This window comes from Irregularibacter muris (assembly GCF_024622505.1).
Taxonomy (GTDB): domain Bacteria; phylum Bacillota; class Clostridia; order Eubacteriales; family Garciellaceae; genus Irregularibacter; species Irregularibacter muris.
Genome location: NZ_JANKAS010000001.1, coordinates 346030 through 403700, shown reverse-complemented (window position 1 = coordinate 403700; position 57671 = coordinate 346030). Strand labels below are relative to the sequence as shown.

Here is a 57671-nt window from a genome sequence, read left to right as displayed (position 1 = left end):
TTTAAGGCATAAGATGAAGTTAAAATTTCTTCTTCCTCATATCCTACAGGCTGAGTGGAATATTGAAGAAATCCACATTAAAGATTTTATAAAAAAATTTGGATATTGGGCTTGGGAACAATCTATTCCTGCACTAAAAATAGATATCAATAGCAGCTCTAATATTATGGGAGAGGAGGAATCCTTTATCTTGCCCTTAGAAGAAGGAGATGAACAATGCATATTCTTTACCTCCTATAATAGGAAAGTTTTTTGGGTAGAGTATGGACGGAAAATGGACAATGAAATCTTTATCCCCTTTATAAGCTCTGACAGGATTAAGGATTGCCACTTCAAAGAGTGTCCTATTATGCCATTACCTAAAAACCTAGTGCATTCCAAAGCGCTAATGCAAATAAACCAATATGTTTTATAATAATAAATATACATAAAATAAAGAGAGGATCAATTCAATTGATCCTCTCTTTATTTTATAGTGGAAACCATCCCATAATCCTTCTATCTTCAGGTATCCCATATTTTTGTTTTTCCTTATTCAGCTCTCTTATATCTAAATGCCAATACCCTCTTATTCCCTGGTTATGCATCATTTTCTCTATGTATAACATCATAATCCCGCAATCCAATTCATGGTTGTTGTTTATAGATTCTTTTTCAATATAGGCGTCTTCTTTTAACATTGTAAGAATCAACCTATCATCTTCTAAAATAAACTTCCATGGTTGTCTATTTCCCCAAGAAGGTGCGTGTCTCACATAAAAAAACACTTCTTCTAACCCTCTTTGCTGCAATTCTTCAACACTCATAGGTTGATCCCATTGTTTAAAATACACAAGCTTTTCTATGGAACCACGATCAGAAACCGATGTATCTGTTCCAAATATATTGCTCTTAGGATACCCCAGTGCGGCCAGTGCAAGGATTTCTCCTTTTTCCTCTATCCCTATATTTTTCTTTAGATTTTCATTGGTATGAATAATATCCACCCAGCAGCTCCCAATTCCCTTGCGGGATGCCTCTAAAAGCATTTGTTCCATCATATAACCTGCATTTTTAAGATCATTTTCTCCCTCTTGAGATATTAGTACAATATAGTTTGGTGCTTTTATGGCCATACCATGGTAGCCTGCATTTCCCAATAGGTGTTGATAAACCCTTTCCCCATCCTCTACAAAGTGGAAAGATGCCATCACATCCTTGCACAGCCTATCTATGGTTTTTCCATACTCTAAGAGTTGTGAAATCATAGTAGTTTCCAACCCTTTTTCTTTAAATTCTCTTATGGATTTTCTTTCCTCTACTAACTTATGAAACGCCATAATCTTATCCCCTCCTCTATATTATTTTTACACTTTCTTAGTAATTTTAAACAATAATGCTTTAGCCTAGCAAGCTTCATGGTCTTTCCCCAAAGCAAGATCCACATTTCATTAACATTCCCTGTTAAATCATATTGCTTTGCATATATTCTTCTACTTTGCTGGCCAATATTTCTGCATCTCTTCCAGTAAAATATACTCCATCAAAAGTTAGATATCCTCTCTTTTTTCTACCACGCTATCAAATATTAATGATATTTATCTTGAAATTTGCTCTCTCTGGCCACTTTATAAAGTGGTTTTATAATAGTCCTCCATGACCCAAGGCGGCTATGTCTCCAGCTGTTAATTTCTCCCCCACTAATATTCTTGGGAAAGTATGATCTAAAGCAGTTCTATCATGGAATATTGCAGCTGCTGGAATGCCTAAAATAGCAATGTCTCCCAAATATGCCAGCATAAACATAGCTCCCGGAAATACTGGCGAACCATAACTAATTAAGTTGGCTCCTGCTCGTTGTACTCCCTCAGGGGTAACATCATCGGGATCTACTGACATTCCTCCACTAGTAAAAATCAGGTCTACACCAGAGGCTTTCAATTGTAGCACTGCCTCACAAATCTTATTAGAATCATCGGGTACAAAAACAACATCAATAATTTCCCCTGCATATTCCCTTACCTTTCTTCTGAATACTTCTTCAAATTTATCTTCTATTGTACCATGATAAACTTCATTGCCTGTAATAATACATCCTATTTTCAAATTTTGAAAAGGCCATATATTTAAAATATTTCCTTTGCTGGCTACAATATTTTCTACTTGATTAAGTTTTTTCTTATCAATAGTTAGGGGTGTTATTTTAGCTCCCGCTACAAGTGTATTTATATCTACCGCACTATTATTTATTTTGGTGGCCACAGTGATCTGGTCAATAGAATTAATATCCATTAAAGCATCTACATTGATCTTTAAAATACCTTTACTATCTGAGCGTATATTTACCTTTCCTTCCCTTGGGTCATCCAAGATAAGATGCTCTCCTATTATGGTCTCTGCTAACCTCTGGGCTCCTTCCATTTCATGAAGATGGCCTTCTGGAATCTCCAATGTATAAATATGTTCCTTGCCCATGCTTTTTAATAAAGGAATATCTTCTTCCCTTATGACATGCCCCTTTTTAAAAGCTGCTCCCTTAAATTCACCAGGTACAATACGGGTCATATCGTGAGGAATAATCATCCCTATTGCCTCTTCTACCCTTACTTTTTTCAAAATTATCACCTCTAATATTTATTCTTTATACAGCAATTTATAAAAAATTTTTTTCTTGTAAGATTACTTTAGTTTTTTGTATATCCCTCTTCATTTCCTCATTATAAGCTTTAATAAGGGTTTTCATCTGTTGATTTTCCATAGTAGATAATTGTATATCATCAATTGATCCAACAGGCAAAACATCAACAGTGGTTCCCGTAATAAAAGCTCCCAATAAATGTTCCAATTCAGATTTATTGATTAATTCTTCTTTGACCATAATTCCCAATTGTTCACAAAGTCTCATAACATGGGTTCTAGTTACACCTAACAGCACATTTTTACCAGGGGGAGTATATAGTCCATCTTCTTTAATAAAAAACACATTTGATCTACTTCCCTCAGCAATATTGCCCTCTTTATCTGTCAATAATGCCTCGTATGCCCCTTCTCTTTCTCGGGCTTTTTGTACCTGTTCTTTAAAAGATCCACCTAGGGTTTTAATATTGGGGGTTTCCCTTTCCCCATGAAAAAGTATGGTATGAACCCCCTCATTGTAGGCAGACTCTTGTGGGAATTCCCCTTTAATAAAATATGTTAAGAAATGGGGTTTTCCACTTTTACCTTTATCATAAACCAGTTTTACATTAATAGAGCGACAATTGTTCTTTTCTACTAATCTTGTAATTTCATATAATATTTCATCCTTGGATTTACTTAATTTTATTCCCAAGGCCTTTAGAGATTTATGCATCCTATCCATATGTTCTCCAAAAAATAAAGGTATACCTTCAACCACCTTCATCACTTCATAAACAGACTGAGGGCTTATTTCATCAAATATACTCATTTTTTCGGTAGAAACCAGTTCAGAATTCCAAATAAAATAATCCAAAACAGCTTCTTTTTTCACCTGCTTTGCCTCCTTTAATCGCCATATACTCTATTTAAATAACCCTTTACTAAAAATATTATATCTCTTTTTAGCCCATACTACCAATAAAAAACAATATTTATGATGAGACGGGTAACCTAAATGCACTTCGCCTAATGGACGAGTAAATGTAGATTCTATATAATAAACATTTTATTTTTCAAAAAAACCTTGACATTTGTTAATAACCCATATATTATATAAATAAGTAAACGATAATTATTATCAATTGATTACATTTTTCATTGTTTTGTATTGTGCTTATAGAATAAGTATTTTCTTCTTTATTCCTATCACCGAAAATATTAAGCAATAAGCACAACTACTCTCCTCCCGTAATCATTTGATAGTAGAGATGAAAGCATTCATTCATTTCACACAAAACCCCATAAATAAAAAAGAATGCCGGGATACTCTCCTCCCCCGGCATTTTTTTATTTGCCTATAGCTCTAATAAACATGCGAATAACATCCGCTCCACCAATCCAAGTACCAATTACACTCCCTAGATTGGCCAGCATAACTACGAGTAGTATTCTGGTCACTCTATTTTTCCAAAATCCTTTAAAGGAGAATATATCTTGTGCCAGGTTTTCAAAATCTTCTACATTAGGTCTTCTTAAATAGGCCTCGGTCAGCCCAGCAAACCATCCCGCTGCCAATAAAGGATTTAAAGAAGTTATTGGTGCCGCAATAAAGGCTGTTAGAATAGAAAAAACATGGCCAAAAGCTAAAGCAGCCCCAAGAGAAGACAATATTCCATTCCATAATATCCAGCTCACCAACTGATCCTTTCCTGTGGGTGCATCCATTGTGAAAGTAGAAATAATTAATGTAATAATCATTACAGGGATTATCCAGCCTACAATCTGTGTTGCCTTTGACTTTGGTGGTTTTGCGGATAAAACTTCTAAATCATGATGATTATTTATCTCTTTTTTAATTCCGGGGATATGAGCAGCACCTAAAACGGCAACAATTTTTTCTCCGGGTGCATCTTTGATTTTTTGCGCCAGGTATTGATCCCTTTCATCTACCAAATACTTTTTTAATCTAGGGAAACTGCTGGAAAGTTCATTTAACGCTGAATTCAACATATCCTCGGTTTTCATTTTTTCCAAATCTTCTTCACTAATTTCCTCATCACTAAAGATACTAAAGACAATGGAAAATAATAATTTAATCTTTCCCCATAGACCTACACCATTCCAAATACGGGAAAAAGTAATTTGAATATTTCTATCAGCTAACACTAGCTGGGCATCAATTTCTCGGGCAGACTCTATACCTTGTATCATTTCTTGACCGGGTTCAATCCCAAATTGATTCGCCATTTTCTTCTGATAAGTAGACATAATTAAATTCATTAATAATAAAGTCGCTCTTTTTTCTTTTATTATCTTAATGATATCCATGTTCTTCCACTTATTGCCCTCTGAAATAGATTTGTATCTCGCTTCATCTAATTCTATACAAACCGAATCAGGTTGTTCCTCTTGTATGATTTTCTTTACCTCTTCTGCGCTTTGTTTAGATACATGGGCTGTTCCTATTAGCATAATTTCTTTTCCATTTATATTCATGCGGTGAAGATTTTCTCCTGCCACACAATCACCTTACCTTTCCGGCTGTCATACTTTCTAAAGTACGGTCCATTTTTTAATCATAAACTTATTCTATATGACTTTTGAACAAAAATAAAGAAAAAGGCATAGCCATAATAATAATTTTATCCGTTGTGCTAGTTAAATTTCGATTTTCTCATGTTCCAAGGTCAAGAGTTTGTAAATTTGCCTTCAGCAGTATCAAAAACTCGCTACGCTCAAACACTTGATTTAAAACGCTTTCGGCTGCATTAACAAACTCTAAACCTCTGCACAAAGCAAACTCTCCATTTAACGAGCACAACGAGTTAATTTTTGTAAAAAATATAAAGTTAACCTACTGTTTTATTCTTCTTCTATAATATTTCCAATAATGAAAGACCATTGTAAATGGTCTTTCATTATTGGAAATATTATATTCTTATGCCTTTTCTCTCATAAAATTGTTGGTGGTATTCTTCAGCCCTATAAAAAGTTTCAGCGGGTATAATTTGGGTGACTATAGGATTTTTATATCTTCCACTTTCTTCAAGTTTTTTCTTAGAATCTAAGGCTTCTTTTTTTTGTTCTTCGTTGTGATAAAATATCACAGACCTATATTGCGTTCCCCTATCTGCTCCTTGGCTGTTTAGAGTAGTGGGATTATGATTATCCCAAAAAATATCCAACAATTTACCATAAGAGACTTCTTGTGGATTGTACTCTATCTGCACTACTTCAGCATGTCCAGTTTTATTACTGCAAACATCTTCATAGGTAGGATCTTCCAAACTTCCTCCTTCATACCCAACTTGGGTCCCTACTACTCCTGGCACTTTTCTAAAAAGTGCCTCACTTCCCCAGAATCATCCTGCCCCAAAGGTTGCCAATCGCACGAATATCCCTCCTTATTTACTTTATTTCTGTTATTTTATACCCTACTATTGGATTATTCCCATTTATGGCTTATCCTACACGAATATCTTCGATTACCATCTGAGGAGTAATCTTGCCATTGTATTCATTAATTTCTACACAAAAAGCTGCATCTAAAATATTGGGCATACCCAAATGTTGATATCTTGAGGCTAAAGAAAATCCTATCCCGCTCAAAAAAATTTCGTCTTTTTTCCCACTAAATTTTAAATGGGTTTTGTCACTACCACAAGCTTTCGTCCAACTACTATTTACTTGAATATCTCTAAGAATAAAAAGGGGTTTTGGATTGCCCATTCCATAGGGTTCCAGTTTTGAGATTTCTTTTACCAATTCTACATTTAACTCCTGGGCCTGCATCTCGGTAATAATATCCACCTTAGGGACAAAGACGTCAGGGGCTTTCTCTTTAATAGCCCTAGCACGATCATTTAATCTCTTTCTTAATTCCTCTAATTTATCCTCTTCTATAGAAAAACCGCAGGCCATTTCATGCCCACCAAATCCAATAAATAAATCCGACACCTTTTTCATTTCCTCATATATATTTATCCCTCTTATACTTCTTCCACTACCTTTTAAATAACCCTCTTCTCCTTTTGTAACCACCAAGGTAGGTTTGTAGAACAACTCCTTTATTTTCCCTGCAATAATACCAATGACTCCTTCAGAAACCTTGTCCACCCTCAATACCAGAAAATCAGAATCTAGATATTTTTGCTCTACCATTTCCTTACAAATCTTCTCTCCCTCATTTTGTATTCTTTGTCTCTCGCTATTTAATCCATGGAGCTTAATGGCTATTTCTTGAGCCTTCACCTTGTTTTTTTCTAAAAGCAGTTGGACACCTAATTTAGCATCCTCTAGGCGTCCAGCTGCATTAAAACATGGTCCTATGGTAAAGCCAATCCTGCCTGCATTAATTTCCTTATTTTTAAGGCCTGCTATCTCTCTTAATACAGATAACCCTAATCTTTTATTTGAATTGATTATCTTTAAACCATACTTTACCATGGTTCTATTTTCATCTATTAAAGGAACTAGATCAGATATGGTAGCAAGGGTAACTAAATCTAAGGCATGGGACAGTACATTTTTAGGTAAACTTAATGCCCGTTGGAGGGCCTGTGCTAACTTGAAGGCAACTCCACAGCCACATAACTCTTTAAAGGGATAGCTATCCCCCTCCTGTTTTACGTTTACTAAAATGCAGGAGGGCAATTTCTCCGGCGGATTATGGTGATCCGTCACAATAATATCCAACCCTATTTCTTGGGCATATTTTATCTCCTCATAGCAACTTACACCATTATCTACTGTAATAACAAGTTCTCCTTGCATTTCTTCTTTTATATACAAAAGAGCCTCTTTATTTAACCCATAGCCTTCAGAAAATCTATTGGGTATATAATAGTCTATCTTGTCTGTAAAAGTATTAAAAAATTCAACCAAAAGTGCTGTGGAGGTTACTCCATCTACATCATAATCCCCAAATATAATTACTTTGCTTTTCTTATCTAAGTGTTCTATAATTTTTTCTACTGCTTTATCCATGTTTTTTATGGATAAGGGATTATAAGTTTTTTGAGGCTTGTCACTTAAAAATTCTTTTCTTTCCTCGGGGTCGCTAATCCCCTTTGCAACCAAAATATTCTCCACTAGTGATTGACCTTTTTCCCTACTCCCAATAATATTCCATATTTTATCCATTGTCTTCCCCCGCTTTTTACAACCTATTTATAACTGATATGATCACATAAGAGGACAAATAAAGTCACAAGTCCTCTTCTTACTTTAGTCTACCAACCTCCACTGGCACCTCCGCCACCAGAGGAACCACCTCCGCCACGATTTCCGCCTTGGCCTCTACCTCCTCCAAATCCACCTCTTGATGCACCACGAAAAAGAGAGAAAGTGATCATGCCACCGAAAAAAGTAAAATCTATAAAGATAAAGACCAAAATGACTATAGCAATAATTATTTTTTGAATTATCCCTAGTCCCTGTCTTGCCTCTTGGGGTTCCTGCTGTTCTTCAATATAGGGAGATTCCTGAGGGGTAATATCTACTTGATACTCTTCTTGCACTAAATTTATAATCCCTTGAAAACCCTGGAGAATTCCTTGACTATATTGTTGTTGTTGAAAGTTTGGAAGGATATATCTATCCCTGATTTCTCCCGCTCTTCCATCAGGAATAGCCCCCTCCAAACCATAGCCTACCTCAATCCTAACCATTCTTTCCTCTAAGGCCACTAATAACAATACTCCATTATTTTTTTGGGCATCACCAATACCCCAATGGCGATATAATTGATTACTATATTCATCTAAATTCTCTCCTTCAAGAGAATTTATTACAGCCACCACAACCTGTGCCCCTGTCTGTCTAAAAAGTTCTTCATTTGTTTGAACAATATACTGGGCCACCTGGCCATCAATAATATTGGCCTCATCATATACATAAAATTCTTGGGTAGGTGATGGGAGATTTGCTAATGCCTGGGTTTGACTAAAGGGAATGAAGACAAATACCAATAATAAACTAAAGAGAATAGGTAAGAGTATCCTTTTTACTCTTTGTGTTTTCATCCTTTCCCTCCTATTGGAAATTTACTTCTGGAACTTCTTTGTCTTGCTCTGCTATCTCAAAATATTCTCTTCTTTCAAAGCCTAGCATACCCGCAAAAATATTTGTTGGGAATCTCCTTATCTTACTATTAAATACCCTTGCAGACTCATTATAATCCCTTCTAGCCACAGTAATTCTATTTTCTGTACCTGCCAATTCATCCTGTAGACGAATAAAGTTTTCATTGGATTTTAATTCTGGATATCGCTCTACCACTACATTTAATCTGCTTAAAGCTCCAGTTAGTTCTGCATTGGCTTGGGCCGCTTGCTCTGGTGTTGCAGCTGTTTCTAAACGACTTCTAGCTTCTGTTACTCCTATTAAAACATCCTGTTCTTGGGCAGCAAATCCTTTTACAGTATTGACTAAGTTGGGAATTAAATCTGCCCGTCTTTTTAATTGGTTTTCGACTTGAGCCCACTGGGAAGTCACTGTTTCATCTAATTGTGCTAATGAATTATAACTCCCCACTGCCATCATAACTGGTATTAGCACAATGACCAGAATTATTAGTACTACGATTAAAGATTTTTTCATTTTTGACCTCTCCTTTTTATCATAAATCATCATTATTTACTCTTTTATTACTTTTCCCCATTTCTTTAAAATAAACTTTGGTAAAGGATAAGTAATTAAAGTCATTATATTATAAAATACGCAAAAACAAAATTTTTATTTCCTGATCTTTCTATTTTCTATTTAAATATGATGTTAACAAATAGGATATCATAACAATAAGTTTTTGAAAAATTTTTTAAAGTACCCAAAAGAGTACTGGAAATTTCTATAGATAAAAACTTGTTATAGAAAAATATTATGATATAATTACCATGTTAGTTGTATCCTCCCTTATTATGTATAAATAAAAAGGGTAAATTCATACTATAGATAAATATGGAGGTGGAATATATGCAAATTACTAAAGATATGAACATTGTAGAAGTTGTAAATAGCTATCCACGAACTGCAGAAGTATTTCAAGAATTTGGCATGCATTGTTTTGGTTGAATGGCGGCTCGTTTCGAGAATATAGAGCAGGGTGCTCTAGCTCATGGAATAAATGTAGATGAATTAATAGAAGAATTAAATAAAGTAGTAGAATAAGATTAGCCAGATAATAAATAGGGGGCGATACTTAAAAGTATTGCCCCCTATTTATTTTATCCCAGCAATAGATGCTTTCTTATTGTTTTAAAACATTTCTCTATCTATCGACATTCTCTTATCCTTACCACAGATATCACATTGAAAAAGATGCACGCAATAATTAGGATCTGCATTATCTAATCTCTGGGTAATGTTTTTATCCAAATATGCACTATAATCGTCATAAAAGTTTTCTATTGGCCCCTTATCGGTCATTTGACCGTGACAGTTTGGACAAGGGTTAGCCAAATTTTTCAATCCATTGCAAAGAGGACATATCATCTCCATAACTCTCTTCCCTTCTTTAATTTTTACTTGCTTGCTATATCTTCCAATCCTTACAGCTTGTTTGATTTCATTCTATAGCCTTGACACAGCAAGTACAAGTTATTCCATTTTTCTAAGAAATTGCCCCTTTATCTCCTGAGAATCTCCTTTAATTTATATTACCCTAGAAAAAAGCATATATTTATCTTGCGGATTTTTATTTTATTCTGTTGACAAAAACAATTATTGTGCCTATAATAAAATCAAAAATATGAATATATGTTCATATATTAAAACGAGGTGTATATAATGACTAAGAACATTGAGGTCTGTGGTCTTACAGTGGTACATGAAGATATGGTAAAAAAGATTAAAAGTGTATTGCCCAAGGAAGAATGCCTCTATGATTTGGCCGAATTCTTTAAAATTTTTGGAGATTCAACTCGCATTAAAATTATCTTTTCTCTATATAACTCTGAAATGTGTGTTTGCGATTTAGCTGAGGTCATAGGCGTTAGCCAATCGGGTATTTCCCATCAGCTAAGATTGCTAAAACAAATGAAAGTGGTTAAATATCGAAAGGAAGGTCGAGTTGTTTATTATTCTTTAGATGATGATCATATCTATGAAATTCTCAAAGCTGGTTTTGCTCATATTTGTCATATATAGGGGGGAATTAAAATGAGTAGTCAACAGTTATTACTAAAAGGCCTAAATTGTGTTAATTGTGCCTCAAAGATTGAAGAAAACGTGAATAAGATTGATGGAGTAAAAAAAGCCAATATAAATTTCGTCGCAAAAACCCTAAATCTAGAATTAAGGGATGGTAAAAATACAGACGCTGTTTTCAATGAAGTAAAAAGTATTGTAAAAAAATTTGAACCCAGTGTAGAGGTAACAAATAAGAAATCATCTGAAGGGGACCACTCCCATCATCATCATGGTGGTGCATTAAATAAAAATAAATTATTATTATTAGGACTAGGTGTTTTCCTATTTGCCCTAGCTTTGATTTTCCCCTTTGACTTTTGGATTGCCCTACCACTCTTTGTCCTTAGCTATCTTTTAATAGGTGGAGAAGTTCTACTAAGGGCCATAAAAAACATATCCAGAGGTCAAGTTTTTGACGAAAATTTCCTTATGAGTATTGCTACTATAGGTGCTTTCGCCATTGGGCAATTCTCCGAAGGCATCTCGGTTATGCTTTTTTATCAAATAGGCGAGCTTTTTCAAGATTTAGCTGTAGGTCGTTCTCGAAAATCAATTAAGGATCTTATGGATATCAGACCCGATCATGCAAACTTAAAAGTCAATGATGAGATCATTAAGGTAGCTCCTGAAAATATTTATGTAGGAGACTATATCCTAGTGAAACCAGGGGAGAAAGTCCCCCTTGATGGGGTAGTTTCCCATGGTCAATCTATGGTAGATACATCTGCTTTAACCGGAGAGTCAGTACCTAGGAAGATCCAACCTGGCGAAGAGGTACTGGGTGGCTTCATTAATAAAAATGGTGTACTCACGATAAAGGTCACCAAAACCTTTGGGGAGTCCACTGTTTCCAAGGTATTGGATCTAATCGAAAATGCTGGTCATAATAAAGCTAAAACTGAACAATTTATGACTAAATTTTCAAGATACTATACGCCCATAGTTGTTTATGCTGCTTTGGCATTAGCCATCATCCCCCCCTTATTATTGCCCGGAGCGACTTTTCATCAATGGGTTTACCGTTCCTTGGTATTTTTAGTTATTTCTTGCCCCTGTGCCCTGGTAATTTCTATTCCCCTAGGTTTTTTCGGTGGAATAGGTGGGGCCTCCAAGAGAGGAATTTTAGTTAAAGGTGGAAATTATTTAGAAGCTCTAAATAATGTAGATACAGTAGTTATGGATAAAACTGGCACCTTAACTAAAGGAGTCTTTAATGTTATACAAATACAGACAAAGGGAAATATAGATGATGAGGATTTATTAAAATATGCTGCCTATGCAGAAGTACATTCTACTCATCCCATAGCTATTTCTATTGTAAAAAAATATAATCAAGAAATTGACAAAGGTGAAATTACAGATTATAAGGAAATTGCAGGTCAGGGCATTAAAGCTATTGTAATGGGTAAAAAGGTCCTTATAGGCAATGCTAGGCTAATGACCATGGAAGATGTTGAAGACTTTGAAGATACAGCGAAAGTGGAAACTATTGTGCATATTGCCCTTGAAGGAAAATATATTGGCTATATTCTAATTGCTGATGAAATAAAAGAAGATGCAAAAGAAACCATAAAGTCCCTCAAGGAATTAGGGGTAAGGAAAACGGTTATGCTTACTGGGGATAAGGAAGCCATTGGGAAAAAAATTGCCAAAGAAATAGACTTAGACGTAGTTTACACCGATTTACTCCCCAATGAAAAAGTAGAAAAAATGGAAGACCTTGAGAAGAAAAAACAAAGTAAAGGACATTTAATATTTGTAGGTGATGGCATCAATGATGCTCCTGTACTAGCCAGAGCAGATATTGGGGTGGCCATGGGTGGTCTTGGATCAGATGCTGCTATTGAAGCAGCTGACATTGTCCTAATGACCGATGAGCCTTCTAAGCTGATAAGTGCTATTAAAATTGCGAAAAAAACCCGTAAAATTGTTTTTCAAAATATTATCTTTGCCCTAGGTATAAAAACCATTGTTTTGCTGCTGGGTGCATTCGGAGTAGCAACTATGTGGGAGGCAGTCTTTGCTGATGTAGGCGTTTCTCTAATCGCTATATTAAATTCATTAAGGGCATTGAGGGTTAATTCTATTTAACCCTCTTTTTCCCTTATAGATTAATCTAAAACTTTTAGTAAAATAGAATTAATAATACTCATAATGAGTGAACCTATAATGGCCGTGCCTAGTCCTGCTACATATATAGAGGATGACAGGGCACCAGCCAATAAAAGCACAATACCATTAATAACAAACATAAATAATCCTAAAGTAATAATGGTAATAGGTAAGGTGAAAAATACAATAATGGGTTTAATCAATAAGTTAATAAATCCTAAAATCCCTGCCGCCCATAGGGCACCGGTAAATCCTGTTATGGAAATGCCCTCCATTAAATACGAAACAATATATAGTGATACAGCTCCTACCAGCCATTTAGCTAAAATAGAAGACCCTCTTTTTTTTCTAGCCATGCTATTTCTCCCCTTTCCTTTTATTATTCTATTCATAACCATTTTTTTTCGTTCATAAACCTTTATAAGAGAATTTATCTTTTTATTTCATTGATTTTACATATCTTTTATGTTATATTGATTAAAGTAAAAAATGAAACAATTGCTTAAAGGGTTGGGATATCGCTGATCTAACTAGCCTTTCAGGTTGGGTTATCGGTTGTACTAACCTTCCCCCGTGGTGATTGTAAATTATTAAAAAGGGGGAAAGTGCAATGGACACTTATTCAAGACATTGTATTTTAGAATTATGGGATTGCGATGCTAACTTTTTGGATGACAGATTACTTATTGAAAAAGCTATGGTGAATGCCGCTCTAGAGGCTGGAGCAGAGGTTAGAGAGGTGGCCTTCCACAAGTTTGCTCCCCAAGGAGTATCAGGGGTAGTTATTATTTCAGAATCTCACTTAACCATTCATACCTTTCCAGAACAGGGCTATGCAAGTATTGATGTCTTTACCTGTGGTGAACGAATTAATCCAAAAACAGCAGCTTATTTAATTGCAGAAAAATTAGGTTCCAATAAAATTTATGAAATGAATATAGAGCGCGGTACAGGAGAAATGAAACTAGTCGATCAGTTCAAGGATACTTTTAGAACGGCTTAAAAATATTTAGCCCCTATCTTAGAATAAGATAGGGGCTAAATATTTTTTGAATTTAAAAAAGAGATGGATCCCATCTCTTTTTTGGTTTTTTGAAAAATTATGCAACAGTATTGCCAGTGTTTACATTTTTATTGTTTTTAGCTAATTTATCTACAATCATAGCAATGGCCCCATCACCAGTGATATTACATGCTGTTCCAAAGCTATCTTGTGTTAGATAAAGTCCAATCATCAATGCGCATTGTGCTTCTGTAAAGCCTAACATCGTTGTTAATAACCCTAAGGCAGCCATAACTGCTCCCCTGGCACTCCAGGAGCAGCAACCATGGTAACTCCTAGCATTAGGATGAAAGGAAACATAGAACCTAAAGTTGGTGTGATTCCTGAAATCAGCATAACTGCCATTGCGCACATAGTTAAAGTAATTGTGCTTCCAGATAAGTGAATGGTCGCACATAATGGCACAGCAAAATCCGCTACTCCATCAGTTACCCCATTTTTCTTAGTACTTTCCAAAGTAACAGGTATTGTCGCTGCAGAAGATTGAGTTCCAATAGCTGTTAAATAGGCTGGGATCATATTTTTTAAGGATTTTAATGGATTTTTTCCTGAAATACTTCCAGCTGTAAAGAATTGAATCAATATATATATGATGTGTAGTGCAATAACGATAGCAAAAACCTGTCCAAATACTACCATTGTACTAGCTACTTCACCAGCATAGGTCATATTTGCAAATATACCCCCAATATGAATTGGTAATAGTGGAATAATAACCGTTCCAATAACTTTTTCTACAATTTGTTGGAAATCTTTCATTACTCCAAGCATGGATTTATTATTAATCGAAGCCATTCCTAGACCTAAAACGAAAGCAGTGATAAGGGCTGTCATAACTCCCATCATTGGCGGAATTTCTATTTCAAAAAATGCTGCTAATAATGCATGTTCTGGGTTTGAAGCTGTTCCTCCTCCTGAAACAATTCCAGGCAATAATGCAGAACCTACGAAGAATGAAATTGTACCAGCAATAATAGTGGATACATAAGCTAGTCCTGTTGTAATACCTAGAAGTTTTCCAGCTCCCTTTCCTAGATCTGCGATACCTGGAGCCACAAATCCAATAATAATAAATGGAATGATATAATTTAAGAAGTTACCAAAGATGCCGTTAAATGTTGCAAGTAATCTTACTGGCCATTCTGCCCCTGCTACCATGGAGACATAACCAATTAGAATACCCAGTACAAGACCTAAAATCAGTCTTGGAAGTAAACCTAATTTTTTCATTGTTTTTCCTCCTCTTTTTCTTTTTGCAAACGGTTACTTTTGCAAATCTATTTTTACAACCATTATTATAATACCATAATATCCAAAAAAGAACATAGAAAACCTAAATAATCTAATGTTAAAAATTTTCTGTATATTCACAATCTTGTAAATATTCCTTATTGTAGGATCTATTTGAAGTCATCAGAAAGCAATAAGGTCTCCCTACTGAAATAGAAAAGTTTGGTCTGTGGGAGGCATAAGCAACTTTCCTATTTCAGAATAAGACTTTATAAGACTTTTCCCTCTTACATTCTATAAATTAACCCAATCATATAAAGACTTTTGATTGATCTCTCTAGGTTCTTTGGGAAAATGGAACATTAAAATCAATTCTTCAGTTGGTAATAGGCCTTTTTTTATCTTAAGCAATTGTAGAATCTCTCTATCAAACAATTCAAAGTGAACATTTTTATAGATTTCTTTAGGGGTATTATTGATATACTCTGGTAAATACTTTTCTATATTCTTCCCATGTTTTAAGAACTCAAAACTTTTTTCTTTTTTATTCTCAATAATATTTTCTATAAAAAACTCTGGTAAAGGCCCCTTATGAGTTAATAGATAATCAAACTTCAGCAATTCATGAATAATGGAAAAATCTCCAAAGATACTTTTGCAATAATCTAAAAGAATTTTGTATAGATACTTCTGACTATGGAATTGCCGATATAAATCTTTTTCCTCCCAGTATATTGCAAAGTCTTCAAAAAAATCAAAAGGGGATTGATAATGATGCTGTATTAAATAATCTATTGTATAATCAAAAATATGAGCATTACTATATTTCTCTACTAGATCCTCTATTGCCTTTAATTTTAGGATTTCTTCATAGGATATATGATCATTCAATAACACTTCATAGGGGGGATAGGGAGTATATTGGTATCCATATTTCTCATTATCTACCTCAATTCCCGAGCCCTTTAATATTTTTAAGAACCCCAACTGTAGCATATCAGGTTTTAACGCATAGACATCATTAAAGGATTTTTTAAAACATTCATAACTTTCATAGGGCAATCCAGCTATTAAATCCAAGTGTTGATGAATATTTTTATAGGAATGAATACGGTTTACCACATATTCAATCTTTGAAAGGTCATTCTTGCGTCGAATGGCTTCCAATGTAGGAGCATAAGTGGATTGTATCCCTATTTCCAGTTGAAATAAACCCACTGGTGCTTCTTTAAATATGTCTAGCATTTCCTGGTCTATTAAATCCGCCGCTACCTCAAAATGAAAATTCGTGTCCCCTCCCTGGGCAATCAGATACCTAAGTAATTCTTTGGTGCGCTTTTTATCACAATTAAAGGTTCGATCTACAAATTTTACCTGTTTTACCTTTGCATTTATAAAGGTCTTCAATTCCTCTTTTACCCTGCTCAAAGAAAAAAAACTGACTCCCCCAGTGGTAGAAGATAAACAGTATTGGCAATGAAAAGGACATCCTCTACTACTTTCATAGTATATAATTTTATTTTCATAATCAGATAAATCTTCGGGATAGGGAAAGGGAACACTATCTAATTCCTTTAAAGGAGCTCTATCCTTGTTTTCTATAATTTTATCTTGCTGACGATAAATAATCCCCTCAATTTCATGCAGATTTTCCCCGCCAAACTTTATTTCTTCTAACAATTCATAAAAACTAATTTCCCCTTCTCCCTTGACGATATAATCAATTTCCTTTGCTCTATTCATCCAACGAGTACCATAAAAGGTAACCTCTGGTCCTCCTAGTACTATTTTGATACCAGGTTGAATCTTTTTTATCATTCTGACAATTTTCATGCTTTCTTCTATATTCCAAATATAGCAGGAAAATGCCAAAATATTGGCTCTTTTTTTGTAGATTTCTCCTAAGATACTTTGTAGGTTATCATTAATAGTAAACTCACTTATTTCTATATCTATATCTTCTCTATTCCTACAATAGGATTCTAAATATCTGATTGCCAGGTTGGTGTGAATATATTTAGCATTTAGACTAATTAACAATACTTTCATCTTTTCCCCTTCCTTCTTATTGTTATAAGAAAGCGGCCAAAGCCGCACTTATCGTTTCAAAAAATTTGGCCTCTTTGGAGCCTCCTATGTCATAACGAAAAGGAGCAGCAAAGCTGCTCCCTATAAAATTCTAGGTATAATGGGCTGTATTTATACGTTAAATCGAAATAGAACTACATCCCCATCTTTCATTACATAATCTTTACCTTCAAGTCGGGTCAGTCCCTTCTCTTTTGCTGCACTTGGTGATCCCGCCTTTTTTAGGTCTTCAAAGGATGTAATTTCTGCTCTGATAAATCCCTTTTCAAAATCAGTATGAATCTTCCCTGCAGCTTGAGGAGCTTTTGTTCCTTCTGTAATGGTCCAAGCTCTGGTTTCCTGTGGCCCTGTTGTAAGATAAGTGATTAAGCCTAGCAATTTGTATCCTGCCTGAATGACTCGATCCAATCCAGATTGTTGTAAGCCCAATTCTTCTAAAAACATTTGTTTTTCATCATCTTCCAATTGAGCAATTTCCTCTTCTATCTTTGCACACACAAGAATAACTTCAGCATCATCATCCTTTACGTGTTCCTTAAGTTCTTTGACCATTTGATTTTCTTCGCCTACTAAATCTTCTTCTGATACATTGGCAATATATAATGTAGGTTTAGCAGTTAATAACTGCAATAACTTTACAAACTCCCATTCTTCCTCAGTAAAATCTTTTTCATGAATTAATCTATTGGATTCTAAAATCCCTTTAACCTTTTCAATAATTTCTAATTCCCTTTGCACCATTTTGTCTCCAGACTTTGCAACCTTTTTGCTTCTCTCTATTCTTCTTTCTAGCAACTCCAAGTCTGCAAAAATCAATTCAAGATTTATGGTCTCCATATCCCTTATAGGACCTACACTACCCTCAACATGAACAATATTTCCATCTTCAAAACATCTCACTACGTGAGCTATAGCATCTACTTCCCTTATATGAGACAAAAATTTATTCCCTAGACCTTCCCCTTTGCTTGCTCCTCTAACTAATCCCGCAATATCCACAAACTCTATGGCAGTAGCAATAACTTTCTGAGAGTTATTCATCACTCTTAACTCTTCCAATCTATCATCGGGTACTGTGACAACCCCTACATTTGGGTCTATCGTGCAAAATGGATAATTAGCAGATTCTGCTCCTGCTTTTGTAATGGCATTAAATAATGTACTTTTACCCACATTGGGTAATCCTACAATTCCTATTTTCATTTGTTCACCCTCGCTTCTTTCTTACAAAAATCTATGACTATTAAAGCACAAGCTTTATTATATACTAAACTTGTATTTCCTACAACCAACGTCAAATATGGACTTCCTTTTATTTTTTTAAAATCTATGGGTATATTTTCCTTTCTAAACATATTTATATAATGAAGGAATAAGAAAGGAGAAAATTTTATGCAATATTACAGTATCCCATTTTATTATTATCAAGTTCTTTATGAATTGAGATTTTGGGTATCTCTTTCTAGGGAGCATCCTTTATTTTTACAAAAAATGGCAAGGTGTCATAATATAATTATCAAAAAAGATATAAAAACCTCCTTACATCAACATTTTACTGCCTTTAAAAATCTCTATAAAGAGTTGAATTCTCTTCTTTCCCCCAGAGAGAATTACAGCATTCCCCCTATCCATCAGGATGCTTATTTTTATCAATTAACCCTACTATTAAAAGAGGTTTCCCAAGCAGATGTAAGATTTATTCATACCTTACAAGAGCTAGAATCCTTGACTGGGAGTGATTCTAGTTGGATCGTATTGATCAATCATATTGCCCTAGAACAAAGGCAATTGCTACAAATTTGTTCCAAGCATTCAATTCAGTTAAAATCCATGGGCTACTAATCATTATTTATTCTTTGAAAAGCTACCCTTTTAAAAAGCTCTAAATCTTAGAGCTTTTTTGCTTTTATCCTTCGTGGATCCTTTACATGGAACACTAAAATATATAACCCAATCATCATTAATACTATTGATACAGCCATTAAAGATCTATAGCTAAAATAATCCAATATTATCCCTCCTAGCAAAGGTGTTAGAGACATTAAAGGAGCAATCAAGGTGTTGGTCAATCCAAGATATGTAGGCCTTTCATCCTCACTACAAAATTCTATTACCATATTCATTTCAGACACATCTCTGGAACTTATAGCCGCACCATTGAGGAAAAATACAAGATATAATAAATAAATAGTATCTGCAATTAAAATCATAAAGGCTGAAGAAATAAATAATACTGTAGAGATTACCAATATTGCCTTATGCCCACTTTTGTCACTGATGTAGCCCCAGACAACACTAAATATTGACTGGGTTGCCAATAAAATTCCTGTAATAACCCCTATGGTTTCAGGTCCTATATTTAGTTGTTCCTTCCCATAGATAATATAAAAGGCATTGGCCATATTAAAAAATACGATGAAGGCTGCTGAAACAATATAGCGAGTGAAATTCTTATCCCCTTTTAATATGACAGGCAATCTCTTTAAATATTCTAGCATGGTGATATCTTTTGCATTTCGGGGTTTTCCTACCTCTTTCATACTAATCAAGAATAAATAAGAAACGGATGACATTACCCCTGCTATTAAAAATGCTAAGGTATAATTCATAGGAAATAAAAACCTTCTAAAGAGCCATGCTACGGCAAAGGATCCTATAAATTGCATTCCTCCTCCGATAAATTTTCGCAGTCCAAAAAATCTCCCCCTTAAATTAACGGGGATTACCTTGGCAATTAAATCTAACCATCCTGGGCTAAACATCCCACTTGTCACTGTATAGAAACCATACAATAAATAAAATGCAGCCAAAGTAAAGGTAGGATTTTGTTTTCCATAAGAATAAGTAATAAAGGCCATGATAAACCAAGGTACTCTTTGTAAAAAACCAAAAATACTAACATATTTCTTATTGTGGGAGGTGCCTTCCAAAATCTTTGCTCCAAACATTTGGGGGAGATATTTACCTAAAAGAGAAATCGAGGTAAGCATACCAATAATCACCCGTGAATCAGTAAATTCACTGGCAAAATAAGTTAGTATGGTGGGTAAAGCCACAAATCCCATCCCTCCAATGATAAAGATACCATCCATATAGCTGCAAAACCAATTTCTCTTTAAATGTCTCTGTACTTGTTTTTCTATTTCTTTTTCATCATATTCTTTCAATGTAACTCATCCTTTATCTTCTTACTTTTTATTTTTACTTCTTTACTATACCTACATCTTTAAAGGCTAATCTTGCTTTTCTAAAGCTTCTCTAGGTATAATCCTATCTTATAGATGCTTATAATTATACAATAAAATAAAGTCCAATATTGGACTTTATTTTATTGTATAATTATAATTTATTATTTTTTTAGTAATTCTTGTACTTTTTTACTTTGTTTTACCGCATTTAATATTCTTTCCTTGGTCAATGGCATGGTTTCTACTCTAACTTCTAAAGCATCAAATACCGCATTGGCAACTGATGGAGCACAGGCAACCATAGCAGGCTCTGCTACTCCTCTAGCACCAAAAGGTCCAGTTGGTTCTTCTATTTCAACCATTGTAATTTTCATTTCTGGAATATCAAAAGCTGTAGGAATTTTATAATCTACATAGCTTGGATTTTTAACCACTCCATGATCCAATACCATTTCTTCCCAAAGTATAGATCCTATACCTTGAACAATTCCTCCCTCTATTTGAGCTTCACAAAGTTGAGGGTTAATAACTTTACCCACATTAAAAGCAGCAGCTGTAGCAGGTACAGTGATATGTCCAGTTTCAACATCGATTTCTACTTCACTTACTTGAGCTCCATAGGTCCAGAATGCTGTTGGCTTTTCTCCTTGGCCAGTTTCAGGATCAGTATCCTTAACTTCTGGTGGAATGAAAGCTCCACGTCCAATAATTGGTCCATGAATACCAGATCCATCTGGCATAGTCAAGCCCATAGATAATTGGTCAAAAGGCATTTTCTTGCTTGAATCTGTTTTTGATACTACTGCTCCATCTTTTAATTCGAGTTCCTCAGGAGATACTCCTAATCCTTCAGCTGCTAATTCAATAAATTGATTTTTCGCATCTTCAGCTGCTCTATATACTGCATTACCAGCACAATATGTGATACGACTAGCAACGGTTTGCCATTCATAAGGTGTATTCTCGGTGTCCCCAGTAGTCATTAAGATTCTTTCTGGTGGCAATTGAAGTACTTCAGAAGCGATTTGCACTAGGGCAGTATCTGAACCCTGTCCTATATCCATTGCGGTTACTGATAAATGGGCAGTACCATCTTCATTAAATCGGATAATGGAGGAAGAAGGTACGTTGTTAGGCATAGAAGGTGCTTTAAAGGCAAGGGAAATTCCTTTTCCTCTAATTTTACCATCTTTAATCTCTAAGCTTACCTTTTGGTCCCAATTCATATCCTTTGTTACCGCATCAATACAGTCTACCAAACCAACATTGTGAACTTCTTGTCCAGTTACGTTATGGCCACCATCTTTTAGACAGTTTAGTTTTCTAAACTCAGCAGGATCCATTCCCATCTCTGCAGCAATAGCATCCATGTTTTGTTCGATACAGAAATGGATTTCTGACATACCAAATCCTCTATAAGGTCCGCCTACTGGATGGTTAGTATATACACATATAGAATCTGCCTTTACATTAGGAACATCATAAGGCCCTACTGATGAATAACCACCAGAACGAGCAATATTTACGCCATACTCTGTATAAGCTCCTCCATCCCAATAGTACACAATTTCTTGGGCAACAATTTTACCTTCTTTGTTTACACCCGTTTTCATTTTCCCTAGTAATCCTTGACGTACGAAACTTGCAATAAATTCTTCTTCTCTTGTATAGGTCATTTTTACTGGTCTTCCTAGACATCTTTGGGCCAAAGGAATAACAATTCCTTCCAATGTAGTACCAGCTTTTCCACCAAATCCTCCACCTACTTGTGGGGATACAACTCTTACTTTGTGAAGAGGTAAGTGCAACGCTGCAGCAAGAGCTTTTCTAACTGCATAGGGTGATTGACAACCTGCCCAAACATTGATTTTACCATCGGGTTCTGCTTGTGCAATAGTACAGTGAGTTTCAATAGGAGAGTGTTGAATTTGAGGCACATAGTACTCATTTTCAAAAACAAAATCTGCCTCAGCGAAGCCTTTATCAATATCTCCTTTTCTAATTTTATAATGGTTAGCAATATTGGTTCCAGCTTCAGGGAAGAAAATGGATCCATGTTTATAGTCGCCTAACTCCTCATGCACTAATGAGGCATCTGGAGCTATAGCATCTTTAATACTAAAAACACCAGGTAATTCTTCATACTCTACTTCGATTAAATCACAAGCTTCTTCCGCAATTGCTTCGGTTTCAGCTGCTACTGCTGCCACAGCTTCCCCTACGTATCTTACCTTGTCTACAGCAAGGAAAGTTTTATCTTCAAGGTATAAGCCTACTTTTGTTTTAACGTCTTGCCCAGTAATTATTGCTTTTACTCCTGACAATGCCTCTGCTTTGCTAGTATCTATGCTTACAATTCTAGCATGAGCAAGGGGACTTCTTTTTGCCTTAGCATATAGCATTTTAGACATTTTAATATCATCTGCATATTTCGTATAGCCAGTAGCTTTTCTTACACCGTCAACTCTTTTTACACTTTGACCAACAAAATTCATTTACGCTTCCCCCTGTTCCTTATTATTTTCAGCTACATCCATAATAGCATCTATTATCTTTTTATAGCCTGTACAACGACAAAGGTTACCACTGATGGCTCTTTTTACCTCTTCTCTCGTAGGATGAGGATTGTTTTTCAATAAAGCTTTAGCAGATAAAATCATACCAGGAGTACAAAATCCGCATTGTAGAGCTGCATGTTCAATAAAAGCATCTTGTAGTGGATCTAAATTATATCCATCTGATACCCCTTCTATGGTAGTAATTTCTTTGCCATCCGCTTCTACGGCTAGCATTAAACAGGCATTAGTAGCTTTTCCATCTACAAGAATGGTACAAGCTCCACATTCTCCTGCTCCACAACCTTCCTTTGTACCCGTTAAATCTAAATCTTCTCTTATATATTTTAGCAAGGTCTTATTAGGCTCAACTTGCTTAGTCAGTTTTTCACCGTTTATTGTAAAGGTAATTTCAAACATTTCTTTCCCTCCTAAGCTTCAATTAATTTTTTTATCGCTCTTCTAGTCATTACTTCTACCATTTCAGAACGATATTCTTTAGATGCACGAATATCTGTAATAGGTGTAGCCGTCTCTCTTGCTACCTTGGCAGCTTGTTCTATCCTATCCTCTGTTACTTCTTGATTGCTAATAATCTCTTCTGCTTTATACGCTCGAATAGGTGTAGCAGCAACCGCCCCTAAGGCTATTCTAAATTGACCATTGTCTTCTTTGAAAACAGCTACTCCTACTGTACTTAAATCAACTTCTTCTCTTCGGGCATTCTTAATATAGATCCCTTTTCCTTTGGTAGGAGGAATAGTGATAGATGTAACGATTTCACCCATTTCCAAAGTGTTGGTTCTTGGGCCCGTAAAAAATTCATGAATAGCAATAGATCTTCTACCATTTTTAGCATGATAAGTATTTACTTTTGCCTCTAGAACCAATAGAGAAGTAGCGGTATCTGCTAAAGGTGAAGCATTACAAATGTTTCCTGTAAGGGTTGCTCTATTTCTAATTTGAAGAGAACCTACTGTATGGGCTGCATCTGCTAAGAATGCATAGTTTTCTTGTATTTCTTTTATCTCTCCCAATCCATTCATGGTGGTCATAGCACCAATAGTGAGCCCTGTGTTTTCATCATAATAAGTGTCTTTTAATTCTGGAATACCTTTAATATCCACAATTGCCTCTGGTTGAATTAAGTTCTCTCTTAATCTTACAAGAAGGTCTGTTCCACCATTTAAGATTGTCGCTTTCGCTCCATTTTCAATGAGGATATTACTAGCTTCTTCCAGTGTTGTGGCCTTAACATAATTAAACGATTTCATGTTTTACCTCCTCAACTCTTTACATAGTTTTTATTAGTTTTTAATTTTTTTCTCTACAGTTAAAATTTCGACAAATTACTTCCGTCACCTTTGTGATCATTATACAAAATATCATCTATGAATATTGTACTTATTTATAGATAAATTATATTCATAGAATAAACATATACTTCATAAGTAGAGACCAAGCTCTCATGCCGTCTCCCTTTTAAGCCCTTCTTGCCTAAAATATTCAGCTGTAGCATTTATCTCTCCACCAATAATCAGAATCATTCCCGAGAGATATAGCCAAAGCATTAATATGATCACTCCTCCCAAACTTCCATAGGTGGCGGAATAATTTCCAAAATTATTTACATAAAATGAAAATACTAAAGATACCAGTACCCAACCTATGGCAGCAAATATGGATCCTGCAAAGATTTCCTTCCATTTTAATTTCTTGTTGGGAGCAATAAAGTATAATAAAGCAAATATCAGTACTAACAAAGCAAAGCTTCCTAATATTCTAGCAATATTCCAGAAAATCAGAAAAGAATGGGGTACTCCCAGGTAACTAAATAAATATTTTCCTATTAAATTTCCAAAGACGGATAATATTAGGGCAATACCGACAGCAGATACCAATCCCAATACCAAGAGCACAGAGATAAGTCGGTTTAAAATAAATCCCCTATTTTCCACTGCATTATAAGCCTTATTCAAGGCTTTTATGATGGCATTAATCCCGTTAGAAGCAGTCCATAGAGTCATCAATATGCTCATGGATAGTATATCTCCTCTTTTGGTGTCTAATACAGAAGTGATGGCATTTTGCACCAATTCAAACATTTCAATAGGAGCAATATTCTTAAATAGATCAATTACATAATGGGTTGAAATTGGCAAGTAAGCCAAAAGTGTGATTCCAAAGATTAAAAAAGGAATAATAGATAGTAAAAGAAAATAGGCTATTTGGGCGGAAAGTCCTGTTACCTCGTCTTCTTTAAGTTTTTTATAAAGATATTTTACAAATTCCTTATCGCTGATTTTGACGAAATGATATCCCATGAATTTCCTCACTTACTTTTATTGTTGTTATCATTTTTATATAACTATATACCCATTTTATCATACAAATCACTATATATTCATTCCTCTCTAACAGGATTAAAACATTCCTTAAATTGCTCTCTGTTTCTGGTATACTAATATAATGCTTACCTGCATATAATACATGATGATAGTTTAAAACTTCTTTTGCTTTTTTCATAATATTATTCATATTTCTCACTTGTAATATTATATATATATTGGTTGGGTAAATATTAATGAAGACAATAAAACAATATCTATACATAGTATATATTGATTCGACATAACCTTAAGGTATCCTTTATTTAATTAATCCTTTGTTTTTAGCGTACTTTTTTAAAAGTATATTTCATAACATTTTAGTTTTTATACATCCCCTAGGGGCATATTATATTAAGAAATAAATAATTGGAGGAGATTTGACCATGAAAAAAAACAGCATCACAAAATCTTTAAAATACATATTAATCGCTATTTTGTTTATTGCCTTTGTCCTATCAGGAACCACTATGGGACTAACTTATACCTATGTAAAAGAAGCTCCTCCCCTAGATATGAATAATTTCTTGTACGCACAACCTTCTGTTATCTTAGACGAAAAGGGTCAGTTCTACGAAGAACTACAGGGAAAGGAAAAAAGAGAAATTGTCACCGTAGAAGAAATCCCGAAACACGTCCTCAATGCCTTTATTGCTATTGAAGATGAAAGATTCTATGAGCATTCAGGCGTAGATATAAAGGGAATTAGCAGAGCTGCTCTTCATGGTTTGAAATCAGGAAATCTAACCAGTGCTGGTGGTAGTACCATTACCCAGCAATTAATAAAGCTAACTCATTTGAGCCCTAAAAAAGAACTTAGTCGAAAGATTAAAGAAGCCTATCTTGCTATTCAATTAGAAAAAACCATGGATAAGGATAAAATTTTGGAAGCCTATTTAAATAAAATTAATTTTGCCTATGCCCATGGTATACAAGCAGCTTCAAAGACATATTTTAGAAAAGGTGTGGATGAACTTTCTATAGCTCAGGCAGCTATATTAGCAGCTATTCCAAAGGCTCCTACCACCTATAAACCTTATATTATAGAAAAAAAGGAAGATGAAAGTTTTGCTATAGCCGTGGATAATGAGGGAAAAGTTGTGCATTCCCTCAATAATGAGAAACGAGCATTAACAGTACTTAGCAAAATGAATGAATTGGGCTTCATTAATGAAAAACAATATCAAGAAGCTAAAGCTCAGATTAAAAATAATGATTTTGGTCTGACCACTCCCTTAGAGCCCCCCTTGTACTCCTACTTTACTGACGCAGTATATGAACAAGTTCTAAAGGACCTTATAGAGGAGTACTATTCTGGCATACCCGAGGAGGAGGCCAAGGAGAAGGCAGCTGATTATCTGTTAAATGGAGGTCTGACTATCGCCTCTACTATAGACAGTAATATTCAATCCATCTTAGAAGAGAACTTCAAAAACGATAGCCTATTTCCCAAACAATCCTCTAGGGCTCAAAAAGCTTCCCAGGAAAAATCTAAGGAATTGGGCAGAGAAGTAAACTATACCCCTGAGGGAGCCATGGTGATTATTGAAAATTCTACGGGGAAAGTGAAGGGAATTGTGGGTGGTAGACATAAACAAAGTAATCTCTCTATGAATAGGGCTTTACGATCCTTTCAACCTGGTTCTGCCACAAAGCCTCTTACTGTATATGCCCCAGGACTTGAGGAAAAAACCTTGACCCTAGCCAATACCTACAATGATGCTCCCATCAATGTTAAAGGCTATAAACCTAGAAATGCCGGAGGTGGGTATTCAGGAATAACCACAGTACGAAATGCTCTATATAAGTCTATAAATACCGTAGCCGTGCAAGCTTGGCAAGATGTAGGACTAGAAAATTCTGTAAAGTATGGGGAGAAATTTGGCTTATCCATCGTAAAGGAAGGAAGTCATAATGATATGGTACCTGCTGCTCTATCCCTAGGAGGGTATACTCATGGTCAAACCCCTTTAGCTATGGCTAGTGCATTTTCCACCTTCCCTAATCAAGGCAAAAGGGTCTCTCCTACCTTTTATACTAAGGTAGTAGATTCCACAGGGAAGATTGTTTTAGAGCATGAGAGTGAGGAAATAGATGTTATCTCTCCCCAAACTGCTTACTTAATGACAGATGTCTTAAAGGATGTGCCCAAGGGAGGAACCACTAATTTATCTGTCCCTGGAGTAAATATCGCAGGAAAAACAGGAACTACAAATGAAAATATGCATGCATGGTTTGTAGGCTATACCCCCTATTACTCAGCAGCAGTTTGGTATGGGTATGATGAAAACCACGTTGTAGCCAATGGAAGAACTTATTATTTAAATATTGGCATATATGGAGGTTCTAAACCTGGGCCTGCCTCCATGTGGGAAAAGGTAATGACCGCTATTCACAAGGGCCTACCTGCAAGAGAGTTTCCCTCTATGCCAAGGGGGATTGTGACAGCCAATGCGCCCTATGGGGAACTCTTCATACAGGGAACTGTTCCCAAATATACAGCTCCCCCTAAGTCTCCAGATACTTCTGAAGATGAAAAAGAGGATGAAAAAATAGATGAGCCTTCTTCAGAACAAGACCCTCAAAAGGAGAAGCCACCAGCCCAGAAAGACCCCAAAGAGAAGCCTCCCGGAGAAAAGGAAAATCCTCCGGAGACTCCTCCAACAAAACCAGAAAAGCCCAAGGAGGAGACTCCTGAAGAAGACCCACCAAAAAATGAGGAGAAGCCAGAAGAAAAACCTTCTCCTCCTAAAGAGGAGAATAAAAAAGAATCCTCTCAAAATAGCAATAGTGAAAACAAAAAACTAGAATAAAAAACTGAAACTCAATCTAAAGCTAGTAATATCTCTTCATATTTCCCAATAAAAAACCTATTTTAGTCTTTTCTCTGGACAATGACTAAAATAGGTTTTTTTATTATTCGATAACTTGTAATTCCTTATTAAAATGATTTAAAACCTCATATCCATCTTCCGTTACCAAGACAAGATCTTCTATTCTTACACCCACTTCTCCCGGAATATAGATGCCGGGCTCTATAGAGAATATCATCCCTGGTTTCAACACTTCAGTATTGGTTGATGAAACATCTCCTTTATCATGGACCTCAATCCCTATAGAATGTCCCGTCCTATGGGTAAAATACTTTCCATAGCCAGCCTCTTCAATATAATTTCTTGTTGCTCTATCAATATCACAAAATTTTGCCCCAGGTTTTACTGTCTCTATACCTCTTTTATTGGCCTCTAAAACAACCTGATATACTTCTTTGGCCTTGGGTGACACTTCCTTATAAAATACTGTTCTCGTCATATCAGAGCAATAGCTATTTTTAAGACAACCAATATCCAGTACTATACTATCTCCTCTTTTTAATTTTGTGTGATCTGAGTTATGGTGTGGGTCAGCAGCATTGGCACCGTAACCAATAATGGGCGTAAAGGAAAATCCATCGGCCCCTATGTTTTTATAAATTTTATCTAATCTTGCGATCATATCCAATTCACTATGAGCATTAGAAATTTCATTAATTAATTTTCCCATGGCCTCATCATTTAATCTAGAGGCTTCTTTCATTAATTCAATCTCTTCTTGATCCTTCATCATTCTTAAATCATCTACAATAAAAGATCCATTAATAAATTGTGGGATAACCTTTTTATCCATAAGAGATATTAAAAAATGTGCTGGCCAGTTTTTATCTATTCCTAGAGCATGATCTTTGTCCAAGTAATTGATAAGAATGTCTATGGGATTGTCTGTATCATTAAACCAAATTTTTTCAGCTCCCAGCTCTTCTTCCACAGGAAAAAGCTCATTGATAAATAATTTGTGATTCCCCTGGATATTTATATATAATACTAACATTCTTTCTCCAGGGTGAATCCACTTTCCAGTCAAATAAAATATTGAAACAGGATCTGTGACTAGTATTTGACTTAGTTTAGATTCTTCCATAGATTTTAATACTTTTTCTAATCTTAAAGTCTTCATTTTCTTACCTCCTTAGGCACTTAAATTTTTGTTGGATTTTCCTTATCTGATGAATAAGCTTATAAATCCTAGCTTTTCCCTCCATGCTTTCTTTATCCATTCCCCTATTAGACTATGATATAATATAATCAAAGCAAAAGGAAGGGAAGATTTGTTATGCAGAAAGTGGTATTTCTTGTGGATATGAATGCCTTCTTTATAAGCTGTGAAATGACTAGAAATCCAAAACTCCAAGGGAGACCCGCTGCTGTGGCAGGTAGTCCCCAAAAGCGTACTGGCATTATTTTGGCTGCTAACTATGAGGCGAGAAAATTCGGAGTAAAAACTGCTATGGTATTACATAAGGCTTTAAAACTATGTCCTCACATGCTTTTGGTACCCCCTGATCATGAATTTTACCAAGAAAGGTCCAATGATCTAATGGCCTTACTGTCTAATTATAGTCCCCTTGTAGAGAAAAATAGTATTGATGAGGCCTGGCTAGATATGACAGGTACAGGGGGATTATTTGGTCCTCCTTTAGAGGCGGCAAAAAAGATTATGGAAGATATCCGGGTAAACCTTGGTCTTTGGTGTTCTATAGGAATATCCGAAAATAAGTTTCTTTCTAAGGTGGCTGCTGACATAAAAAAACCCTTAGGCATCACAGAACTTTGGCAAAAGGATGTACAAAAAAAACTGTGGCCTCTTCCCCTAAGATCCATGTACGGAATAGGAGAAAAGACCGCCGAGAATTTTTATCACATGGGGATAAAGACCATAGGAGAATTGGCAAAATCAGATCCCAATTATATCTATAAATCCCTTGGAAAAATTGGTGTCCAGCTACAACAGTATGCTAAGGGATTGGATTTTTCACCCGTTAAGATAAATTCCATAGAAGATATAAAGTCCATAGGTCGCTCAATGACTTTGCCCGAGGATATTACCCATTTAGAAAGTCTAAAGCATATTCTTATGGCACTTTCGGAAGATATCGGTAGGACAGCTAGAAAATATAATAAAAAAGGTCATAGTGTACAGATTGTCATAAAGTATTCAGACTTTAAAACCATCACCCGCCAAGTTACTGTAGCCCCTACTTGTTATACAAAGGACATCTATAATGCAGGCTTTGCCTTACTGAAAAAGAATATTCATCCTTCTAAAGCTGTGCGTTTGATTGGCATCACCCTGAAATCCTTTGATGAGGATCCTATCTCCCAACAGCTGTGTTTTTTTCAAAGAGTTCAAGAGAATAAGCATGAAAAAATTGATCAAGTCATGGATACTCTAAGGAATAAATATGGTTCGAATATTATCAGCAGAGCCACTTTAATGAAAAATTCAAAAACTACCCAAGAAACTGCCCAAGAGGAATAAAAGTTTTATTGGCCTATATAAGGGCCAAATCCTCTTGAGCAGTTTCTTTAGAGGAAAAATAATCATTGACTTTTTCAGGTCCTGCTAAAATCTCTCTCCCAATGAATAAGCTTCCATCTTCCCTTGTTTTCATAGACCATTTTACAAGTTTTATATATCCTCGTTCAATCTCTATAGCGGTTATACACCGGGGGTGTACGCAACTTCCATCATTAAAATAAGGCAACTGACCCACTTCAGGAAATATAGGTTTATGGGTATGACCTGCGATAAGCATATGCCTTTCCCTCTTGACCCATTCCATAAGAGCCTTATCTATGCTTCCCCTTTTCTCATAGTTTTTTGCTGGACTTGCTGGATTTTTTATTCCATAGGTCTCCAAGGGTCTCCACAAATATCTCACCAAAAACCTACTTGCTCTCCACAACTTACTGTTTAGAAAATCCACTTGATGCCCATGGACTAAGAAAATCTTATTATTGGTTTTTTTATGTCTTAAAACCAATCCTTCATGAATCTCTATATTATCAAACAAAACAGCAACTTTGTTTTTTCTTTCATCAAAGTATTTAGATAAGTTTTTCTTCACAAATTTTTCATCTTTTTTGACGATATCGTGATTTCCATAAATAAAATACAATCTACCTTTCTGATAAAATTTAGATAAAATCCAAAAGGCATCCTTGTGCATTTCTAGAATATCGGAAAATCTTTTATTCTCCCAAAGTTCATCTCCATCACCAATTTCTATATAGGTATAACCTTCATTGTAATAATGGGTCAAGGCAGCAAAGAAAAAATTTTGATTCTTAGAAAAATTATCTCCCCAACTCCCATCCCCCCGATGACAATCACTCATGAAGACAATCTTAGAATGATCATCAAAAGTGATTTCCTTGACTGTCTGAAATACTTTCGTTAAATCCTTTAATCCATACATCTTATACCTCCAATAAAACTCTAAATTTTATTTGTAATGCAATGAGGCATTTCTTATAAAGATAATCATCTATTTATCTACATCATCCTTCAAAACATCAAAGCTTCTAAATAATTACCTCGCCTTCCCTTTATTAAATATTTGTTTCTACAAGTCAACATCTTAGCCTTTATCTTGTAGAGTTGGAAAGTGTAAGGCTTATGAAGCATTATTCTGAAAAAATCTATGGCTTTCCCTTCTCTTTTCCTTAGGGAAGGAATTCAGAGAAAACTGTCCTATTCTCTGTTGTAGAAAAAAACATAAACTCCAAATAAAATACAAACCAATATAAAAGGAATATAAAGATATAAATTCATTTCTTTCAAGGCTGAAAACATAAGATCCACCCCAAATTAGTTATTTATATCATAGTATTCTATCTATAGAAATAGTGTTAAAATCAAATAAGAACCCCGATAGCTATCGGGGTTCTTATTATCAATGATTTTATATATCCATATTATTTAGTATATTTCTTAGTTCTATTAGCTCTTCTTTTGACAGGGTAATACCCTTTCTCATTTTTTCATGTTCTGGGTCCCAATCTCTTATATCATACTTGGCTTCTCTGCCGTTCCAGCTAACGAGATTTAATTCCTTAGTCCAGCCTGCACCGGACTGGGAAATCACCCCTAAGCTTTCTTGTATCTCATATTTTATATCTGCCATATCTATTCTCCTCTCTTGTGCCTGTAATCCTATGTCCATAACACATCAAAATACTTCTATAAGGACATCCATAACGCCTCCGCATACCATTCCCTCAGATTCTGCTACATCTCCTGTCATATCTACATGCTCTATGGCAAAACCCTTGTCAAGCATAATATCCCTAGCCTTGGTTAATATATCTGCTTCGCTGCAGCCTCCTCCAATACTCCCTATGGTTTTTCCATCATAATAGGCAATCATCTTAGCCCCTGCTTTTCGAGGCACTGAGCCCTTAGCCGAAATAATTGTAATTAACGCCTTGGGTAAGGGGGACGGCTCATATACTTTTTCTATTACCCCAGGATCAAATTCAGAGATAGTAAACTTTTTACCATTTTTATCTATTCTATCCCTATTTTTTCTATCAATCATTTGAGCTACTATAGAGATGGCAATTTCATCAGGGCTTATGGCGGCAATATCCAATCCAATAGGAGCATTTACCCTATCCAGTCTTTCCTGAGCATATCCTTCCTCTAGCAATTGTTTTATCATTCCCTTAACCCTTCGCCTTGAACCAATCATACCCACATAGGCAAGATCATGTTTCACTACTTCTCTAAGTATTACCCCATCATATCTATGTCCCCGGGTGACAATGGCTACAAAATCTGTTTTGCGGAATTTAATTTTTTCCAAGGTACTTTCAAAACTATCACAAATCACTTCATCTACCTCAGGAAATCTTCCAATATTGGCAAAAGAAGGTCTATCATCTACAACGGTAACGGAAAAACCTACCCTAGTGGCAAATTCAGTGAGGGGTTTTGAAATATGTCCTCCTCCGAAGACAATGAGACGGGGTTTTGAATTAAAAGGCTCTATAATAATGGTAGTATTCTCCCCTCCCTCCATGATTTGGATTTTGCCCGTTTCTAAGCTTATAATCATCCTATCTAAAATCTCTTGGGGCAATTTATGGACATTGCCCTCCACATCTTTTTGAGTGATGATTTCTTTCTTGATCATGGTTTTATTTTTATTATCTAGATAGCTTAGCATTACACAATAATGTCCGGCACTTATTTTATTCAATAGTTCTTTGTATTGTTTTTCCAAGTTTTTTCACCTCTTCTTTTCTCTATATTTTACCTTAAACTCTACTCTATTTACTACCCTTTACAAAGAAATATATTCCTATATCTTATATAATTTATTACAACAAGAAGAGCAGCAAAGCTGCTCTTCTTATAAAATCATTATTCTATAATTTACTAGGCTATTTTTCCATCCAATGCTAGGTTTTTTCTATAGATTTCAATTAATTCCTTTTCTGTCACTTTATCACTGGATTTATCTAAAACAATCTGCCCCTTATCCAACATGATTATTCTGTCAGAGTATTCTATGGCATCTCTCATATTGTGGGAGATCATTATGGTTGTTATGTGATACTTTTCAATAAGTTCTTTTGTCTTTTTCATGATGACATGGGAAGTTTTGGGATCTAGGGCTGCGGTGTGTTCATCTAGTAATAATAAATCCGGATGCTTCATGGCTGCCATCAGTAGGGATAAGGATTGTCTTTGTCCACCAGAGAGGAATTTTACTTTTGTGTTTAATTTATTCTCTAGACCTAAATCTAATCCCCTTAGGATTTCTATATACCCCTGTATCTTCCCTCTTTTTATTAGCCGCCTTAAGGTGAATTTTTCTCCCTTTTTATCGGCTAAGGACATATTTTCTAATATAGTGAGAGAAGGAGACACTCCCATGGAAGGGTCTTGATAGACTCTGCCTATATAAGTTGCCCGTTTTTCCTCCTTTAAATCTGTCATGTCCCTATCCTTTAACAGGATCCTCCCCTGGTCTGCCGGTATACTGCCTCCAATCATATTCATAAGAGTGCTTTTTCCACAACCATTGGCTCCAATTATGGCTGTGCATTTATTTTTTTCTATTTCTAGGTTGAAGTGATTAAATATAGTAATCTCATTATCCGTACCTGTATTGAAGCTCTTAGATAAATTAGAAATTCTAAGCATATTCTTTGCCTCCTTTATTCCTTTTTCGCCCTAAATAGTCCACAGAAAAATTATTATAGGTAATGAATATAATGACAATTATCGCACTTATGGCTTTGAGATCTGTGGGTGATAAACCTATCTCTATGGCTAATCCACCGATAATTTTATAGATGATTGCTCCTAATATGGCCCGAGTAGTATTTTTTATTTTATTGGAACTTCTTCTAATGCTGTCTCCTATGATAATGGAGGCCAGGGCAACGACAATGATGGAGCTACCCATAGTGATATCTGCAAAACCTTGAATTTGTGCCATCAAGGCTCCACTTAACCCTACCAATCCGTTGGCAACCATCAGTCCAATTAATTTATATTTGTTGCTATTGGCTCCTAGGGAACGTACAAGGGATTCGTTGTCCCCTGTGGTTATCAGTAAATAGCCGGTTTCTGTTTTTAAAAATTGGTCCAGTATTATTTTTATTAAGCATACAATAATGGCTAATACGACTAAAGCAGGACCCAGATCAAAGAGAGAACCTTGGCTAAATAGAGGAATATTGGCCTTCCCATTTATCCTTAAATTGGTCGAGTAAAGTATGGTCATGGTGAGTATCCCTGCCAATAAGGGTTGAATTCTTAGTTTGATATAAAGGGTTGCGGTGAGCAGACCCGCCAATGTGCCAAAGCAAAATGCCATTAGGGTACTTATAATAGGATCTACTCCCATGGAGATGAATTTAGCAAATACAAAAGCCCCCATGGGGAAGGTCCCCTCCACCGAAAGGTCTGCAATATCTAATATTTTATAGGTGAGCACTACTCCCATGGCCAATACTGCAAAGATAAGTCCCTGCTCTAGAGATGTTTCAAGCAATGCATTCATAGGGCTATCCTCCAATCTGCATTCATTTCTCTTATTCTCCTACTTTTACAGCATTCTTAAATAGGGAGATTTCTGGATCTAACCCTAATGCTTCTAGAGTTTTTCCGTTATAGGTAGTGATGGTTTTTTGAGCTAATCCCACGGGTATGGTGGAAACCTCTTTTTTATCTACTAGGATTTCCTTGGCCATTTGCGCAGTTTGTTTACCTAATTCGTAGTAGCTAAGGCCATTGGTGACTAGAAGTCCTCCTCGAACTTGGGTTTCTTCTGCAGATACAGTGATCATTTCCTTTTCTATAGCTGTTTTAGATGTTAATTCTACCGAGGATGCTACCATGTTGTCGGTAATCATATAAAGGGCATCTACCTTTTTGACTAGGGAGCCTATGGCTTGAGAAAGTTCGTTTACGTTATTAACACCTACGGTCTCTACTTCTAAACCGACTTGGGGGGCTATGCTTTTTACTTCTTCTATCTGAATTTCTGAGTTAGATTCACTAGTGTTGTATAGAATTCCTATTTTCTTGATATGAGGATCAATATCTTTAAACATTTTTAGCTGTTCTTCTGTGGATACTTTATCTGATGTTCCTGTAACATTGCCTCCTACATTTTCCCAATCTTCTACAATCCCTGATTGTACTGGATCGGTTACTGCACTAAATAGCACAGGGATATCTGATGTGGCTTGTTTTGCACTTTGGGCTGACGAAGTTGCTATAGCAAAAATTAGATCCACTTTGTCTTTGGTAAATTTTTGGGCTATACTCATGGTATTGGGGATATCTCCCTGGGCATTTTGATAATCTATCTCTACATTAAGCCCTAGTTCTTTTAATCCATCTTCAAAACCTTTTCTCGCATCATCTAAGGCTGGATGCTCTATGAGTTGGCTAATACCTATTCTATATAGAGTTTCACCAGAAGCATTGCTATTGCTCGGCGCATCTTCCTTTGTACCACATCCTGTTAAAGCTAAAATACCTACTAATAATAAACCTACTAATTTTATAACACTAATTTTTTTCACTGATTTTTCCTCCTTTATAATATAAATAAAATAAATAAAAAAATCTTCCATCCCTATAATTACAGCTAAATAGCTGTAATTATAGGGACGAAAGATTCTATATCCGCGGTACCACCCTTATTATGACAAAGTCATCACTCATCAGACCTAACAGTCCTATCCCCTATAACGATGGGCCTTCGGATTTGCCTACTGGAATAATCGTTTAGCAAATCTGCTCAGGAGTGAATATTCTATATCTTCTTATTGTTGGTTTTCACCCGTCCCAACTCTCTGTAAATAAGTGCGATATTTTTGTCTCCGTCATAGCATTTTATATATTGTTAACTATTATAATGTCTTTATCATCAGAAGTCAATAGTGTTTTTTAAATTTTCTTAATATTTCATGTTTTTTAGAAATACTTCGTGTTTATCCCCTATATTTTAAAATCTGCTCTAGAACTTCTTCTCTTTTTTCATCAATACCTTTAAAATCCATGTGAGGACTGTAAAAGTGTTCCCGTGCATCATGGGATAATTTGGCTTTGTTTATATATTGTATGGATTGGTCTAATAATACCTGATACATCCTTGTATTGAATTCTAACTCTTCTTTGTATTTTTCTAATACTATAGGGTCAATTAATCTATCTAGGTTAATAACTTTATCATTTTTTTCTTTAAATTTTTCACTGGTAGTAAGGGCTAGATTTAATTCTGGTATGATCAGATCTGCAATCATTTCAGGATTAAAGGGAGTATGATATGCTTCTATGTCATACCCCATCGCAGTAGCCTTTTCTGCTATCTTTGCAAGCAGTCCATATCTTCCGGTCCCCCAATTGCCCTGGATGTAATATATATTGTCCATATCTCCTACTATTGTTTGCAAGTAGTCATTTACACCTATAGGAGTAATGGCACTTCCAAAGAGATGTCTTTGATAACCCATTTTACCCTTAGATTCCCTGCCTTTAAAAATTTCCTCCAATAAATTTTCTACCACCTGATAATATTTGTAATCATTTCTTCCTTCCTGATAAATTTTTGCATTATCTTCAATAAAGAAGTTCAATGCCTTAAGGCATTGATATACCCTTGTAAAACATTTTTTCGACTCTTCATTGACCTTTAAAATTTCTTCCTTTTTTTCTTGTATTTTTTCTATATCCCAATATTCCCCTAGGTTGATGATTTCATCTACAGCTCCAGGAGTTTTTGGATCTACAACATGAGGTGCCGTTCCATCTACTATGGCTACTTTTAATTCAGGAACCGCAATACCGTCCAAGGAATTGTGAGAAGAAGCACAATGAAACTCTTCTGTAGAATAACCTCTATCTATCATTTCTTTGGCGATTTGTTTCATGAAAAATGATTTTCCAACTCCAGGTCCTCCCTTGAGAATAAACAATCTATTGGCATCCGGTCTAACAACATAATCCATAAAAGAATAAAATCCTTTGGTAGTGCTTCCTGCTGGATAAACTTTTTTTACCCCTTTTTCCATACTCATCCAGTCCCTCCTATTCAAGTTTTAAATACAGCGTTATATACTACATTAGTATATGCATAAAAAACTTTTTTGTTAGTGTTATTAATATCCAAAATCACTGGACTTATAATATCATAAGGGTTTAATCGTCTCCTGGATTGATTCTTTGGATTATGCTTATTGATATTTTTCTATTATTTTAAAAGATTTCTACTCTTTAATTCCTTCTGTATGATATTTGAAATAGTACGATTGGTCCCTATACTGTCGATATATTCTTTAAATTTTGCGTCAATGATGGAAAATGGCACTTTAAAAATTGCATGAAAACTTGATTCAAAATTATCCTCTTTTAATGAAGAATAGAATGTTTTGAATTTATCTATTCCAAACATTAAAATAAGATATTCTGCAAATGCTCCTGCAATAGGATAGGTAATTAAATCACTATACTGATAAAAATTTTCATTGGTTATCAATTCTTCGATGCGAATATACATATGATTATCCATAAAAAATTTTACCCAGGCATAATTAGGTATTTGCAGCGATACCTTGTCAAAAAACATTGCCAGACCCTCCCTCATAAATATTTGAGGAGGGATAGCTAAATTGTATGAAATTACATGGGCATCTTCATGAAAACCTACACATTTTATCTGATCATTATATACAGCATATATCTCATTTGGCTCCTTAGCACAAGCATTACATGGTTCATTATCCCCGTAAAATTCACCAACTTCAGTAGGGGAATTGCACAGATAGTAGTTGATTTTAGTTTCCATGGTTACCTCTAAACAAGAGCAAATAAAATCAAAACAAGTTTCCTGTAGGTTTATTATTTTCTCTATTTGTTTTTCCGCAATGGACCCAGCATAATAATGAAATATATAATTGTCACTTTCCCTTATAATCCACTCCATAATCAATTTTCCCCCCTGTATAAATAGATATTTTTTCTACCATTTTTAAGGCAACTTGCCATATCTAGTGCCAATGTTATCCTATCTAATTTATCCACATTGCTTACCTCCCCTTTTTAAATTAGTCTATGTTATATAAATAGACTATTTGAAAAGGAAGCTCCCATGCTTTCTTTAATTGGTATTTTAAGAAGAATGTGCATTAGTTCAACAGCACTCTATGCTCATTTTATCTGCGCGATGATTTGTTTAATATACTCTTTATCTGTCCAATCACAATTAGAACCCACTGCTTGCATCAAAGCACTTTCCCACGGCTCATAGGTGGCTGGATCTTTCTTTGCAACAGCTTTTTTTAGCATATTACATAGAGTGCGGTCTTTCCAAGACATAATATCTTCATTCCATGCACCTCTACAATAAAAAAAAGGAATATGTGCAAGCTCATTTTTTAAATTACCTTCCTTTACCGCAGCTATTGCTTTTTCATTGCTTGGAGATGCTCCAACTGCAAACACTAAAATATCCTTGTCTTTTAGTTTAATATAATGTTTTTTAAGAAAAGAAATACCCGCAATACCCGTTGCGTATATTCCACCTCCCAAAATAATAACGTCATACATGTTTATCTGCTCAATTGTAGCCTTTTTTGTTTCAATCAAGTCACAAGATAATTCCTCTGCTAACCATTCTGCATACTTTTTCGTAGCTCCATATTTAGACTGGTAGATTATAAGTATACTTTTCATGTGAACCTCCTTTTTAAAAATATGGTCATATGACTTTAGAATAGATATGAGTTTTGTTTACTTTTTATCTCCTTTGGTAAAATACTCTTGAAAATATCCGAACAATATAAGCATTAATCCTATTATTACAATAGCATCCATTTCTAGTCCTATCTTTGCTAATGAATATACTAATAAAACAGCCATACCTAAAAGCATATTCTTCAACCCATTCATATTGTTTATCCCCCTTTTAAATTCAGCAATAATACCACTATATCTTTTTTATCATTTTCTTTACACGGAGATATTTCTTTTTTGCAGTTCTATAGTATAAATAAATTATTTTTCAATTTGATCAGCATTAACATACTTATCTAAAATATTGGCAACCTCATTTTTAAACTCTTGGGGAATCATAATAATTTTCTTTTTCCTCCATTCTAAAAGAGAAAGGAATTTCAGTTGAAAAGTGCCTTCTAGTTTGTCCTCTGCAGTCCATCTGTAGCTTGTTAAATCCTTCCAGTAGAGAAAGCCTTCTACAGCTGTCATTCCCTTTTGTCGGATTTCATGGGCAGTAAAACATCTTAGCAGATTATAAATCATAAGAAGTATAAACAAGCCTGAACTTCCTACATTAAAAATAGGATTAACGTAATACTCTTGACCGATGTTACCCCAATCCTTTACAAATATTATCATCCAAAATACCAACATAACTGCATAGAAAATAGAATATATTTTCGTAGACTTTTCCCAAGATGCTTTAAAAATTAAATTTCCCAAACGCTTTTTTCTATTAAATTCTTCAAAGAAAAGATAGGTTAAAAAGAAAATCATTAATATCATCATTATCCCCAACAACCCTATGTCCTGCATCCTTGTCCCTCCTATTGAAATTAACCATACATTTCCTATACAATAGTATATGTTTTCCTCTTTCTTTGAAATACAAAAATTCTATAGCTCCTTAATCATTCTCCACTGATGAAGTTTCTTTTTTCAATCATCCTTAATCAATAAATTATTAATATACTCGTAATCAAATTTGCCATATATGATTTACCGCTTCCCGGTCCCCCAATAATATGTATTTTCTTAATTTGCATATTTTCTCCTTCATTCAATTTGATAAATCTCCGATCTCAAATTTAAATTTTTTTGTACATGGGAACGAGAAAACTAGATTTTTCATAACCAAGCCTAGAATAGTACCTTTGGTGTTTATCTTCATATGTTGTATATAAACTTATTTTCTCTGCTCCTTGTTGTTTTACCAAAAATTCTAGTTGTTGTAATATTTTACTTCCCCATCCTTTATTTTGGTACTCTTTAAATACTAGAATTTCTTCTAAATAATAAAGCTGAATATCGTCAAATTGTTTAAACCAACCTATTGCAAATCCTAATAATTGGGATTCATTATACAGTCCGATACCATAAAAATGGGGTGTAAGAAATATTTGTTTAAGCCTTTTCTTGGCTAATTCATATGTCCATTCTCCCCCTTCAGCATTGTGATAGATTATATATTTATTTACCAATGTTTCTAGATCCCCTACAGTTAATTCTTTGTATGTATATTCCATAATAAAAGACCTCCTAATACAAGTTTACTTTATTTCAACACTCTTCACTTCTTTTTTTCTATTCTATATTAAAACTTTAAAATCCTTTAAAGGATTTTAGTATTTAATCAAAAAATAAAGGAGTCTTCACTTTTCATGAAGATTCCTTTTGACCTTATCATATCAATCTATTCTAGCCTAAAATATCAGGAGATTTTAATGATTTTCTTGATTGATTTTTTGGATTAATTTTATCACAAATTGTGCTGTTCTTTTCCCTGCCTCTTCCACAAATTCTGTAAAGTTTTCTGGAGCTTTTCCATCGGCTTGATCACTTATGGCCTTTATGGACAAAAAAGGAATGTCAAAATGATAACAGGTTTGGGCAATGGAGGTAGATTCCATATCCACACAAGATACTCCATGTTCTTCCACCTGGGTTTTATCACTAATAAAAGAATCGGTAGTCCCTACCATACCATAGTAGATGGAGGGGTCTATCTCTTTACAATACTGTAATAACCTAGCATCTCCCTGATACTCCACAGGCATTTCCGGCATTTGTCCTTTTTTATATCCCAAAGCGGTAACGTCCACATCGCAATATTTATAACTTTTCCCCACTAATAGGTCCCCTATAGACAGATATTTTTTAATCCCTCCTACTGCCCCAGTATTTAAAACAACATTAGGGTTAAATAGATGGATTAATAAGGTCGTAGCAATAGCTGCATTGGCCTTTCCTATTTGACTTTTTACAATGACGATTTTACTTGAGTATGTCCTTAATGGATTTGATATTTCCTGTGCACTTTCATAGATATGAAATTCAAAGGATCCTTTGTGCAGAATATCTTGTTTATTATATTTATGCTCCGTTAGAATTTCTTCATAGTGTCTATATTCCTCTGACATGGCTACAATAATTCCTATAGTTTTGCTAAACATCAACTTCTCACTCCTTTTAAATTTATATTGTATTTTTTTATTATACATGATATAAAATATAAGTGGTATAAAGTATACATGATAGAAAAGAATTATATCCATTTTTTCATTGGAGAATAGTATGAAATATTGCAATTACAATAAAAAGTGCATAAAGCCTGATTAATAAACCTAAAATATAGGTATATTTATAACATCATAATAGTTTAAGACAAAAGGAGGATCTATATGGAAATATATGGATTAGGCTTGGTAGCCTTATGTATGTTTATTGGATCATTATTGGGCACCATAATTGGAAAGCTTATTGGAACAGGTGGTAATGTCGGCGGAGTAGGTATAGCCATGTTGCTTTTGATATTGATATCAAATTTTTATGAGAGTAAGGGCAAATCCTTTAATGAAAGAACGCAAAAGGGAATCTTGTTACTTAGTTCTTTGTACATACCGATTGTAGTCGCTATGTCCTCTATACAAAATGTTGTATCAGCCTTTCACGGTGGTGTAGCTGCATTTCTAGCCGGAGCTATACCCACTATAGGGGTATTGTTTTTAGTACCCCTGATATCAAAACTAGGGAAAGAGTAGAATAAGAGGATGAAAGGATGGATTATGTATGTGGAAAATGATATCAGATTTATTCATTGAAAATGGATTAGTTGGGGCTTTGGGAATAGTAGCCCTTATTATACTTATAGCCTATAGTTTTTCTAGGATTATAGGTCAGAAAAGAATGGGCTCTGCCATTGCCATAGTTTTTGCACTGGTTTTAGCCTATATTGCAGGAGTATATACTAAAGGTGGTAAAGGTGTTGCTGATATTCCGATTTTTGCTGGTATGGGCCTTTTAGGAGGAGGCATGCTCAGAGACTATGCCATTATATCTACAGCCTACGGGGTGAAAATTGACAATCTTAAAAAGGCAGGTTTACCAGGTATTGTCTCTCTTTTAGTAGGAGTAACTTTCTCCTTTATTGTAGGTTCCTTAATCGCCTATTTCTTTGGTTATAAGAATCCAGTGGATATTGCCACTATAGGCGCCGGAGCGGTAACATTTATTGTAGGACCGGTGACCGGTTCTGCCTTAGGAGCTAGCTCAGATGTAGTGGCCCTATCTATTGCGGCTGGAGTAGTGAAGTCGGTATTGACTATGATTATCACCCCTCTTATTGCAAAGATAATTAAGTTAGAAACTCCTACCAGTGCCATGGTCTATGGTGGACTCATCGGAACAACCAGTGGCGTTGCCGGTGGACTTGCTGCCACCGATGAAAAACTGGTTCCCTATGGGGCCATGGTTGCAACTTTTTTTACCGGACTCGGTAGCCTAATTTGTCCTTCCATAGGATTTATGGTTGTCAAAGCCATATTTGGATAGAATGAATTTATTATATAAATATATGTTACCAATAAAACTCCCATTCTAGATACAAGGGGAGTTTTATTATTGTCTATGGCTATACATAGTTGTCAATTCAAGTGAAAAAATGTATCATGTATTTAAACCAATTCACTTTAAGAAATCGGTTTTAACTTTTATTGGAAAGGATGTTTGAACTATGAGCATTGCTGATGGAGTATTTATCCATACTTGTGAAAGTATTTTAAATGACGGGGTTAGTACTGAAGGAGAAAAAGTTAGGCCCCATTGGGAGGACGGTACTCCTGCCCATACCATTAAAAAATTTGGTATCATCAATGAATATGATCTATCAAAGGAATTTCCTGTTATTACCCTAAGACCTACAGCTTTTAAAAGTGCTATAGATGAAATTTTATGGATATGGCAGAAAAAAAGTAATAATATCAATGACCTCAATTCTAAAATATGGAATAGTTGGGCTGATGAAGATGGCTCTATCGGTAAGGCCTATGGCTATCAGTTGGGGGTAAAACATCAGTATAAAGAAGGGTTGTTTGATCAAGTAGATCGAGTATTGTTTGATCTAAAAAATAATCCCATGTCTAGAAGAATCATGACCAATATCTATGTTCACCAAGATCTTCATGAAATGAATCTTTATCCCTGTGCCTACTCTATGACTTTTAATGTAGAAGGCAATAAGCTAAATGCTATTTTAAATCAAAGATCTAGCGATGTCTTGGTAGCGAATAATTGGAATGTAGTACAGTATGCGGTTTTATTACATATGTTTGCTCAGGTCAGTGGATTTGAGGTAGGTAAATTGATACACGTTATCGCTGATGCACATATTTATGATCGACATATTGATATGATCAGGGAGCTTATGACAAGGGAGCAATTTCCTGCCCCTGTTTTTAGAATGAATCCTGATATTAAAGACTTTTATGATTTTACTGTAAAGGATTTTGAGCTTGTAGATTATCAAGCGGGAAAACAAATTAAAATTCCTGTAGCTATTTAAGGAGTGTGCCCTATGATTAGTATGATTGTTGCTATGGATCAAAACAATGGAATTGGGAAAAACAATGACCTATTGGCCCATATAAAACCGGATTTATCTTATTTTAAAAAAGTTACTCAAAAACACACCGTGATCATGGGTTATCACACTTATATGTCCTTGCCTATTAGGCCTTTGCCCAATAGACAAAATATTGTTGTCACCAGGAAGAATATCGACATAGAAGGAGCTATTGTTCTCCATAGTATTCAGGAGATTTTGCAATGGATAGAAGACCATGAAGATGATGAAGTTTTCATTTGTGGTGGTGCCTCGATCTACGAACAATTCATGCCCTATGCAGAAAAGTTGTACATTACTCATATTTTCCATAGTTTTGATGCGGATACTTTTTTCCCTAAGATAGGACAAGACTGGGAAATTAAGAATGTACAGGCTACTCGTGAAAATATTGAACATCAATATCCTCATGTTTTTACCCTTTATCAAAGAAAGGTTTCATCCCTTTAAGGAAGATAGTAAATATTGTTTTTTCCATTAAAAAGGCAGCTGTTTAAGCTGCCTTTTTAGTTCTTATAAAACTTTCTTGGTTTTCCATAGATGGATCAGGTTTATTCCAAAGATTATTATAGAAATCTTGAAAACGATCTATAATATGCGGGGAAGTACATTCCTCTTGGGGCGCCTGTCCCTGGAGATATATTTTTACTTCTCTATTTTCTTCAGGACATCGCCCTTCCACAAATCTCATCTCTGTAACTTTATCTATAGAAACTTTTTCCACCAATCTATCTTCAAAATAGGATATTTCATTGGTGGGTATGGTGATTTCTGCTACATCTTCTTCTGTCAAGTTTTGTAATTGGTTTATATCTTTATCAGGCGGAACTATAGTGATCTGGGTGGTATCATCATAGGTGGTCACTACTTGCAATCCCTCGGTTGCTATTAATTTATTCTTTAATAAACTATTATTGTATTTTCCATAAATATCAGCAGCTATGCTGCTTCCCCCTTGCAGAGCCTGATTGTCCTCATTGCCTAACCAGACTGAAGTGACTAAATTATCCAAATATCCTACAAACCATAAATCTTTTTTGGAATCTGTGGTGCCTGTTTTTCCCGCTGTATAATAGGGTAGCCTTGCCCTTTGGGCTGTTCCTCTATTGACTACATCTGTAAGCATGTCCGTTACTTGAGCTGCTGTATCTACAGATAAAACCTGTCTGGTCTCTAAGTTTTGCTCTTCCTTGGAGTAGATGATATTTCCATGAAGATCTTCCACTTTTTCAATAAAATAGGCTTCTTTATAAACTCCGTCATTGGCAAGTACTCCATAGGCATTGGCAAGTTCTATAGGTGTAATCCCCTGAGTCATTCCCCCTAGAGCAGTAGCTAGTTGTCTATCCTCTTGCACTAGGTGGGACATTCCAAATTTCTGAAGGTATTCTATGGCACTTTCCACGCCCATATAATCCATTACCTTTACAGAGGCATTATTTAAAGAATGTACTAAGGCTTCCCTAGTGGTTACATAGCCCATATATTTATCCCCAAAGTTTTTAGGCTCATAACCATTAAAATTTGTGGGTTCATCGAGTACAATGGTATGGTCATTAATGGTCCCATCATTGATCGCTCCTGCAAAATATAGGGGTTTAATGGTCGAACCTGGTTGACGGGCTTTTTTTGCCATATCTATATCCCTTAGCCCTCCGTAGTAGCTCAGCACACGCCCTGTGTTGGGCTCTATAGATACCATTACTCCATTGGCATGCTCTCCAAGTCCATAGTTTTTTAGGCCTTGTTGGATAGCGGCAATGGCTTGATCCTGTAGAGATTGTTTTAAAGTGGTATGGATTTTATATCCACCGTTGTTTATTTGATATTCTGCCATTTCTCTGGCTTCCTGACTATCTACCTTTTCTCTCATTTCTATTTCTTTGGAAAAATGGGAAATCAATTGGTTGATGACTTGATTGACAAAATGTTCATCCCCATTTTTGTATTTTCCTTTGAAACCTCTATCTTTAGACTCAATGATGGTTATTTCTTCTTTTTTAGCTGTATCAGCCTGAGTTTGAGTGATATCTTCATTAGCTGCCATTCGATTTAGCACCACTTCCTGACGCTTTTTTGCCCTTTCGAAATGTTTAGTAGGATCATAGGCACTGGGTGCTTGGGGTAATCCTGCAATAAAAGCGCTTTCCGCCAAAGATAAATCCCAAACATCTTTTCCCAAGTATCTAGTGCTAGCCTCCTGAACCCCATAGATCAATTGACCTAAGTAGATCTCATTTAAATACATTTCTAGTATTTCATCCTTGGTGTATTTTCTCTCTAGTTGTATGGAATAAATTAACTCTTTGAATTTTCTCACAAAGGATTTTTCATTGGTCAAGAAAAGATTTTTTGCTAGCTGTTGGGTAATGGTACTAGCTCCTTCCTTTAATTGTCCACTTTTTATATCCACCATAACTGCTTTTACTATTCTGATTATATCAAAACCACTGTGTTTATAAAATCTAGAATCTTCCACAGCTACAATGGCCTTTTGAAGATCCTTGGGTATCTTTTCTAATTGAACATAGGTTCTATTTTCATTATATACTTCCCCTATGAGTTGTTCATCAGAGGAAAATATTTGACTTTTCATCTTGGGTTGATATTCATAAGAGGAGATATTAAGTTTTCCTCCTGAACATGAAGACAATAGAATGGTTAAGATAAATAAAATCCCTAAAAGCTTTATTGTTTTCACTTTTTTCTCCTTTTCACTATAGATAAATAGTAGAAGTTAGTAGGTGTGTTTACCCTTTATCTTCTATCTTCTTTCTAGTTCTATGTTTTTATTTATAATTCAGATTGCTCTTTATATTATGTTCCAAATGATTGACTTCTATAATTTGGATTAAATATCGAATTTTAAAAATATCTAATTTTGCTCTAAACACTTTCTTAGATATTCCATATCCTCTGGCAAAGGAGCAGAGAATTTCTTATAAACTTTCTTTCTCGGTAAAGTAAAACCTATCTCTCTAGCATGAAGAGCCTGTCTATGAATATATTTTGAAGCTTCAGGATTGTATAGGGAATCTCCTAGAAGAGGATGTCCAATATATTTCATGTGTACCCTTATCTGATGGGTTCTTCCAGTTTCTAATTTTAGTTCCACTAAAGATGCATTTTTATATTCTTGAATTACTTGGTAATGGGTTATAGAGGGACGGCCATTCTCTAATACAGTTCTTCGAATATCCTCTTCTGACGCCAAGCCTATGGGTGCATGAATAACCCCTTGTTTATCCCCTAATTTGCCTTCTACAAAGGCCCAATATACTTTTTCCACCTTATTTTCTTCCATTTGTCTTTGTATGTTTTGATGGGCAAACTTATTTTTTGCAATGAGGATTATGCCCGAAGTGTCCATATCAATACGATTGACAAAACGAATTTTACAGGATATACCCTTTTCTGTCCAATGATGGGCAATGCCATTGGCTAAGGTATCATAAATATGGCCTTTAGTGGGGTGGGCCACTAAACCCGACTGTTTATTGACCAATAGGACATCTTCATCCTCATATACAATATCTAAAGGTATGGGGGCAGGTGCTGCATCTATGTTTTCCTCCCCCATTTCTATCAGTATAGTATCTCCCTCATAAGCTGATTTAAACCATTTTGTTTTTTCATGATTTAATAGGATATATCCATTGTCCTTTATACTTTTTAATAGCCTAGTAGATAGGGAAAGTTCCTCCCTGAGTATTTCTTTAATTTTCATGCCATCATATTTTAAATCTACTTTATATACTAATCTATGGTGATTCTCCTTCATATCTCTCACATCCAATTATCGTTAAGTTTTAAAATCTTTATCCTAGATATTTATTATATACTGTAAAACTATCTTTACCCTTTTTTACCCTTGCCAAATTAAAAATTGCTTTATGAAATAGGTTTCCCTTGTATATTTCATAAAGCAATTATAATCAATTAATGGAATTTATCCAAATTTAATTATTTCTCCTCTTCATTATGATTTCTATGAAGGTGGATATTCTCTAGATCAAAAATCCTCAAGGCACTTAGGGGACTTTTCTCCATTGCTAATTTTGCATATTTATCTACTTCATTTTTATCCTTTGGTTTATGGGTTAAAGAAGACGGGCCCCCAATACAACCTCCTTGGCAGATCATTCCTTCAATCACATTATGCTCTAACTTACCAGCCTTTAATATTTTCAATGCTTTATTACATTCGTCTACACCTTGGCATTGTATGGCCCTTAATTCTTCCTGTAAATTTTGTTCTGCCAATGCCTGTTCCAAAGCTTGGGAGACTCCTCCACTTCTAGCAAAAATCCTCCCATAATAGGAAGCATTATCTAAGGAATCTTCGTCACACTCTTCGATGTCAATTCCAGCACCATCCAAAAGAGCATTTAATTCTTCAAAGGTTAGGACATAATCTATAGCATCTTTTACATCCTCTTTTTGTGCCTCCATTTTTTTAGCAATGCAGGGACCAAAAAATACTACCTCACTATGGGGATGCATATTTTTTACCATCCTGCCTATGGCAACCATGGGAGATACGGTAGTGGATATGTGCTTTGTAAGGGTTGGATAATTTTTATAAATAAGTTCCACAAAGGATGGGCAGCAGGAGGTGGTAAGGGTGCCTCTATCTTCAATAGTTGTTGCAAATTCTTTGCTTTCCTCATAGGCTACAATGTCTGCCCCGAGGGCTACTTCTATTACGTCATGGAAGCCTAGCTTTTTGATGGCAGTTACCACCTGACCGATCTTAGCTGGCGGAAATTGGCTGGAAATGGCTGGCGCAACGAGTGCAAATACTTGCTTTTTTTTATTTCTTAATTTTTCCACTACATCTACTATAGAAGATCTGTCTTCAATGGCACCAAAGGGGCATCGATATACACAGGCTCCACATTGTATACATTTATCATAGTCAATAGAGGCTTTTCTTTTTTCATCAATGGTAATGGCCCCTACTCCACAGGCTTTGTTACAAGGTCTTACCCTCTCAGAGATGGCATCATAGGGACAAGATTTTTTACATCGGCCACATTCTATACATTTTTCTTGATTAATATAAGACCTTTGATCAATAATAATGATAGCATTAGCAGGACACACCTCTTGACAATGATGGGCTAAACATCCCCTGCAGGCTTCAGTAACTGTAAAGCGGTCAATGGGGCATTCGTCACAAGCAATGTCTATAACTTCTACCCATTTATTCTCCTTTTTCTGCCCTCCTAGGGCAAGTTTTACTCGTTCTTCGATAATGGCTTTTTCCTTATAAATACAGCAGCGAAATCTCGCCTTGTTTCCTTCTATGATCCTATCAGGGATTTCTTGCATCTCTTCTTGTAAGGTTCCTTTAAAGGCAAGACTGGCAACTTCTTTTAACACTTTATATTTTATTTTTTGTACATCATTTTCAAATTTTTTCATCGACAAACTCCTTTATATATAACGAATATAAACTTTTTTCCCTAATTGTTTTACTAAACTTACGAGTTGTTGCAATACTTTTCCTTTTATACTAAGTTCCGCGGGAAACTCAGGGTTTTGATGGGCTGGATTCATGGCGTTGCCAATAAAAAGCTGTAAATGGGTACAATCCTCTATAAGCATTTTCGCCACACTTTGGGCACCATCTTTTAAATTTTTATTATCTATTGAATTAAAATTTTCATTGCGAATATAGTTTTTCAAAATCTCTACTACCCTATGGAGGGTTAAAACCCCCTCTGTAACTAAGTCAATCCCCCTTATTTTCCCCATGGGAGGAATCTCCGGGGAAATAGTTGACAGATCCACAATGAGTTTTTCCTCTAGTTCTCTAGCAATGATATTCCCTGCTGTACCACCACAGACAACTTTTTTGCCCTTAGATTTCATAAATTCTTTTACCATTTTACTGTCGGTAGTAGGATTAATAGGAGGACCTGCAAATAAAGAAACCCATTCAGGAGATCTAAGTTTTATGGTTACTGCAGTGGTGTCATCTCCTGGCTTATTAAAATATAAATCCTTACAGGTTGCAATAAGTCTCTTAGAAACATTTTTAGCGCTTTTCTCGGTATAATAAGTTTTTAATAAAAATTGAGATACCTGTTCCCACTGCCAGCCTAGATTGAGTGCTGCGCCAATGCCTGCATGGATTACTCCATCGCTTAGGGCAGTCAGCATATCTCCTTTTTTAAATTTTATTCTGCTTTCTTTTATCTTTTTTCCATGGATTTCAATAAAATTATTATTTAGTTCTTCAATTTGTCCATCCCTAATTAAAACAATAGGTGGATTATCAAATTCTAGGATATATGCTTCTCCACTTTTAAAGATTTGTATTATGGTAAAGGTGGAATAGGCCAACTGCCTTATTTTACAAGTGGGCAGGGTATGGCTGAGGGTATCCACGACTTCAATGATATCCTCTCCTTTTTTTAACATAGTAGAGACAATACTCACCGTTAAAGTAGAAAGGATATTGGCTTTCACTCCACTCCCTAGTCCATCTGCCAAAACTATAATGGTGCTGTCCTTTCCGTAAACTACCTCCACTTTATCTCCACATAGTTCCTCAGAAAACTTATTAATACTCTCATAACCAACATCAATAAAGTTTTCCACTGTATATGTCACCTTCCTGTCCCTGTACCAGTTTTTTCAATTGAGTAAGAGTAACCTTTGTCTCTGCAGTAGTTTCCCCTAGTAAACTAGCTATTTCTTGAGCAACTCTCATTTGTTTGTCAATGACTTCTTGAGCCATATTTAAAGTATTGGTTTTCATTTCATCTAGCGCTTTCTTATTACTCATTTCTTGAGTAATATCACTAAATATTCCCAAATACATATCTTGTTCTTTTATATAGAGCACCGTTTCTATAACAACTAAATCATAGGAAGGTAAATAACGTTTTCCTCTATAGATCAATGGGCTATGGTTTTTTACTTCATTAAATCCTGATTTCTCCATGACCATTTCTATAGGTTTTTTCAAAACCTGAACGTTCTCCCAATGAAATAATTTTTCAGCAGAAGGATTAAATTCAATAATATGAAAATTGTGGTCCAAAACAATAATGGCATTAGGAGTGTTTTGAATAATAAAATTTGATAAGGTCTCCCCCCTGCTTCTCATATAGGGTAGGCACATATATTTTTCAGCCATTCCTTGATATACGGCGATAGCTTTCTCCCTACAGGTGTTGTAACCACATCCTCCACAATTTAATTCATCTTCTTTTTTATGTTTGCCTATTTGTTTTAGAATGCTCTTTATCTCTTCTGGGCTAGGCATTTTGGAGCAAATAGGTCTTTCAATAAATGTTTTATAGACATCCTTTGCTTCAAAATGCAAATTCTTTGCTTGTTTTTTTACATCTATGGTTTTCGTGATATATTCTTTCACCTTTTCTTCCCGTATATATTTTCCCCAGGGTGATTCATAATTGCCCGGTCCATTAATACATCCACCATCACAGGCATTAATCTCTATCCATGTATTTTCTAATTCCCCATTATCTAAATAGGATAGAAGTTCCCTACAGTTTTCTAGCCCATCTATCTTTAATATCTTTCTACCTTTATCCTCCTTGTCCAAAGAACTAAGAGCCACTCCTCCAGCCAGTGGATACCATCTTGCCCTATTACAATAAGTTTGACCAAAGGAAGTAGAGGGTAAATTTTCAATAGAAATGTTTTCCTCCTCTAACCATCTATGAAGTTCATCAAAGGTTATCATTGCATCAATTACTCTATCGTGTTGAAAATGTAAGGTTTCAAATTTCTTAGATATACAAGGGCCGATGAAGACAATTTTGACCTTTTGTCCAAATTGTCTTTGCAATAATCTTCCGTGGGCAATCATGGGAGAAACCACCGGCACCATGTATTTGACCAAATGTGGATAGTATCTTTCTATGAGATAATTTACCGTAGGACAAGAGGTAGTGATCACATGATTATAGTCCTTACGATAATAAAAGTCTTTATAGAGAAGGGATATAATTTCTGCTCCCGCAGCCGTTTCTTCAATAGCATAAAATCCTAATTGTTTTAATGCTGTAACAATTTGGCCTTCTTTCTTTAAATTAAAGGCTGCAGGAAATGATGGTGCAATACTAACCACTACTTTTTGTCCATCCTTTATCCACTCCTGTATGGTCTCCAAATCGCTTTTAATACTTTTTGCATTTTGGGGACAACTATGTAAACAAATTCCGCATCCAATGCACCGCTCGGCAACAATTTCTGCTTGTTCGTCTTTTATTTTTATAGCCTTTACAGGACAGCTCCGTACACATTTGTAACAATTTTTGCAATTAGCCTTAGTAAAATTTATGATATTCATAGAATCATTCCTTTATAAGGTTTTCTATAATTGTCTCTACCTGATTCTCAGATACTGAAATGGCTGGATTATCATCTATTTTTACTGCTACAGCTTTAGTACATTCCCCTATACAAAAGGCTCCCCTTAAATCAATTTCATTTTCTAATCCTCGTTTTTGTATAACTTCTTGCATATTCTTAATGATTTTATAAGACCCCTTTAAATGACAAGCACTACCAATACAAACCTGAATAATATGCATATGTCTTCCCCCTAATAGTTATTTTATTAACAAAGTTAGCAAAAAAAAGAAGATGCGCTCATCTTTAGTATAATACAGTATACAATCTTTGTCAATTTTCTTGTTTTATCTCCCAACCTTTTAAAAAGGGATAAGGATTTATGGCCTCTCCTTCTTGATACATACCGAAATGTAAATGATCAACAAACTTCCCCTCTGTACCTTCTGGTCCATAACCAGTATTGCCAACATACCCTATTATTTCACCACCAGAGATGTTTTTTCCCTGTTTTATATTTTTTCCATAACGATCTAGATGGGCATAGTAATAATAAATCCCATCCTCTCCTGTAATTCCTACTCGCCAACCACCTAATTCATTCCACCCTACATTTTCTATTTTGCCATTACCTACTGAATAAACAGGTGTCCCTTTATCCGCAATAAGGTCAATGCCTTCATGTTTTCTATCTCCTCCATAGGTACGGTCATCCCCCCAACCATTCTCATAATGATAGGCAACATCCTTGGGAATAGGAAATTGTTTATTTCTATATATTTGATCTATCTTACTCAGTTTTTTTGATTTTTTTATTACCTTTTTAGCATATCTTTTACTTTTATAATTTCTAAGGGTTTTGTTGATGTCTCCCTGATTTTTGGTATAGAGAATAGCGATTTTTTCATATTTTTTCTCCTCTATATTTTCTGACCAATTTCTTTCTATAATGTCCATAGCGGCAAAATAATACCACTTAATGCCTATATTTTCCTCCAGGGTAAAATATAGCTCAAGAGATAGGGAAGGAATATTGTCTATATCATGGGATTTGCCCATCTTAAATAAGCTATTGAACAGTATTAATATGCTAAATAAACACAATAGTGCAAATAGCAATATTTTTTTTCTGCTTTTATAACGTCTCCTGAAAACCAAAATTTTTCCTCCTTTTTCAAAATGAAGTACTCCTTTATGGTTATTCATGAGCAAATAAAAAAATACCTCCTTAAAGGAGGTATATATTACCCAAAATGCCGTCCCCTATAATTTTGACGACCTAGTCTTACCTAGGTGGGTGTTCTATCTAAAGCTTTTGTCTTCCATTCATAGATGGCTTGACATCCACTTTAAAATTTGAACTCCCTTCAATGTGATGTAGGTTCAAAATAATAGGGATCAGTTCGAACATCTCAGGATTATGTCAACTACTTTTTAACTATCTTTATTTTAGCAGATCGTAGATAAAAATTCAATATGTGATTTTTCCCATTTTCACCAAAAATAATGATTATTTTGCTCTTTCTAGTGAAAACCTTTACTTCCTTTGATTTAATATTACATATAGGCCTTGACACTTTATAAGGGCATTTATTATTTTACCCTAGTTAGTTTTTTCTATTATATTTTTGCAAAAAAATAAGCATATCACCTGTAGGAGATAAACTTAATCTAAATTGCTTATATATCAAAGAATCTTTTAAACAATATGGTGGGGCGTACAGGACTCGAACCTGTGACTTTCACCACGTCAAGGTGACACTCTACCAGCTGAGTTAACGCCCCTAATATCTTTTTTGGAGCGGGTAAGGAGGATCGAACTCCCGCTGCCGGCTTGGGAAGCCGGTGCTCTACCACTGAGCTATACCCGCAATGTGATATATTTTTATTTTAACAGATTAATAATTCATATGCAACATGATTTTTTATCATCGCATTAATTTGAATGAATTTCCTTCTAGCTGTAGTATAATAAAAGTATAGAGAATAAAGTTTAAAGGATGATGAATGTTATGAATATGGATAAGATCCGCAATAGGATAAAAAATGCTTCCTCCTCATTAGATAAACAATTTAAATATTTTTCTATCTTGGTCCCTATCATTGAGTTAAAGGGAGAACCCCATTTGATTTTTGAAATCCGCTCTCATCTTCTTAGAAGGCAGCCAGGAGAAATTTGTTTTCCTGGAGGAAAAAAAGAATACGATGAAACTTTCAAAGAAGCAGCAATAAGGGAAACCATGGAGGAATTAAATATATCCTTGGACAATATTGAAACCATTGGACAATTATCCTCTGTCAGCACCCATTATAATAATATTATCTATCCCTTTGTAGGGGTTTTGCATAATATTGATTTACAAAGTCTACAGGTTAATAAAGCAGAGGTAGACAAAATATTTACTGTTCCCCTTTCCTTTTTCATGGAAACTCCGCCTTTGGAACATTATATTGAAACATCCCCCCATCCCCTGGAAGATTTTCCCTACCATCTGCTTCCCAATGGTGAGGATTATCCATGGTTTAGAGGAAAATATTCAGTATACTTTTATCAATATGAAGGTCATGTGATATGGGGGTTAACAGCCAAGACAATTAAAAATCTTGTAGACATTTTGCAAAAATAAAGCAGGAGAAAAAATTCTCCTGCTTCAGCTTTATCCTATATGATTTTTCTTCTGCTATTCTTAACCTTTTATCTATATCCTCATTATATTTTCCTTAAACTCTTCCACATCAGTAATAGGCTGTTGGCAGGAAAAGTTCTGGCAGATGTAGGCAGTAGATTTTTCGTCTATCATTTTTTGTTGTGCTACAAATTCTATCGTTGAATCTATAAGTTTTTTATTTTCTCCTTCATAGCCCACAACAGTTGTAATTCGGGGTAAAAATTTCCTATGGAGAATATCTATCATTTGCTTTATTTCTCTATTGTCTTTTTTGCCTACAATAACTACCTCACTAGTATTTCCCCTAGAAAACATATAGGCCATCAATAAATGAGTATGGGACATGGGAACACTGTTGACACTTTCTCCAAAGAAGGCAAATTGTTTTTCGACATAGTTCTCTAACTCCGCATCCCCAAAGATTCAAGCCAGCTTTAAAAAATTTAAGGTTGCTACAGAATTACCCGAAGGCATAGCTCCATCAAATATATCTTTTGGTCTAAACAAAAGGGATTCTGCATCCTTTCCATTGAAAAATAGTCCTCCCTTTTCTTCATCCCAAAATAATTCAATCATTTGGCCATTTATCTCTTTTGCCAGTTGTATATAATCAAAATTGTAAGTGGCGTCGTAAAGCTCTGTTAATGCCCAAACAATATAGGCATAGTCATCTAAATATCCTAGGTAGGCCCTTTCTCCTTCACGAAATCGGGCATATAATCGCCCTCTTTCATCCCTTAGATTTTTGAGAATAAAGTGTATGGATTTTTCTGCTGCTGAAATATATTCATCCTTCTTGAGAACTTTTCCTCCCATAGCTAGAGCAGCGATCATCATTCCATTCCAAGAAGTAAGTATTTTATCGTCCTTATGGGGATGAATTCTCTTTTCCCTGTACTCAAATAGTTTTTCCTTCCATTGCTGTATTTTCCCTTGATCCTTTGGATGAGATAGGCCATAGTCAATAAGGTTAGGAATATTTTTTCCTTCAAAATTTCCATAGGTAGTAATGTCAAAGAGTTTACAGAATTCCTCTCCTTCTTTTTCTCCCAATATATTCGTGATCTCTTCCTTGCTCCAAACATAAAATTTTCCTTCCACTCCTTCAGAATCTGCATCTTCAGCGGAATAAAAGCCTCCATCCGGATGACTCATATCTCTTAGGATATAAGTAAATATTTCCTCAGCTACCTGGGCATATAAGGGATTACTGGTTACCTGATAGGTCTCTAAGTATGTAATAGCCAACAGGGCATTATCATAGAGCATTTTTTCAAAATGGGGAACCAACCATTCACCATCGGTGGAATATCTAGAAAAGCCATACCCAATATGATCATATATTCCCCCTGCATACATGCTTTGCAAGGTTTTCTCCACCATGTTTAATACTTCTTCCTCTTTGTTTTCTTTCCAACAACGTAATAAAAACCTTAAATTATGGGGTGTTGGGAATTTAGGAGCAAAACCAAAGCCACCATATATCTCATCAAAGTTTTCCTTGAAATAACCCAAAGTTTCCTCCACTACATATTTCTCTATGTCCTGATGATCTACATTATCTATATGGTCTTGAATACTCTTTGTATTTTCACTACTGGTAGATAATAATTCATCTCTTTTGGTTTGCCATAATTCTTTTATTTTATTTAAAAGGGTAACCAATCCTATCCGGCTTCCCATATCCTGTTTAGGAAAATAAGTCCCTGCATAAAAAGGTTTTTGATCAGGAGTCAAAAACACCGTTAAGGGCCATCCCCCTTGACCAGTTATGGCCTGGCAAAAAGTCATATAAATGTGATCTAAATCAGGCCTCTCCTCTCTATCCACCTTTATAGCTACAAAGTGATCATGTAAAATCTTTGCCACTTCCTCATCCTCAAAGGATTCCCTTTCCATGACATGACACCAATGGCAGGTAGAATAGCCAATACTTAAAAATATAGGTTTGTCCTCTCTTGTAGCTTTTTCAAAGGCTTCCTCTCCCCATGGATACCAGTCCACCGGGTTGTGAGCATGTTGCAGTAGATATGGACTTTTTTCATGTATTAAACGATTGGATTTAGACTCTTTTTTCCCTTGCATTTATTTACACTTCCCCTTGTCATTTTATTATTCTAGTATACCCAAAAAGCTATCGGGCATATCACCTGATAGCTTTGAAAGTGCAAATTCCTTTTCTACGTTCCCATTGGGTTTGCTATGGATACTATTCCATGCTTCTCGTCGCCACTAACTGTAC

At 35.2% G+C, this 57671-nt stretch carries 51 protein-coding genes, 2 tRNA genes, 1 other RNA gene, 4 pseudogenes and 1 other annotated feature (2 of these 59 only partly in view); of the genes and pseudogenes, 13 read left to right on the top strand and 45 right to left on the bottom strand.

What is annotated here, in order from left to right:
- On the top strand, positions 1-415 hold the 3' portion of the coding sequence (locus NSA47_RS01950) for a hypothetical protein (protein WP_257529168.1). It extends 8 nt beyond the left edge of the window; the window shows 415 of its 423 coding nt (coding positions 9-423); the start codon falls outside the window, past its left edge; the stop codon is at positions 413-415.
- Positions 416-470: 55 nt separating this feature from the next.
- On the opposite strand, the gene NSA47_RS01945 is transcribed toward NSA47_RS01950, so the two are convergent.
- From NSA47_RS01945 to NSA47_RS01910, 9 genes and pseudogenes are all read right to left on the bottom strand, one after another.
- Positions 471-1319, bottom strand: coding sequence for a nitroreductase family protein (locus NSA47_RS01945; protein ID WP_257529167.1), 849 nt, complete (start codon positions 1317-1319; stop codon positions 471-473).
- Between the two features lie 301 nt (positions 1320-1620).
- Complete coding sequence (locus NSA47_RS01940; RefSeq protein ID WP_257529166.1) at positions 1621-2595, bottom strand: molybdopterin-binding protein; 975 nt, start codon at positions 2593-2595, stop codon at positions 1621-1623.
- Between the two features lie 37 nt (positions 2596-2632).
- The gene (locus tag NSA47_RS01935; RefSeq protein WP_257529164.1) at positions 2633-3490 is read right to left on the bottom strand and encodes an aminotransferase class IV; all 858 of its coding nucleotides are present in this window, start codon (positions 3488-3490) and stop codon (positions 2633-2635) included.
- 455 nt (positions 3491-3945) lie between these two features.
- Positions 3946-5094: a TraB/GumN family protein gene (locus NSA47_RS01930; RefSeq protein WP_257529245.1), complete on the bottom strand. Its 1149-nt coding sequence runs from the start codon at positions 5092-5094 to the stop codon at positions 3946-3948.
- A 434-nt stretch (positions 5095-5528) separates the two neighbouring features.
- Positions 5529-5948, bottom strand: a pseudogene (gene msrA / locus NSA47_RS01925) (peptide-methionine (S)-S-oxide reductase MsrA); the annotation flags it as partial.
- Positions 5949-6060: 112 nt separating this feature from the next.
- The gene (gene recJ / locus NSA47_RS01920; protein ID WP_257529163.1) at positions 6061-7740 is read right to left on the bottom strand and encodes a single-stranded-DNA-specific exonuclease RecJ; all 1680 of its coding nucleotides are present in this window, start codon (positions 7738-7740) and stop codon (positions 6061-6063) included.
- Positions 7741-7819: 79 nt separating this feature from the next.
- On the bottom strand, positions 7820-7915 hold the full coding sequence (locus tag NSA47_RS15485) for a hypothetical protein (RefSeq protein WP_373370292.1): 96 nt from the start codon (positions 7913-7915) through the stop codon (positions 7820-7822).
- 217 nt (positions 7916-8132) lie between these two features.
- Positions 8133-8621 (bottom strand): annotated as a pseudogene (locus NSA47_RS15480) (TPM domain-containing protein); the annotation flags it as partial.
- Positions 8622-8631: 10 nt separating this feature from the next.
- Complete coding sequence (locus NSA47_RS01910) at positions 8632-9198, bottom strand: LemA family protein (RefSeq protein ID WP_257529161.1); 567 nt, start codon at positions 9196-9198, stop codon at positions 8632-8634.
- A 372-nt stretch (positions 9199-9570) separates the two neighbouring features.
- On the opposite strand from NSA47_RS01910, the gene NSA47_RS01905 reads away from it, so the two are divergent.
- On the top strand, positions 9571-9765 hold the full coding sequence (locus NSA47_RS01905) for a DUF1858 domain-containing protein (RefSeq protein ID WP_257529160.1): 195 nt from the start codon (positions 9571-9573) through the stop codon (positions 9763-9765).
- Positions 9766-9852: 87 nt separating this feature from the next.
- Here NSA47_RS01905 and NSA47_RS01900 read toward each other — a convergent pair whose 3' ends face one another.
- Positions 9853-10065, bottom strand: a complete 213-nt coding sequence (locus NSA47_RS01900) for a hypothetical protein (RefSeq protein WP_257529159.1) — start codon at positions 10063-10065, stop codon at positions 9853-9855.
- A 318-nt stretch (positions 10066-10383) separates the two neighbouring features.
- Here NSA47_RS01900 and NSA47_RS01895 point away from each other — a divergent pair, with 318 nt between their 5' ends.
- Both NSA47_RS01895 and NSA47_RS01890 read left to right on the top strand, forming a co-directional pair.
- Positions 10384-10743: an ArsR/SmtB family transcription factor gene (locus tag NSA47_RS01895; RefSeq protein WP_257529158.1), complete on the top strand. Its 360-nt coding sequence runs from the start codon at positions 10384-10386 to the stop codon at positions 10741-10743.
- A 12-nt stretch (positions 10744-10755) separates the two neighbouring features.
- The gene (locus NSA47_RS01890; protein ID WP_257529157.1) at positions 10756-12876 is read left to right on the top strand and encodes a heavy metal translocating P-type ATPase; all 2121 of its coding nucleotides are present in this window, start codon (positions 10756-10758) and stop codon (positions 12874-12876) included.
- A gap of 20 nt (positions 12877-12896) precedes the next feature.
- On the opposite strand, the gene NSA47_RS01885 is transcribed toward NSA47_RS01890, so the two are convergent.
- On the bottom strand, positions 12897-13253 hold the full coding sequence (locus tag NSA47_RS01885) for a phage holin family protein (RefSeq protein ID WP_257529156.1): 357 nt from the start codon (positions 13251-13253) through the stop codon (positions 12897-12899).
- 254 nt (positions 13254-13507) lie between these two features.
- Between NSA47_RS01885 and speD the strand changes: the two genes are divergently transcribed.
- Entirely contained in the window at positions 13508-13900 is a 393-nt protein-coding gene (speD, locus tag NSA47_RS01880) for an adenosylmethionine decarboxylase (RefSeq protein WP_257529155.1), read from the top strand.
- 97 nt (positions 13901-13997) lie between these two features.
- On the opposite strand, the pseudogene NSA47_RS01875 reads toward speD, so the two are convergent.
- The 3 genes and pseudogenes from NSA47_RS01875 to ychF form a co-directional block, all read right to left on the bottom strand.
- Positions 13998-15190, bottom strand: a pseudogene (locus tag NSA47_RS01875) (dicarboxylate/amino acid:cation symporter).
- 294 nt (positions 15191-15484) lie between these two features.
- On the bottom strand, positions 15485-17239 hold the full coding sequence (locus NSA47_RS01870) for a B12-binding domain-containing radical SAM protein (RefSeq protein WP_257529154.1): 1755 nt from the start codon (positions 17237-17239) through the stop codon (positions 15485-15487).
- A 150-nt stretch (positions 17240-17389) separates the two neighbouring features.
- Positions 17390-18481 (bottom strand): redox-regulated ATPase YchF, encoded by a 1092-nt coding sequence (gene ychF / locus NSA47_RS01865; protein ID WP_257529153.1) that lies wholly within the window; start codon positions 18479-18481, stop codon positions 17390-17392.
- A gap of 189 nt (positions 18482-18670) precedes the next feature.
- Here ychF and NSA47_RS01860 point away from each other — a divergent pair, with 189 nt between their 5' ends.
- On the top strand, positions 18671-19120 hold the full coding sequence (locus tag NSA47_RS01860; protein ID WP_257529152.1) for a DUF2935 domain-containing protein: 450 nt from the start codon (positions 18671-18673) through the stop codon (positions 19118-19120).
- Between the two features lie 47 nt (positions 19121-19167).
- Here the strand turns inward: NSA47_RS01860 and NSA47_RS01855 are convergent, their stop codons facing one another.
- From NSA47_RS01855 to NSA47_RS01835, 5 genes are all read right to left on the bottom strand, one after another.
- On the bottom strand, positions 19168-20445 hold the full coding sequence (locus NSA47_RS01855; RefSeq protein ID WP_257529151.1) for an MFS transporter: 1278 nt from the start codon (positions 20443-20445) through the stop codon (positions 19168-19170).
- 182 nt (positions 20446-20627) lie between these two features.
- Positions 20628-22961 carry a xanthine dehydrogenase family protein molybdopterin-binding subunit gene (locus tag NSA47_RS01850; protein ID WP_257529150.1) on the bottom strand — a complete coding sequence of 778 codons (2334 nt, stop codon included), beginning with the start codon at positions 22959-22961 and terminating at the stop codon, positions 20628-20630.
- Positions 22962-23441: a (2Fe-2S)-binding protein gene (locus tag NSA47_RS01845; protein ID WP_257529149.1), complete on the bottom strand. Its 480-nt coding sequence runs from the start codon at positions 23439-23441 to the stop codon at positions 22962-22964. It lies immediately after the preceding gene.
- 11 nt (positions 23442-23452) lie between these two features.
- Positions 23453-24295, bottom strand: coding sequence for an FAD binding domain-containing protein (locus tag NSA47_RS01840; protein WP_257529148.1), 843 nt, complete (start codon positions 24293-24295; stop codon positions 23453-23455).
- A 192-nt stretch (positions 24296-24487) separates the two neighbouring features.
- Positions 24488-25345, bottom strand: coding sequence for a YihY/virulence factor BrkB family protein (locus NSA47_RS01835; RefSeq protein WP_257529147.1), 858 nt, complete (start codon positions 25343-25345; stop codon positions 24488-24490).
- Between the two features lie 449 nt (positions 25346-25794).
- Between NSA47_RS01835 and NSA47_RS01830 the strand changes: the two genes are divergently transcribed.
- Positions 25795-28221 carry a transglycosylase domain-containing protein gene (locus tag NSA47_RS01830; protein WP_257529146.1) on the top strand — a complete coding sequence of 809 codons (2427 nt, stop codon included), beginning with the start codon at positions 25795-25797 and terminating at the stop codon, positions 28219-28221.
- Between the two features lie 103 nt (positions 28222-28324).
- Here the strand turns inward: NSA47_RS01830 and NSA47_RS01825 are convergent, their stop codons facing one another.
- Positions 28325-29401: a M24 family metallopeptidase gene (locus NSA47_RS01825; RefSeq protein WP_257529145.1), complete on the bottom strand. Its 1077-nt coding sequence runs from the start codon at positions 29399-29401 to the stop codon at positions 28325-28327.
- Positions 29402-29557: 156 nt separating this feature from the next.
- On the opposite strand from NSA47_RS01825, the gene NSA47_RS01820 reads away from it, so the two are divergent.
- Positions 29558-30763 (top strand): DNA polymerase IV, encoded by a 1206-nt coding sequence (locus NSA47_RS01820; RefSeq protein ID WP_257529144.1) that lies wholly within the window; start codon positions 29558-29560, stop codon positions 30761-30763.
- Between the two features lie 13 nt (positions 30764-30776).
- Here the strand turns inward: NSA47_RS01820 and NSA47_RS01815 are convergent, their stop codons facing one another.
- The 13 genes from NSA47_RS01815 to NSA47_RS01755 form a co-directional block, all read right to left on the bottom strand.
- On the bottom strand, positions 30777-31703 hold the full coding sequence (locus tag NSA47_RS01815; RefSeq protein WP_257529143.1) for a metallophosphoesterase: 927 nt from the start codon (positions 31701-31703) through the stop codon (positions 30777-30779).
- A 486-nt stretch (positions 31704-32189) separates the two neighbouring features.
- On the bottom strand, positions 32190-32411 hold the full coding sequence (locus NSA47_RS01810; protein WP_257529141.1) for a YdbC family protein: 222 nt from the start codon (positions 32409-32411) through the stop codon (positions 32190-32192).
- Positions 32412-32456: 45 nt separating this feature from the next.
- Positions 32457-33512, bottom strand: coding sequence for an XdhC family protein (locus NSA47_RS01805; protein WP_257529137.1), 1056 nt, complete (start codon positions 33510-33512; stop codon positions 32457-32459).
- Positions 33513-33667: 155 nt separating this feature from the next.
- A complete protein-coding gene (locus NSA47_RS01800; RefSeq protein ID WP_257529136.1) occupies positions 33668-34438 on the bottom strand; it encodes an ABC transporter ATP-binding protein in 771 nt (256 codons plus the stop codon).
- Entirely contained in the window at positions 34431-35303 is an 873-nt protein-coding gene (locus tag NSA47_RS01795) for an ABC transporter permease (protein ID WP_257529135.1), read from the bottom strand. The genes NSA47_RS01800 and NSA47_RS01795 overlap by 8 nt, the downstream gene beginning before the upstream one ends.
- Before the next feature lie 31 nt (positions 35304-35334).
- Positions 35335-36333, bottom strand: a complete 999-nt coding sequence (locus NSA47_RS01790; protein ID WP_257529134.1) for an ABC transporter substrate-binding protein — start codon at positions 36331-36333, stop codon at positions 35335-35337.
- 80 nt (positions 36334-36413) lie between these two features.
- Positions 36414-36649 (bottom strand) — a binding site (T-box leader).
- Between the two features lie 95 nt (positions 36650-36744).
- Positions 36745-37830 carry a hypothetical protein gene (locus NSA47_RS01785; protein ID WP_257529133.1) on the bottom strand — a complete coding sequence of 362 codons (1086 nt, stop codon included), beginning with the start codon at positions 37828-37830 and terminating at the stop codon, positions 36745-36747.
- Between the two features lie 173 nt (positions 37831-38003).
- Entirely contained in the window at positions 38004-38735 is a 732-nt protein-coding gene (locus tag NSA47_RS01780) for a hypothetical protein (RefSeq protein ID WP_257529132.1), read from the bottom strand.
- Between the two features lie 224 nt (positions 38736-38959).
- The gene (locus NSA47_RS01775; RefSeq protein ID WP_257529131.1) at positions 38960-39484 is read right to left on the bottom strand and encodes a flavodoxin domain-containing protein; all 525 of its coding nucleotides are present in this window, start codon (positions 39482-39484) and stop codon (positions 38960-38962) included.
- Between the two features lie 57 nt (positions 39485-39541).
- Positions 39542-39700, bottom strand: coding sequence for a hypothetical protein (locus tag NSA47_RS01770; protein WP_257529130.1), 159 nt, complete (start codon positions 39698-39700; stop codon positions 39542-39544).
- Positions 39701-39805: 105 nt separating this feature from the next.
- On the bottom strand, positions 39806-40342 hold the full coding sequence (locus NSA47_RS01765; protein WP_257529129.1) for a DUF5673 domain-containing protein: 537 nt from the start codon (positions 40340-40342) through the stop codon (positions 39806-39808).
- Positions 40343-40614: 272 nt separating this feature from the next.
- Entirely contained in the window at positions 40615-41052 is a 438-nt protein-coding gene (locus NSA47_RS01760; RefSeq protein ID WP_257529128.1) for a GNAT family N-acetyltransferase, read from the bottom strand.
- Between the two features lie 195 nt (positions 41053-41247).
- The gene (locus tag NSA47_RS01755; RefSeq protein WP_257529127.1) at positions 41248-41979 is read right to left on the bottom strand and encodes a 5'-methylthioadenosine/adenosylhomocysteine nucleosidase; all 732 of its coding nucleotides are present in this window, start codon (positions 41977-41979) and stop codon (positions 41248-41250) included.
- A 228-nt stretch (positions 41980-42207) separates the two neighbouring features.
- Here NSA47_RS01755 and NSA47_RS01750 point away from each other — a divergent pair, with 228 nt between their 5' ends.
- The 4 genes from NSA47_RS01750 to NSA47_RS01735 all read left to right on the top strand — a co-directional run bounded on the left by NSA47_RS01750 (position 42208) and on the right by NSA47_RS01735 (position 44876).
- Complete coding sequence (locus NSA47_RS01750; RefSeq protein WP_257529126.1) at positions 42208-42567, top strand: malonate transporter subunit MadL; 360 nt, start codon at positions 42208-42210, stop codon at positions 42565-42567.
- Between the two features lie 28 nt (positions 42568-42595).
- Entirely contained in the window at positions 42596-43357 is a 762-nt protein-coding gene (gene madM, locus NSA47_RS01745) for a malonate transporter subunit MadM (protein ID WP_257529124.1), read from the top strand.
- Between the two features lie 181 nt (positions 43358-43538).
- The gene (thyA, locus tag NSA47_RS01740; protein WP_257529123.1) at positions 43539-44366 is read left to right on the top strand and encodes a thymidylate synthase; all 828 of its coding nucleotides are present in this window, start codon (positions 43539-43541) and stop codon (positions 44364-44366) included.
- Between the two features lie 12 nt (positions 44367-44378).
- On the top strand, positions 44379-44876 hold the full coding sequence (locus NSA47_RS01735) for a dihydrofolate reductase (protein WP_257529122.1): 498 nt from the start codon (positions 44379-44381) through the stop codon (positions 44874-44876).
- A 43-nt stretch (positions 44877-44919) separates the two neighbouring features.
- Here the strand turns inward: NSA47_RS01735 and NSA47_RS01730 are convergent, their stop codons facing one another.
- From NSA47_RS01730 to NSA47_RS01685, 10 genes are all read right to left on the bottom strand, one after another.
- Entirely contained in the window at positions 44920-47127 is a 2208-nt protein-coding gene (locus NSA47_RS01730; RefSeq protein WP_257529121.1) for a transglycosylase domain-containing protein, read from the bottom strand.
- Positions 47128-47301: 174 nt separating this feature from the next.
- Positions 47302-48207, bottom strand: coding sequence for an RluA family pseudouridine synthase (locus NSA47_RS01725; protein WP_257529119.1), 906 nt, complete (start codon positions 48205-48207; stop codon positions 47302-47304).
- Between the two features lie 182 nt (positions 48208-48389).
- On the bottom strand, positions 48390-49853 hold the full coding sequence (locus tag NSA47_RS01720) for a 4Fe-4S dicluster domain-containing protein (RefSeq protein ID WP_257529118.1): 1464 nt from the start codon (positions 49851-49853) through the stop codon (positions 48390-48392).
- Positions 49854-49865: 12 nt separating this feature from the next.
- A complete protein-coding gene (locus NSA47_RS01715; RefSeq protein ID WP_257529117.1) occupies positions 49866-51035 on the bottom strand; it encodes a SpoIIE family protein phosphatase in 1170 nt (389 codons plus the stop codon).
- The gene (locus NSA47_RS01710; protein WP_257529116.1) at positions 51019-52758 is read right to left on the bottom strand and encodes a [Fe-Fe] hydrogenase large subunit C-terminal domain-containing protein; all 1740 of its coding nucleotides are present in this window, start codon (positions 52756-52758) and stop codon (positions 51019-51021) included. The genes NSA47_RS01715 and NSA47_RS01710 overlap by 17 nt, the downstream gene beginning before the upstream one ends.
- Positions 52759-52762: 4 nt before the next feature.
- Positions 52763-53002: a (2Fe-2S) ferredoxin domain-containing protein gene (locus NSA47_RS01705; RefSeq protein WP_257529115.1), complete on the bottom strand. Its 240-nt coding sequence runs from the start codon at positions 53000-53002 to the stop codon at positions 52763-52765.
- A gap of 91 nt (positions 53003-53093) precedes the next feature.
- Complete coding sequence (locus tag NSA47_RS01700; protein ID WP_257529114.1) at positions 53094-53966, bottom strand: M23 family metallopeptidase; 873 nt, start codon at positions 53964-53966, stop codon at positions 53094-53096.
- A 35-nt stretch (positions 53967-54001) separates the two neighbouring features.
- Positions 54002-54182: non-coding RNA, 6S RNA (ssrS, locus tag NSA47_RS01695), on the bottom strand.
- 287 nt (positions 54183-54469) lie between these two features.
- Positions 54470-54545, bottom strand: a tRNA-Val gene (locus tag NSA47_RS01690).
- Between the two features lie 12 nt (positions 54546-54557).
- Positions 54558-54631 (bottom strand) — tRNA-Gly (locus NSA47_RS01685).
- 141 nt (positions 54632-54772) lie between these two features.
- On the opposite strand from NSA47_RS01685, the gene NSA47_RS01680 reads away from it, so the two are divergent.
- Positions 54773-55387 carry an NUDIX hydrolase gene (locus NSA47_RS01680; protein ID WP_257529113.1) on the top strand — a complete coding sequence of 205 codons (615 nt, stop codon included), beginning with the start codon at positions 54773-54775 and terminating at the stop codon, positions 55385-55387.
- 72 nt (positions 55388-55459) lie between these two features.
- On the opposite strand, the pseudogene NSA47_RS01675 reads toward NSA47_RS01680, so the two are convergent.
- Together NSA47_RS01675 and NSA47_RS01670 are read right to left on the bottom strand one after the other, a co-directional pair.
- A pseudogene (locus tag NSA47_RS01675) lies at positions 55460-57514 on the bottom strand (thioredoxin domain-containing protein).
- Positions 57515-57638: 124 nt separating this feature from the next.
- Positions 57639-57671: the end of a DUF1667 domain-containing protein gene (locus tag NSA47_RS01670; protein WP_257529112.1), read on the bottom strand. It continues 333 nt past the right edge of the window; the window shows 33 of its 366 coding nt (coding positions 334-366); the start codon falls outside the window, past its right edge; the stop codon is at positions 57639-57641.

Excerpts from the sequence above, each read along its gene's own strand:
- NSA47_RS01945 (WP_257529167.1), bottom strand. The coding sequence starts at position 1,319 with ATGGCGTTTCATAAGTTAGTAGAGGAAAGAAAATCCATAAGAGAATTT.
- NSA47_RS01930 (WP_257529245.1), bottom strand. The coding sequence starts at position 5,094 with ATGAATATAAATGGAAAAGAAATTATGCTAATAGGAACAGCCCATGTA.
- recJ (WP_257529163.1), bottom strand. The coding sequence starts at position 7,740 with ATGGATAAAATATGGAATATTATTGGGAGTAGGGAAAAAGGTCAATCA.
- NSA47_RS01910 (WP_257529161.1), bottom strand. The coding sequence starts at position 9,198 with ATGAAAAAATCTTTAATCGTAGTACTAATAATTCTGGTCATTGTGCTA.
- NSA47_RS01895 (WP_257529158.1), top strand. The coding sequence starts at position 10,384 with ATGACTAAGAACATTGAGGTCTGTGGTCTTACAGTGGTACATGAAGAT.
- NSA47_RS01890 (WP_257529157.1), top strand. The coding sequence starts at position 10,756 with ATGAGTAGTCAACAGTTATTACTAAAAGGCCTAAATTGTGTTAATTGT.
- NSA47_RS01885 (WP_257529156.1), bottom strand. The coding sequence starts at position 13,253 with ATGGCTAGAAAAAAAAGAGGGTCTTCTATTTTAGCTAAATGGCTGGTA.
- speD (WP_257529155.1), top strand. The coding sequence starts at position 13,508 with ATGGACACTTATTCAAGACATTGTATTTTAGAATTATGGGATTGCGAT.
- NSA47_RS01870 (WP_257529154.1), bottom strand. The coding sequence starts at position 17,239 with ATGAAAGTATTGTTAATTAGTCTAAATGCTAAATATATTCACACCAAC.
- ychF (WP_257529153.1), bottom strand. The coding sequence starts at position 18,481 with ATGAAAATAGGAATTGTAGGATTACCCAATGTGGGTAAAAGTACATTA.
- NSA47_RS01860 (WP_257529152.1), top strand. The coding sequence starts at position 18,671 with ATGCAATATTACAGTATCCCATTTTATTATTATCAAGTTCTTTATGAA.
- NSA47_RS01850 (WP_257529150.1), bottom strand. The coding sequence starts at position 22,961 with ATGAATTTTGTTGGTCAAAGTGTAAAAAGAGTTGACGGTGTAAGAAAA.
- NSA47_RS01845 (WP_257529149.1), bottom strand. The coding sequence starts at position 23,441 with ATGTTTGAAATTACCTTTACAATAAACGGTGAAAAACTGACTAAGCAA.
- NSA47_RS01840 (WP_257529148.1), bottom strand. The coding sequence starts at position 24,295 with ATGAAATCGTTTAATTATGTTAAGGCCACAACACTGGAAGAAGCTAGT.
- NSA47_RS01835 (WP_257529147.1), bottom strand. The coding sequence starts at position 25,345 with ATGGGATATCATTTCGTCAAAATCAGCGATAAGGAATTTGTAAAATAT.
- NSA47_RS01830 (WP_257529146.1), top strand. The coding sequence starts at position 25,795 with ATGAAAAAAAACAGCATCACAAAATCTTTAAAATACATATTAATCGCT.
- NSA47_RS01825 (WP_257529145.1), bottom strand. The coding sequence starts at position 29,401 with ATGAAGACTTTAAGATTAGAAAAAGTATTAAAATCTATGGAAGAATCT.
- NSA47_RS01820 (WP_257529144.1), top strand. The coding sequence starts at position 29,558 with ATGCAGAAAGTGGTATTTCTTGTGGATATGAATGCCTTCTTTATAAGC.
- NSA47_RS01815 (WP_257529143.1), bottom strand. The coding sequence starts at position 31,703 with ATGTATGGATTAAAGGATTTAACGAAAGTATTTCAGACAGTCAAGGAA.
- NSA47_RS01810 (WP_257529141.1), bottom strand. The coding sequence starts at position 32,411 with ATGGCAGATATAAAATATGAGATACAAGAAAGCTTAGGGGTGATTTCC.
- NSA47_RS01800 (WP_257529136.1), bottom strand. The coding sequence starts at position 34,438 with ATGCTTAGAATTTCTAATTTATCTAAGAGCTTCAATACAGGTACGGAT.
- NSA47_RS01795 (WP_257529135.1), bottom strand. The coding sequence starts at position 35,303 with ATGAATGCATTGCTTGAAACATCTCTAGAGCAGGGACTTATCTTTGCA.
- NSA47_RS01785 (WP_257529133.1), bottom strand. The coding sequence starts at position 37,830 with ATGAGTATGGAAAAAGGGGTAAAAAAAGTTTATCCAGCAGGAAGCACT.
- NSA47_RS01780 (WP_257529132.1), bottom strand. The coding sequence starts at position 38,735 with ATGGAGTGGATTATAAGGGAAAGTGACAATTATATATTTCATTATTAT.
- NSA47_RS01775 (WP_257529131.1), bottom strand. The coding sequence starts at position 39,484 with ATGAAAAGTATACTTATAATCTACCAGTCTAAATATGGAGCTACGAAA.
- NSA47_RS01770 (WP_257529130.1), bottom strand. The coding sequence starts at position 39,700 with ATGAATGGGTTGAAGAATATGCTTTTAGGTATGGCTGTTTTATTAGTA.
- NSA47_RS01765 (WP_257529129.1), bottom strand. The coding sequence starts at position 40,342 with ATGCAGGACATAGGGTTGTTGGGGATAATGATGATATTAATGATTTTC.
- NSA47_RS01760 (WP_257529128.1), bottom strand. The coding sequence starts at position 41,052 with ATGGAATATACATACAAAGAATTAACTGTAGGGGATCTAGAAACATTG.
- NSA47_RS01755 (WP_257529127.1), bottom strand. The coding sequence starts at position 41,979 with ATGTTTAGCAAAACTATAGGAATTATTGTAGCCATGTCAGAGGAATAT.
- NSA47_RS01750 (WP_257529126.1), top strand. The coding sequence starts at position 42,208 with ATGGAAATATATGGATTAGGCTTGGTAGCCTTATGTATGTTTATTGGA.
- madM (WP_257529124.1), top strand. The coding sequence starts at position 42,596 with ATGTGGAAAATGATATCAGATTTATTCATTGAAAATGGATTAGTTGGG.
- thyA (WP_257529123.1), top strand. The coding sequence starts at position 43,539 with ATGAGCATTGCTGATGGAGTATTTATCCATACTTGTGAAAGTATTTTA.
- NSA47_RS01735 (WP_257529122.1), top strand. The coding sequence starts at position 44,379 with ATGATTAGTATGATTGTTGCTATGGATCAAAACAATGGAATTGGGAAA.
- NSA47_RS01725 (WP_257529119.1), bottom strand. The coding sequence starts at position 48,207 with ATGAAGGAGAATCACCATAGATTAGTATATAAAGTAGATTTAAAATAT.
- NSA47_RS01720 (WP_257529118.1), bottom strand. The coding sequence starts at position 49,853 with ATGAAAAAATTTGAAAATGATGTACAAAAAATAAAATATAAAGTGTTA.
- NSA47_RS01710 (WP_257529116.1), bottom strand. The coding sequence starts at position 52,758 with ATGAATATCATAAATTTTACTAAGGCTAATTGCAAAAATTGTTACAAA.
- NSA47_RS01705 (WP_257529115.1), bottom strand. The coding sequence starts at position 53,002 with ATGCATATTATTCAGGTTTGTATTGGTAGTGCTTGTCATTTAAAGGGG.
- NSA47_RS01700 (WP_257529114.1), bottom strand. The coding sequence starts at position 53,966 with ATGAATAACCATAAAGGAGTACTTCATTTTGAAAAAGGAGGAAAAATT.
- NSA47_RS01680 (WP_257529113.1), top strand. The coding sequence starts at position 54,773 with ATGAATATGGATAAGATCCGCAATAGGATAAAAAATGCTTCCTCCTCA.